53 protein-coding genes, 1 pseudogene and 3 riboswitches (2 of these 57 cut by a window edge) are annotated in these 56358 nt (G+C 63.1%); of the genes and pseudogenes, 35 read left to right on the top strand and 19 right to left on the bottom strand.

Going from position 1 to position 56358, the window contains the following annotated elements; translation table 11 throughout:
* Positions 1–432: the beginning of an agmatine/peptidylarginine deiminase gene (locus tag J3A64_RS13365; RefSeq protein ID WP_210064503.1), read on the bottom strand. 594 nt of this gene lie to the left of the window's left edge; only the first 432 of its 1026 coding nucleotides appear in the window; it begins with the start codon at positions 430–432; its stop codon lies beyond the left edge, outside the window.
* Positions 429–563, bottom strand: coding sequence for a hypothetical protein (locus J3A64_RS23740; RefSeq protein ID WP_272941666.1), 135 nt, complete (start codon positions 561–563; stop codon positions 429–431). The genes J3A64_RS13365 and J3A64_RS23740 overlap by 4 nt, the downstream gene beginning before the upstream one ends.
* Before the next feature lie 227 nt (positions 564–790).
* Here J3A64_RS23740 and J3A64_RS13360 point away from each other — a divergent pair.
* A pseudogene (locus tag J3A64_RS13360) lies at positions 791–2330 on the top strand (HNH endonuclease).
* Between the two features lie 13 nt (positions 2331–2343).
* On the opposite strand, the gene map reads toward J3A64_RS13360, so the two are convergent.
* On the bottom strand, positions 2344–3123 hold the full coding sequence (gene map / locus J3A64_RS13355) for a type I methionyl aminopeptidase (RefSeq protein WP_014920892.1): 780 nt from the start codon (positions 3121–3123) through the stop codon (positions 2344–2346).
* Positions 3124–3190: 67 nt separating this feature from the next.
* Here map and J3A64_RS13350 point away from each other — a divergent pair, with 67 nt between their 5' ends.
* Complete coding sequence (locus J3A64_RS13350) at positions 3191–3493, top strand: helix-turn-helix domain-containing protein (RefSeq protein ID WP_210064502.1); 303 nt, start codon at positions 3191–3193, stop codon at positions 3491–3493.
* Between the two features lie 2 nt (positions 3494–3495).
* Here the strand turns inward: J3A64_RS13350 and J3A64_RS13345 are convergent, their stop codons facing one another.
* Positions 3496–4077 carry a helix-turn-helix domain-containing protein gene (locus J3A64_RS13345; RefSeq protein WP_043469824.1) on the bottom strand — a complete coding sequence of 194 codons (582 nt, stop codon included), beginning with the start codon at positions 4075–4077 and terminating at the stop codon, positions 3496–3498.
* A gap of 87 nt (positions 4078–4164) precedes the next feature.
* Here J3A64_RS13345 and J3A64_RS13340 point away from each other — a divergent pair, with 87 nt between their 5' ends.
* The gene (locus J3A64_RS13340) at positions 4165–5187 is read left to right on the top strand and encodes an NAD(P)/FAD-dependent oxidoreductase (RefSeq protein WP_051024901.1); all 1023 of its coding nucleotides are present in this window, start codon (positions 4165–4167) and stop codon (positions 5185–5187) included.
* Here the strand turns inward: J3A64_RS13340 and J3A64_RS23735 are convergent.
* Positions 5179–5394 (bottom strand): hypothetical protein, encoded by a 216-nt coding sequence (locus J3A64_RS23735; protein ID WP_286176311.1) that lies wholly within the window; start codon positions 5392–5394, stop codon positions 5179–5181. The genes J3A64_RS13340 and J3A64_RS23735 overlap by 9 nt on opposite strands.
* A gap of 141 nt (positions 5395–5535) precedes the next feature.
* Between J3A64_RS23735 and J3A64_RS23730 the strand changes: the two genes are divergently transcribed.
* Positions 5536–5748, top strand: coding sequence for a hypothetical protein (locus J3A64_RS23730; protein WP_286176310.1), 213 nt, complete (start codon positions 5536–5538; stop codon positions 5746–5748).
* Positions 5749–5859: 111 nt separating this feature from the next.
* Here the strand turns inward: J3A64_RS23730 and J3A64_RS13330 are convergent, their stop codons facing one another.
* Positions 5860–7083 carry an amidohydrolase gene (locus J3A64_RS13330; RefSeq protein WP_210064500.1) on the bottom strand — a complete coding sequence of 408 codons (1224 nt, stop codon included), beginning with the start codon at positions 7081–7083 and terminating at the stop codon, positions 5860–5862.
* A gap of 90 nt (positions 7084–7173) precedes the next feature.
* Here J3A64_RS13330 and J3A64_RS13325 point away from each other — a divergent pair, with 90 nt between their 5' ends.
* Both J3A64_RS13325 and J3A64_RS13320 read left to right on the top strand, forming a co-directional pair.
* Entirely contained in the window at positions 7174–7833 is a 660-nt protein-coding gene (locus J3A64_RS13325) for a cyclodeaminase/cyclohydrolase family protein (RefSeq protein WP_011773719.1), read from the top strand.
* Between the two features lie 93 nt (positions 7834–7926).
* A complete protein-coding gene (locus J3A64_RS13320; RefSeq protein WP_210064499.1) occupies positions 7927–9222 on the top strand; it encodes a hypothetical protein in 1296 nt (431 codons plus the stop codon).
* A gap of 63 nt (positions 9223–9285) precedes the next feature.
* Here the strand turns inward: J3A64_RS13320 and J3A64_RS13315 are convergent, their stop codons facing one another.
* Positions 9286–10836 (bottom strand): MFS transporter, encoded by a 1551-nt coding sequence (locus tag J3A64_RS13315; RefSeq protein WP_011773722.1) that lies wholly within the window; start codon positions 10834–10836, stop codon positions 9286–9288.
* A 72-nt stretch (positions 10837–10908) separates the two neighbouring features.
* Here J3A64_RS13315 and J3A64_RS13310 point away from each other — a divergent pair, with 72 nt between their 5' ends.
* From J3A64_RS13310 to J3A64_RS13265, 10 genes are all read left to right on the top strand, one after another.
* Positions 10909–11448: a TetR/AcrR family transcriptional regulator gene (locus J3A64_RS13310; RefSeq protein ID WP_014920900.1), complete on the top strand. Its 540-nt coding sequence runs from the start codon at positions 10909–10911 to the stop codon at positions 11446–11448.
* 93 nt (positions 11449–11541) lie between these two features.
* Positions 11542–11639, top strand: a riboswitch (glycine riboswitch).
* Between the two features lie 179 nt (positions 11640–11818).
* Positions 11819–14665, top strand: a complete 2847-nt coding sequence (gene gcvP, locus J3A64_RS13305) for an aminomethyl-transferring glycine dehydrogenase (RefSeq protein ID WP_210064498.1) — start codon at positions 11819–11821, stop codon at positions 14663–14665.
* Between the two features lie 13 nt (positions 14666–14678).
* Positions 14679–15812, top strand: a complete 1134-nt coding sequence (gene gcvT, locus J3A64_RS13300; protein WP_210064497.1) for a glycine cleavage system aminomethyltransferase GcvT — start codon at positions 14679–14681, stop codon at positions 15810–15812.
* Positions 15813–15937: 125 nt separating this feature from the next.
* Complete coding sequence (gene gcvH / locus J3A64_RS13295) at positions 15938–16324, top strand: glycine cleavage system protein GcvH (RefSeq protein WP_210064496.1); 387 nt, start codon at positions 15938–15940, stop codon at positions 16322–16324.
* A 360-nt stretch (positions 16325–16684) separates the two neighbouring features.
* A complete protein-coding gene (locus tag J3A64_RS13290) occupies positions 16685–18097 on the top strand; it encodes an L-serine ammonia-lyase (RefSeq protein ID WP_210064495.1) in 1413 nt (470 codons plus the stop codon).
* Between the two features lie 43 nt (positions 18098–18140).
* On the top strand, positions 18141–18392 hold the full coding sequence (locus J3A64_RS13285; RefSeq protein ID WP_011773728.1) for a hypothetical protein: 252 nt from the start codon (positions 18141–18143) through the stop codon (positions 18390–18392).
* A gap of 15 nt (positions 18393–18407) precedes the next feature.
* Positions 18408–19229 carry a DNA/RNA non-specific endonuclease gene (locus J3A64_RS13280; RefSeq protein WP_210064494.1) on the top strand — a complete coding sequence of 274 codons (822 nt, stop codon included), beginning with the start codon at positions 18408–18410 and terminating at the stop codon, positions 19227–19229.
* Between the two features lie 107 nt (positions 19230–19336).
* Complete coding sequence (locus J3A64_RS13275) at positions 19337–20425, top strand: peptidoglycan bridge formation glycyltransferase FemA/FemB family protein (RefSeq protein WP_210064493.1); 1089 nt, start codon at positions 19337–19339, stop codon at positions 20423–20425.
* 111 nt (positions 20426–20536) lie between these two features.
* A complete protein-coding gene (locus J3A64_RS13270; RefSeq protein WP_210064492.1) occupies positions 20537–21853 on the top strand; it encodes a peptidoglycan bridge formation glycyltransferase FemA/FemB family protein in 1317 nt (438 codons plus the stop codon).
* A gap of 27 nt (positions 21854–21880) precedes the next feature.
* On the top strand, positions 21881–23368 hold the full coding sequence (locus J3A64_RS13265; protein ID WP_011773732.1) for a threonine/serine exporter ThrE family protein: 1488 nt from the start codon (positions 21881–21883) through the stop codon (positions 23366–23368).
* Between the two features lie 59 nt (positions 23369–23427).
* On the opposite strand, the gene J3A64_RS13260 is transcribed toward J3A64_RS13265, so the two are convergent.
* Both J3A64_RS13260 and J3A64_RS13255 read right to left on the bottom strand, forming a co-directional pair.
* Positions 23428–24267, bottom strand: coding sequence for a siderophore-interacting protein (locus tag J3A64_RS13260; RefSeq protein ID WP_011773733.1), 840 nt, complete (start codon positions 24265–24267; stop codon positions 23428–23430).
* A gap of 69 nt (positions 24268–24336) precedes the next feature.
* A complete protein-coding gene (locus J3A64_RS13255) occupies positions 24337–25107 on the bottom strand; it encodes a uracil-DNA glycosylase (RefSeq protein ID WP_014920906.1) in 771 nt (256 codons plus the stop codon).
* Between the two features lie 106 nt (positions 25108–25213).
* Between J3A64_RS13255 and J3A64_RS13250 the strand changes: the two genes are divergently transcribed.
* From J3A64_RS13250 to J3A64_RS13230, 5 genes are all read left to right on the top strand, one after another.
* Positions 25214–25549 (top strand): DUF3263 domain-containing protein, encoded by a 336-nt coding sequence (locus J3A64_RS13250; RefSeq protein WP_374100547.1) that lies wholly within the window; start codon positions 25214–25216, stop codon positions 25547–25549.
* Positions 25550–25598: 49 nt separating this feature from the next.
* Entirely contained in the window at positions 25599–26219 is a 621-nt protein-coding gene (locus J3A64_RS13245; RefSeq protein ID WP_011773736.1) for a LytR C-terminal domain-containing protein, read from the top strand.
* A 172-nt stretch (positions 26220–26391) separates the two neighbouring features.
* The gene (locus J3A64_RS13240) at positions 26392–26595 is read left to right on the top strand and encodes a cold-shock protein (protein WP_011773737.1); all 204 of its coding nucleotides are present in this window, start codon (positions 26392–26394) and stop codon (positions 26593–26595) included.
* Positions 26596–26918: 323 nt separating this feature from the next.
* Positions 26919–28544, top strand: coding sequence for a chaperonin GroEL (gene groL / locus J3A64_RS13235; protein WP_011773738.1), 1626 nt, complete (start codon positions 26919–26921; stop codon positions 28542–28544).
* A 224-nt stretch (positions 28545–28768) separates the two neighbouring features.
* Positions 28769–29884 (top strand): ribonuclease HI family protein, encoded by a 1116-nt coding sequence (locus J3A64_RS13230; protein ID WP_210064491.1) that lies wholly within the window; start codon positions 28769–28771, stop codon positions 29882–29884.
* 113 nt (positions 29885–29997) lie between these two features.
* On the opposite strand, the gene J3A64_RS13225 is transcribed toward J3A64_RS13230, so the two are convergent.
* The 4 genes from J3A64_RS13225 to J3A64_RS13210 form a co-directional block, all read right to left on the bottom strand.
* Positions 29998–30288, bottom strand: a complete 291-nt coding sequence (locus tag J3A64_RS13225; protein ID WP_011773740.1) for a WXG100 family type VII secretion target — start codon at positions 30286–30288, stop codon at positions 29998–30000.
* A 122-nt stretch (positions 30289–30410) separates the two neighbouring features.
* Positions 30411–31874 carry a HAMP domain-containing sensor histidine kinase gene (locus tag J3A64_RS13220; RefSeq protein ID WP_043469838.1) on the bottom strand — a complete coding sequence of 488 codons (1464 nt, stop codon included), beginning with the start codon at positions 31872–31874 and terminating at the stop codon, positions 30411–30413.
* Positions 31875–31877: 3 nt separating this feature from the next.
* Complete coding sequence (locus tag J3A64_RS13215; RefSeq protein WP_024819794.1) at positions 31878–32588, bottom strand: response regulator transcription factor; 711 nt, start codon at positions 32586–32588, stop codon at positions 31878–31880.
* An 88-nt stretch (positions 32589–32676) separates the two neighbouring features.
* Positions 32677–33312, bottom strand: a complete 636-nt coding sequence (locus J3A64_RS13210) for a LysE/ArgO family amino acid transporter (protein ID WP_011773742.1) — start codon at positions 33310–33312, stop codon at positions 32677–32679.
* A gap of 68 nt (positions 33313–33380) precedes the next feature.
* Here J3A64_RS13210 and J3A64_RS13205 point away from each other — a divergent pair, with 68 nt between their 5' ends.
* Together J3A64_RS13205 and J3A64_RS13200 are read left to right on the top strand one after the other, a co-directional pair.
* Positions 33381–34322 carry a LysR family transcriptional regulator ArgP gene (locus J3A64_RS13205; protein ID WP_210064490.1) on the top strand — a complete coding sequence of 314 codons (942 nt, stop codon included), beginning with the start codon at positions 33381–33383 and terminating at the stop codon, positions 34320–34322.
* 60 nt (positions 34323–34382) lie between these two features.
* Positions 34383–34604: a hypothetical protein gene (locus tag J3A64_RS13200; RefSeq protein ID WP_014920913.1), complete on the top strand. Its 222-nt coding sequence runs from the start codon at positions 34383–34385 to the stop codon at positions 34602–34604.
* Positions 34605–34625: 21 nt separating this feature from the next.
* Here J3A64_RS13200 and J3A64_RS13195 read toward each other — a convergent pair whose 3' ends face one another.
* The 5 genes from J3A64_RS13195 to J3A64_RS13175 form a co-directional block, all read right to left on the bottom strand.
* Positions 34626–36818, bottom strand: coding sequence for a multicopper oxidase family protein (locus J3A64_RS13195; protein ID WP_210064489.1), 2193 nt, complete (start codon positions 36816–36818; stop codon positions 34626–34628).
* 12 nt (positions 36819–36830) lie between these two features.
* Complete coding sequence (locus J3A64_RS13190; RefSeq protein ID WP_011773746.1) at positions 36831–37304, bottom strand: hypothetical protein; 474 nt, start codon at positions 37302–37304, stop codon at positions 36831–36833.
* A 211-nt stretch (positions 37305–37515) separates the two neighbouring features.
* Entirely contained in the window at positions 37516–39174 is a 1659-nt protein-coding gene (locus J3A64_RS13185) for a DNA repair helicase XPB (RefSeq protein ID WP_011773747.1), read from the bottom strand.
* A 43-nt stretch (positions 39175–39217) separates the two neighbouring features.
* Positions 39218–41683 carry a helicase-associated domain-containing protein gene (locus J3A64_RS13180; RefSeq protein ID WP_011773748.1) on the bottom strand — a complete coding sequence of 822 codons (2466 nt, stop codon included), beginning with the start codon at positions 41681–41683 and terminating at the stop codon, positions 39218–39220.
* A 53-nt stretch (positions 41684–41736) separates the two neighbouring features.
* On the bottom strand, positions 41737–41952 hold the full coding sequence (locus J3A64_RS13175; RefSeq protein ID WP_014920916.1) for a hypothetical protein: 216 nt from the start codon (positions 41950–41952) through the stop codon (positions 41737–41739).
* A 226-nt stretch (positions 41953–42178) separates the two neighbouring features.
* Here J3A64_RS13175 and J3A64_RS13170 point away from each other — a divergent pair, with 226 nt between their 5' ends.
* From J3A64_RS13170 to J3A64_RS13160, 3 genes are read left to right on the top strand one after another with little or no spacing between them, the layout of a single operon-like run.
* Entirely contained in the window at positions 42179–42562 is a 384-nt protein-coding gene (locus tag J3A64_RS13170; protein WP_011773749.1) for a cold-shock protein, read from the top strand.
* Between the two features lie 8 nt (positions 42563–42570).
* Complete coding sequence (locus J3A64_RS13165; protein ID WP_011773750.1) at positions 42571–43158, top strand: DUF3027 domain-containing protein; 588 nt, start codon at positions 42571–42573, stop codon at positions 43156–43158.
* Between the two features lie 43 nt (positions 43159–43201).
* Positions 43202–44509 (top strand): MFS transporter, encoded by a 1308-nt coding sequence (locus J3A64_RS13160; protein WP_011773751.1) that lies wholly within the window; start codon positions 43202–43204, stop codon positions 44507–44509.
* A gap of 66 nt (positions 44510–44575) precedes the next feature.
* Here the strand turns inward: J3A64_RS13160 and serC are convergent, their stop codons facing one another.
* The gene (gene serC, locus J3A64_RS13155; RefSeq protein WP_011773752.1) at positions 44576–45706 is read right to left on the bottom strand and encodes a phosphoserine transaminase; all 1131 of its coding nucleotides are present in this window, start codon (positions 45704–45706) and stop codon (positions 44576–44578) included.
* Positions 45707–45999: 293 nt separating this feature from the next.
* On the opposite strand from serC, the gene J3A64_RS13150 reads away from it, so the two are divergent.
* From J3A64_RS13150 to J3A64_RS13105, 9 genes are all read left to right on the top strand, one after another.
* The gene (locus tag J3A64_RS13150; protein ID WP_011773753.1) at positions 46000–46695 is read left to right on the top strand and encodes a metal-dependent transcriptional regulator; all 696 of its coding nucleotides are present in this window, start codon (positions 46000–46002) and stop codon (positions 46693–46695) included.
* A 182-nt stretch (positions 46696–46877) separates the two neighbouring features.
* Positions 46878–47118, top strand: a riboswitch (cyclic di-AMP (ydaO/yuaA leader).
* 4 nt (positions 47119–47122) lie between these two features.
* The gene (locus J3A64_RS13145; protein ID WP_011773754.1) at positions 47123–47959 is read left to right on the top strand and encodes a M23 family metallopeptidase; all 837 of its coding nucleotides are present in this window, start codon (positions 47123–47125) and stop codon (positions 47957–47959) included.
* A 139-nt stretch (positions 47960–48098) separates the two neighbouring features.
* A riboswitch (cyclic di-AMP (ydaO/yuaA leader) is annotated at positions 48099–48266 on the top strand.
* A gap of 338 nt (positions 48267–48604) precedes the next feature.
* Positions 48605–49393 carry an NlpC/P60 family protein gene (locus J3A64_RS13135; protein WP_210064488.1) on the top strand — a complete coding sequence of 263 codons (789 nt, stop codon included), beginning with the start codon at positions 48605–48607 and terminating at the stop codon, positions 49391–49393.
* A gap of 217 nt (positions 49394–49610) precedes the next feature.
* Entirely contained in the window at positions 49611–50111 is a 501-nt protein-coding gene (locus J3A64_RS13130; protein ID WP_014920921.1) for an HNH endonuclease, read from the top strand.
* A 42-nt stretch (positions 50112–50153) separates the two neighbouring features.
* A complete protein-coding gene (locus tag J3A64_RS13125) occupies positions 50154–51068 on the top strand; it encodes an NTP transferase domain-containing protein (RefSeq protein ID WP_014920922.1) in 915 nt (304 codons plus the stop codon).
* The gene (locus J3A64_RS13120; RefSeq protein ID WP_210064487.1) at positions 51065–52423 is read left to right on the top strand and encodes a molybdopterin molybdotransferase MoeA; all 1359 of its coding nucleotides are present in this window, start codon (positions 51065–51067) and stop codon (positions 52421–52423) included. Before J3A64_RS13125 ends, J3A64_RS13120 begins: the two co-directional genes overlap by 4 nt.
* A gap of 51 nt (positions 52424–52474) precedes the next feature.
* The gene (locus tag J3A64_RS13115) at positions 52475–54781 is read left to right on the top strand and encodes an FdhF/YdeP family oxidoreductase (RefSeq protein WP_286176307.1); all 2307 of its coding nucleotides are present in this window, start codon (positions 52475–52477) and stop codon (positions 54779–54781) included.
* A gap of 1 nt (position 54782) precedes the next feature.
* Positions 54783–55673, top strand: a complete 891-nt coding sequence (gene fdhD / locus J3A64_RS13110) for a formate dehydrogenase accessory sulfurtransferase FdhD (RefSeq protein ID WP_011773760.1) — start codon at positions 54783–54785, stop codon at positions 55671–55673.
* A 147-nt stretch (positions 55674–55820) separates the two neighbouring features.
* Positions 55821–56358 carry the start of a glycoside hydrolase family 38 C-terminal domain-containing protein gene (locus J3A64_RS13105; RefSeq protein ID WP_210064485.1) on the top strand. It continues 2492 nt past the right edge of the window, so 538 of the gene's 3030 nt are visible here — the first part of the coding sequence; its start codon is at positions 55821–55823; the stop codon falls past the right edge of the window.

The following is a 56358-nucleotide window of genomic DNA, read 5'->3' as shown; positions in this document are numbered from 1 at the left end:
GTTGACGATCCCCGAGGGGAGGTGCCGGGCGTTGGCGCGGCCGCTGACGTACTCGGCAATGAGCGAGTCCTTGTCCCATGCAGCCCAGTCCTGACCGCCCCAGCCGTTGAAGATCCAGTCCACGGCGCCCAGTTGCTTATTGGAATCCAGAACGAACGATGGTCCGATGTCCCGCATCCAGGCATCGTTGAGGTCAGCTGTAATGACCTCAACGCGCGGATCCAGATAGCGCGCGGCGGTCTCGACGTCGTCGGGCGCTACCACCATGGTGACCGGCTCAAAATCAAGGATGGCGTTAGCGACGGCGGCCCATGTGGAACGTGCTGCGTGCGCCTCCTGTTCGGTGTCACCCAAGGTGTAGCCGCCGGTGGGGAATGCCATCCACACGCGGTCCTGCGGGGCCGTCTCGGACGGCATGCGCCAGGCGCTCACGCGGTGACTGCCTGGAGTGACTGGGCGTCGAGGTCCGGGTGGTCGGGTTCCGGGCTCGGTGCGAGCCAACTGGTTTCAATCATGGGGCTTGTACTCCGTGAGACGACGATCACTAAATGAATTGCGTTCATTTAGTATGGCGGGAGTCACCTCCTGATGCAAGGGGTGAAACAGGTGCCCCGTATTTGTGACCGTTATGGGGGACCGCGATGGGTGGGTCGGGCAGGGCTAATGAGGGGCGACGTCTCGGCTCTTTGCGAAGCGACCTGGCGCTCGCAGACGCTCCTCTGGGGCCCGGTTTTCCACATAGAAAGGTTGGGGTCTGATAGTGCTCCGTGATGGCTGGAAGGGTTGAGTCATGGAGCAGATTCGGGGCAGCCAAGCGGGCGCGGGGGTCGTGCCTGCCCCCGTTCCGGGGCCTCGGTCATGGGGCTCAGCGCCCCGGGTTTCGGATCTCATCACGCTGCTGGGCACTGTTCAACTGGGCGCGGGGAGTGAAGAGCTGATCGATCAGATCCGCGGGTTGGAGAATCTGAAGTCCGCCATCACCGGCCTCCAGGCCCGGATCGCTGTGGCCTTTGACCTTGTGCAGAGACAGGAACAGGTAGAGGCTGGCGTTCCCGCGTCCGAACGCGGCCAGGCTGTTGGGGCCCAGATAGCGTTGGCCAGGCGTGAGTCCCCGAACCGCGGGTCCCTGTTCCTCGGCTTTGCGAAGGCTTTGGTGACGGAGATGCCGCGGACCTTGGCCGCGTTGGAGTCGGGCCAGCTCAATGAGTGGCGTGCCTCCCTGCTGGTGAAGGAGACTGCGTGTTTGTCTGTGGAAGACCGGTGCGCGGTGGATGAAGAACTTGCAGCCGATACCGGGACGTTCGAGGGGAAAGGCGACCGGGCGGTCATCGCCGCAGCGAAAGCCGCTGCGTATCGGCGGGATCCCCGTTCGGTTGCCAGGCGTGCCAGCCGTGCAGTCGCCGAGCGGACCGTGAGCCTGCGCCCTGCCTCGGATGCCATGACCTACCTGACCGCCCTGCTGCCCGTCGCCCAAGGTGTGGCCGCCTATGCTGCACTCACCAGGGCTGCTGATTCGGCCCGTGCCCGTGGAGACGCGGGGTCGGGCGGCGATGCCCGGAACCGGGGCCAGGTCATGGCCGACACCTTGGTCGAACGCATCACCGGCAAGCGTGGCGGGGTCAGTGGCGTCGATCTTCAACTGGTCATGACCGACCGAGCTCTTCTTCAGGGCGACAGCGAGCCGGCCCGGCTCGCGGGCTACGGAATCGTCCCTGCGGAATGGGCCAGGAGGATGCTGGCTGAGGGGCATGATCGGATCGAAGATCAGGAGCGGCGGGAGGAATCGTCGGATCGCTTCGACTTCAAGGTACTACTCCGCCGGCTCTACACCGCACCGGGCACCGGTGAGCTGCTGGCCATGGACTCCAAAGCCCGGTTCTTCCCGCCACGGCTCAGACGGTTCATTGAAACCCGGGACGACACCTGCCGCACCCCGTACTGCGACGCGCCCATCCGGCATATCGACCACATCATTCCCCTGGCATGCCGGCGGGGCCACCACTGTGGAGAACGGTGCCGGGCTCTGCGAAGCCTGCAACCACACCAAAGAAAAACCCGGCTGGAACAGCAAAACCGTGCAAACGGACGGGCAGGGTATGCACACAGTGGAAATCAGCACACCCACAGGGCACACGTACAGTTCCACCGCACCGGCGCCGCCGGGGTATGTCCGGGCCAAGCCGTCACCACCCACGCCGTCTGTAGCTACGTCGAGTGAGTCTGCTGCGGATGTGGCTAACTCGTCGGTTCAGCTGCCGGAGCCTTACCCTCCGGAAGATGCGGAGTTTCGGCCCGGGGGCCAGCATCAACGGCGCATGGCGGAGGTTTAACCTTGGTCCGCGTCTAGCCAGCCAGCGTGGGCAGGGTCAGAATTTCGGCGCCGTCATTGGTGATGGCAATGGTGTGCTCACTGTGGGCCGTCCGGCAACCTGTGACGCTACGGAGCGTCCAGCCGTCGGCGTCGGTGACAAGCTGGGCGGTATCGGCCATGACCCAGGGCTCCAGGGCGAGCAGCAATCCCGGGCGCAGCTTGTAACCGCGGCCGGGGCGTCCCATGTTCGGGACGTGCGGATCCTGATGCATGGTGGATCCGATACCGTGGCCTCCGAACTCGGTGTTGACGGGGTAGCCGGCATCGCTGAGGACCGAGCCGATGGCGTAGGAGAGGTCGCCGATGCGGGCGCCGGGCCGGGCGGCCTCTATGCCTGCGCGCAATGCTCGTTCGGTCGCATCGATCATCGCGACACTTTCCGCCGGCTTAGACTCGCCCACGATGAAGCTGATGGCCGAGTCTGCTGCGATTCCGTCTTTCAAGACGGCCAGGTCCAGGGTCAGCAGATCGCCGTCGGCCAAGGTGTAGTCCCTGGGCAATCCGTGCAGGACGGCGTCGTTGACGCCGGTGCAGATGTAGTGGCCGAATGGCCCGCGTCCGAAGGAAGGGGCGTAGTCGACGTAACAGGAGACACCGCCGGCTTCGAGGATCATGCTCTTTGCCCACCGGTCTATGTCCAGAAGGTTTGTGCCCACAGTTACGCGGCCCTTCAGGGTGTGCAGAATGTTGGCGACCAGGGCGCCAGCTTCCTTGGCACGGCCGAGTTCTGCGCGGCTCAGGATCTCAATCATGCGAGGCCTTTCTAGTGACAACCAATAACTATCCCGGCCATATTATCCCGGTATTACAATTGGAGCCATGGTCAGGTTGCCACTCACACCCGCAGAGGCCGAGCGCGGACAGCGCCTCGGTGCTCTGTTGCGTCGTGCCCGGGGTGACCGCTCCATGCTGGAGACCGCCCTCGACGCCCGGGTCTCACCCGAAACGCTTCGTAAGATCGAGTCCGGCCGGGTGGCGACGCCCGCTTTCCCAACTGTTGCTGCAATTGCCGATGTCCTTGGACTTTCCCTCGATGAGGTGTGGGCCGAGATCAACCGGCCTGACCCTGGTGTTGAGTCAGGCAGCTCGCGTCGGAACGCGCGTGAATGGTTGGCTTCGTAGCGTCAGCGCTTGGGCCGTGCCCGCACGTGGAGCCGTTCACCCTGCTGCCCGAAGAGGGTTAGAAGCTCCACCGGGTCTGACGTGGCACTCGCGAACCAGTGGGGCGTCCGGGTATCAAACTCCGCCACCTCGCCCGGTTTCAGGACAAAGTCGTTCTCGCCCAGGACCAGCCGCAGCTTGCCGTTGAGGACATACACCCAGTCGTAGCCCTCGTGTGATTGCGGTGTTGGAGTCTGCCTGCCTGAGCCGCCCTTGAGGACCATTTTGAAGGCCTGGATTCCGCCGGGGCGGCGCGTCAGGGGAACGGCAGTTCCCCATTCGTGGATGTGTGGCTTGAGGTGGATTCGCGGGTCGCCGGTTTCCGGGGCATCGATCAACTCTTCGAGGGGGACTTGGTGCAGCCGGGCAATTGGGAGGAGTAGTTCGAGCGTTGGTTTGCGCTGACCTGATTCCAGCCTTGAGAGCGTGCTGACGGAAATCCCTGTCGCTTCCGAGGCTTCTGCAAGGGTCACGTTGCGTTGGGTTCGCATGGCACGGAGCCTTGGCCCCACGGCGTCAAGCATTGTGCTGAAGTCGGTTGTCATGCATCCAGCTTGCCATATTGGCAAACTTCCTTGCTGATCTGCTGGACTCTGCCCAACCATGGAATGAGCGGCGCAACGCCGCCAGATATGCGTGGAGGTACAGTGAGTCAAGAATCAGTGAACAACCGGATGGGCGCGGAATACGACGTCGTTGTTGTCGGTGGTGGCGCAGCTGGGTTAAGTGCTGCGGTCACGCTGGGACGGGCCTTGAGATCCGTCCTGGTCATCGATGCCGGGGAGCCGCGGAATGCTCCTGCCGCAGGCGTGCATGGCTTCCTGTCGCGGGACGGGATCAATCCCAAGGAACTGCTGGCACTCGGACGCGCGGAGGCGAACCAGTATGGGGCAGCCATCGTGGAGGGCGTCGCCGTTACGGCGCGTTCGACGACGGGCCTCACGGAGGGTTCCGTGCTCGCCTTTGAGGTGGACCTGGCCGACGGCCAAACGGCGAGAGCGCGGCGCTTGCTGGTCACCACCGGACTGGTGGACCTGCTGCCGGACGTTCAAGGTCTTGGTGAACGGTGGGGCAAAGACGTCCTGCACTGCCCCTATTGCCACGGCTGGGAAGTGCGGAGAAAGCAGATCGGCATCATAGGCTCGGGACCAATGGCGTTGCATCAGGCGATGCTGTTCCGCCAATGGAGCTCCGACATCACGTTGTTCCTGAATGACGTGGTGGAACCGACGGACGAACAGTGGGAGCAGTTGGCTGCCCGTTCCATCACCGTCGTGGACGGGCGTGTCCAAGCATTGGAAGTCACTCATGACGTCCTGACCGGTGTTGTGCTGGCCTCCGGCACTGTGATTCCTGTGGAAGCCGTCGTCACTGGCTCCCGCATGGAGGCACGGAGCGGCGTGCTGGAATCCCTGGGCGTTCCCTCGGTGGAGCACCCTATGGGGGTTGGAAGCCACGTTGAAGTCAATCCCATGGGCGGTGCAACGTCAGTGCCGGGTGTCTACGCTGCCGGAAACGTCACCGATCTCATGGGACAGGTCATGGCCTCCGCAGCCGCAGGTGTCATGGCCGGGGCAGCTATCAATGCCGACCTCATCGCCGAGGAGACGAGGCTTGCCGTGGAAGCAGCGCGGTCTTCAACCGTGTCACGTTAGGGGCTCGCCGGACCGCAGCTCAGCGCCGTGAGGCGACGCATGGGCTGCCGTCCAGCTGGCCAGGAACCCGGCGAGTTCGATTTCTCCCGCCAACGCGTTTCGCAACGTCTTCCTGGTGGTCCTGTGGAAATGGACGTTATGGCGTGCCCAGCGGGTGGACTCGACCTCCATCTTCGCGTTGCGGACATACGCAGGGGTGCCGGTCATGCCGGCGAGTATTCGTTCGATGAGCTCGTTGGGCGCGCGCCAGTACAACTCAGCGCCGATACAGCTGAAGGCTGGCGAAAACAGTCGACTTGTCGCTTTGACGGGAGGACGATTAAGGGACAGCCACTAAGGAGGTTGGTCATGTGCTACGCGTACTATGACGACTTCGAGCGGCGCACGAAGAAGGACTCCGTGCGCAGGCCTGAAGCACGCACGTCTGAGGCACCCAAGGACCAGGAACCTGCACAGAGCCGTCCACGGACGGAAGGAACGCTATTTACCTTCCTGGCCCGCCGTCGCAGGGAATCCGAGGTTTCCGAACCGAGGATCCACCGCATCCACGAGAAAGTCTAGGGATCCCCTAACCCGATCGAAGAAGCTGGACTGATTTAAGAATTAAGCAAAGGTAAGGCGCTGCGCTCGCAGCGCCTTACCTTTTGCGGCCTTGCTGCAGAAGGCTGGGCCCTACGACTCAGCGGCCAAGAATTCCCGCGCAGCCGTCACCAGAGCTTCAGTTCCGCGTGCCAGCGTCGGCTGGATTATGGGCGCAAAGTAGGGCGAGTGATTCGACGGAATGTCCTCGGGAAGGCGACCCGTTGTTGCCCACTCCTTGAACAAGGAAGGCTCGGCCCCTCCCAGGAACCAGAAAACCAGGGGAGCGCCGGCGGCTTTCGCCAAGGCTCCAACGTCTTCGCTGCCGGACACGGGACCGGGGTCGATGATCTGCGTTTCGCCAAATTTTGCCGTGAAAGCTGCCGACACCCTCGCAGTGGCAGCTGCATCGTTGACGGTCAGCGGGAAGTGCTCTTCGAAATGAATCTCCGGTTCCTTGGGAGCACCTGATGCTGTGGCTTCGCCCTGGGCAATGCGCTCAATTGAACCGAGGATCTTATCCCTGGTGGCATCGCTGAATGACCGGACGCTGAGGCCCAACGTTGCCGTTTCCGGAATGATGTTGTTCTTGGTCCCGGAGTGAATCTGCCCAACTGTCACCACCGCGGAGTCACTGGCGGCGAGCTCACGCGACACAATTCCCTGGAGCCGGACAGTGGTTGCAGCCGCCATCAGCACCGGATCAACAGTGGTCTCGGGGCGTGATCCGTGCCCGCCCCGACCATGCAAGGTGATGTTGAGCGAATCGGCGGACGCCATGGTGACGCCGGGACGGACACCGAACCATCCGGCGGGGAAGGGGGCCACATGTTGGCCCAGGACGACGTCCGGTTTCGGCACAGTGTCGTACAAGCCATCGGCCACCATGGTTTCCGCCCCGCCGCCCCATTCCTCGGCCGGCTGGAACACGGCGATCAGTGTGCCTTGCCACTCATCACGTTGCGCGGCCAGAACCTCCACCGCGCCAACAAGGCAGGTCACGTGCACGTCATGGCCGCAAGCGTGCATGACCGGCATGTCCTTGCCTTCGTGATCAACACCCATCGCCGTGCTTGCGTACTCCAGGCCCGTTGCTTCCTTTACGGGCAAGCCGTCCATGTCTGCCCTGAGCATCACCGCCGGTCCGGGCCCATTGTCCAGAACGCCAACAACCCCGGTCTTTCCGATGTTGCGATGAACGGTGAAGCCAAGTTCTTCGAGGTAACCCGCGGCGATCCCGGCAGTTCGGGTCTCTTGGAAGGACAACTCAGGATGGGAGTGCAGGTCCTTGTAAAGCTCTTCGAGGTCAATGGTCATGAGTCTGCCCTTTTCATTCGACGCCTAGGTCTGGCCAGTGTATCCAGCCCGAAGCTGCAAAGGCGGGGAAGCCCCGGCACACTGGATGGCATGAACGATTCTGAATCAGTCACGACGCAGATATCCACAGTTGATGAGTGGACCAAAGCCTTGGCGGAGTCCACCGGATCGCCGGGCGGGGGTGCAGGGACCGGGGTCATGCTCTCCATCGCGGCCTCGTTGACGTCCATGGTGGCCGGATATACCGAGGCGGAGGAGGCCCAGCGCGAACAGCTGAACGGCATCCACTCCCGGGCGCACGAACTCCGACGAATTGCCCTTCAACTAGCCGACGACGACGCGTCCGCCTCCAACGCCTTCGGCGCTGCCTTCCGTCTCGACCCCGGTCCGGAACGCGACGAAGCAATACATCAAGCGTCCGTCCATGCTGCCAAGGCATCAGCGGTTCTGGGGGAGCGGGCCATCGACGCCATTGAAGATCTCGGCTGGCTCGCTTCCAACGGCAATCCTGCGCTTATTGCAGATGTCGTGGTCGGGTTCGGAGCCCTCCGCGCAGCCATAGCCGGAGCACGAACCAACGTGAGCTTCGACCTCGCATCCCTGACCTCCGCGGGCACCGCACTGGAGGAAATTAGGAAACAACATCCAGAACTATGGAATACAGTCACCCGACTCAGCGACGCCCTCGACAGAATTGATGGACTGACGGCCGGCGTAGACAAAAAAGCAGCGCCGACCGAAGCTGTCTAGCTTCAGTCGATGTGCGTCTTTGCATCACGATCCGTCTTTCCCCGCTACTTAACTACCGACTAAGAACACGAAGTGAGGAAAGGACAGGTTGACGTGATCTTCAGGAAAAGGGCAGCACCTTTGACGCCGATTCCGGAGCCGCCGTCGGGTCTCTCCACGTTCAGGGTGCAGGTTGGTGCGATCACGGTGGAAGGTCTGGCCCGGGAGGACTGCGGTTCTGCCGTGGAGGTCATTCTAGGAGCGGTTTCCATGGCTGATCCAAAGGATCTGGTCGATGGTCTCCGATATTCACACGGCTCCTGGTACTTCAATCTGCACCAGACCGCCCGAAAGAGTTTCCGTGTCAGCGCTGTGGACCTTTCCGGCCCGGGTCTTGAGTTTTCTACCTGGGATCTGAGCTACGCCGCTACGTTGTTGGCAGTTCAGTCGACGTGGAGCAAGTCCGTGAGTGAGACGGCCTGGTCGCCTGTGAAGTTGGGGCAGACGTTACGTGTGTCCCCGTCGGCATTGGACATGCCGCGAGTCACCCTAAGGCGGGAGGAACCCACAGAGCCAAATGATTCGGGCTGGGTAGTGGGACCAGGGGCAGCTGCAGATCAGGAAGTGTTGCCCGTGCACGACGTTATCAGGCGCAGGGGAAATTTGGCTCGAGCCTTGACGTTGCCGGTAGGTGCCCGAGTAGAGACAGCAGGGAAGAAGCTTGTCAGTATTTACGCCGCCTCTGACCGATTCTGCTGGGGAGTTCGCGATGGGTTGATCGGCATGGAAATCCCTACCCCGAAATCGTTGGCCCGTCGGTGGGCAGTAGTGTCGGCCGTTAAGACGGCCCTTGGGTACGGTGACTCCTGCAACGGCTCCCAGAACCATATGTATCATGACGACGGCGGAGGCAACTGGGTGGCCATGGACGTCCTCGATGACCAAAGGGCATTGCTCTACGGCCACGACCACGAGGCCAGCGAAAACGTGCTCAGCGGCACCGGCGGGGACTCGGACGTTGAAATGAACTTGCTGGCCAAAACCCCGGACTGGTGGAACGCTGGCCTTCCGCGAGAGGGCGTTCCGATCGGTTTCGTCTTTGGGTTTGAAGGAGGATCCTGGGCCCGCGCCGAATACGACCACGCGGACGGCTTCCTTTCAGTCGGCTTCCCGATGAAATCCGACGAGGCCCTTGCCGAGGAGATTGTTGACTGGATCAGTGACGCCAGCCGAAGGTCAGGCACGCGTCACATTCCCGCACCCGCGGACCTGATGGCAGCCATCAGTGAAGGGGCCAACATCACTGTGGAAGTACTCGGGGCCATTTGTGGTCCGGGTATCGGGGACCTCGAAGCCGGGGTGGCCGCAGCCCGGAACTTCTTGGAGCCGAAGAACAGCAGTGCGGACTGACAGCCGGCGTAGACAAAAAACAGCGCCGACCGAAGCTGTCAAGCTTCAGTCGGCGCTGTGCCTTTACTGCGCCTTCGGCACACGCCGGAGCACGACGGCGGCGAGCACTGCCGCACCAGCCATCAGTACCAGCCCAATCGCCGCAGTGATGTGAACACCGGACTCGAAAGCTGTCCGGGCGGCATGTGTCAATGCCTCTGACAACGGGGCCGGAAGTGCGGCCGCCGCATCAACAGCGCCGGCCAGCGTTTCCGTGGAATTCCCGGCAGCCTGCTCCGAGATGCCGTCCGGAATGATCAGGTTGTGCTGGTAGGACGCCGTGAGGATGGAGCCGAGTACAGCGGTTCCCAGGAGCGATCCCAGCTCGTAGCCGGTCTCGGAGATGGCCGAGGCCGCTCCGGACTTGTCTGCCGGCACTGAAGCCAGGATGAGGTCATTGGAGATGGTCTCCGCGGCACCCACACCAACAGCCAGGACGGTCAGGGCCGACAACAGGAACACGGGCCCGCTGCCGTGATCGCCCACTACGACGATCAGATAACCCACGGCGCTCAGCGTCAGCCCGGCAGCCACAACAGACCCTGGCCGCACGCGCTTGACCAGCGGTACCACCAGCAGGCCGGCGATGACCGTAGCCAGGAGGGCGGGGATCATCGCGATGCCTGCCTCCATGGGGGACTGACCTTCAACCAGCTGCAGGTGCTGGGCGAAGAAGTAGATGAATCCGGTCATGGAGAAGAGGGACAGCACATTGGCCACGATGGCTGTGCTGAACACCTTGTTCTTGAACAAGGCGACATCGAGCATGGGGCTCTCGATCCGCTGCTGGCGGCGAACGAACAGGATGCCCATCACCACGCCGAAGCCCATGAAGGCTGCTGCGGAGGCTCCGAAGCCATGCACCGCGAATTCCTTGATGCCGTAAACAAATGGAGCCATGGTGACAACGGACAGGACGATGCTCGGCACGTCCACGCGTCCCGGGTTGGAGTCCCTGGACTCCGGAATCAGGACCCGGCCGAAAGCCAGGAGCGGGAGGAGCAGGAAAGCTGCCACAAGGAAGACGGCACCCCACCAGAAGTGTTCAACCAGCCAACCGCCGAAGATCGGACCGAGGGCGGCACCGCCGGAGAAGCCGGCAGCCCAGACAGCGATCGCGAGCCGGCGACGGTTCGGGTCGGTAAAGATGTTCCGGATCAGCGAGAGCGTGGAGGGCATCAGCATGGCGCCGAAGACGCCAAGGCCGGCGCGTCCGGCAATCAGCCATTCCGCGGTCGGTGCGAATGCCGTAGCAGCCGACACCGCAGCGAAGCCTGTGCTGCCGATCAGCAGCAACCGGCGTCGTCCGATCCTGTCGCCCAGGTTACCCATGGAAACCAGCAGCGCAGCCAGTACCAGGGGATAGGCGTCCACAATCCAGAGAAGTTGGACGCCGCCAACCTCCAGGGATCGGGCAATCTCGGGCAGGGCAAAGGTGAGCGCGGTGTTGTCGACGGCCACCAGCAGCACCGGGAACATCAGGAGCGCCAGAGCCGTCCAATCGCGCCACGGTGCTGCCTGGCCCTTAACGGGACGAGCGGAACGGGGTGCTTGGGTTGAGGACGGCGAGTACATGTCACTTACTGTACCGTCCAGACGGTACAGTTTCAAATGGAACCCCCCAAGCCTTTAGGGAATGATGTACCTATGCCACGAAAACCAGTTGCCCGGGATGCCGTCCTGGATGCCTACGAAGCCCTCCTTATTGAGGTAGGGGAGCGGGCTGCCACTCTCGATGCGGTTGCCAAGCGCGCAGGGGTGTCCAAAGGTGGGCTGCTGTACCACTTTCCCAATAAGGAAGCGCTGACCACGGCCCTTTTGGAGCGCCTGGACCTGCTCGCCGATGAAGATACCGAATTGATGAAGGCAGCACCGGATGGTTCGGCTGCCTACTTCATCAGGTCCTCGCTCTGGGCAGATACGCCCATGGATCGGGCCTTCGTCGCCGCTACCAGGCTGGCTGAGGTGGCTCACGAGGAAACCCGCCGCAGGTTTGCTGCTATCCAGCAACGGTGGCTGGACGTGCTGGCGGAGGATGTTGGACCCGAGGTTGCCAAAGCTGTGAGTTACATGGGCGACGGCCTCTATTTCAATGCGATTTTTGAAGGCGGGCAGGAGGGCGGAAACGCCGGGCGGGAGGCCGACGTCGAAATCCTGCTGGGAGTCCTCGAACGGCTACGGAAGTAGCGATTCATCCATTTGCTGCAGCGCCCCGGACGTAGGACAATTAACCCTTGTGGCGTGCCCAACGCGGTGCCCACACACAACTGAACATGCCTTTGATCTGCGGCGGGAGAGTCCTGCAAGCAAGTGATGCAGGCGCCGTAGGAGCAAACCCTCCCCAGGAATCTCTCAGGCCCACGCACCGCCGCGGCGAGGCAACTCTGGAAAGCAGCAGGCACGGAACCCACCTCAGGGTGAAAGTGCTGTGCTCACCGACGGTGCAAGCGATGGTTGTTCACGCAACGCGCGGAAACTCTCAGGTCCAATACAGAGCGGGGAGGAACCCAGCCGCTGTGGCGTACCCAAACGCTGCCCCAAGTAATGGAGTTCCTTCGTGACGGTTAGTTCTGCCTCCACCACCTTCGTCGATCGGCATATCGGCGCCCGCCGCCAGGCCGACATTGAGACCATGCTCAAGTCCGTCGGCTACGACACCGTCGATTCGCTGGTCGACACCGCCGTCCCGAACGACATCCGCCAAGATGTTGCCCTCACCCTTCAGGGCGCACTGAGCGAAGTTGAAGTTCTGGCTGAGCTGCGCAAGCTCGCTTCCAAGAACAAGACCGCCGTTCAGATGATCGGCCAGGGCTACTACGACACCGTGACGCCCCCGGTGATCCGCCGCAACATCCTCGAGTCCCCGGCCTGGTACACCGCCTACACCCCCTACCAGCCGGAAATCTCGCAAGGCCGCCTCGAAGCGCTGCTCAATTTCCAGACCATGGTCCAGGACTTGGTGGGCCTGCCGATCGCCAACGCCTCCCTACTTGACGAAGCAACTGCGGTTGCCGAGGCCGTCCTCATGATGCGCCGCGCCAACAAGAACAAGGCCGTTCAGGACGGCAAGACCGTCCTCGACGCAGACTGCCTCCCGCAGACGATCGCCATCGTCAAGGGCCGCGCCGAAGCGCTCGGCTTCGAGGTTGAGGTCGCTGACCTTTCCCTTGGCCTCCCGGAAGGTGCCATCAACGGCGTCGTCCTCCAGCAGCCCGGCGTGTCCGGCCGCGTGTTCGACCACTCCGCCGTGATCGCTGACGCCAAGGAACGCGGCGCGCTGGTGACCGTCGCTGCCGACCTCCTCTCACTGACCCTCATCACCCCTCCAGGTGAGCAGGGCGCCGACATCGCCGTTGGTTCCGCACAGCGCCTGGGCGTTCCGCTCTTCTTCGGCGGCCCGCACGCCGCGTACATGGCCGTCCAAAAGGGCCTGGAGCGTTCCATGCCCGGCCGTCTGGTGGGCGTTTCCAAGGACGACGCCGGTGTCCCCGCCTACCGCTTGGCGCTGCAGACCCGCGAGCAGCACATCCGCCGCGAGAAGGCCACGTCCAACATCTGTACCGCGCAAGCGCTGCTCGCCATCGTGGCCTCAATGTATGCCGTCTACCACGGCCCCGAGGGCTTGAAGGCGATCGCCGAAACCGCTCACGGTCACGCCCGTACCCTTGCAGCGTCCCTGAATGCTGCCGGCGTCGAGGTCCTTCACGGTTCCTTCTTCGACACCATCACCGTCCGCGTCCCCGGTAAGGCTGCCGAGATCATCGCCGCAGCGGAGGCCAAGGGCATCAACCTGCGCGGCATCGACGCTGACACTCTGGGTATTTCCGTCGATGAGACCACTACATCTGAAATTGTCGGCGGTCTCCTTGATGTCTTCGGCGCTTCGGTCACTGAAGCCGCTGAAGGCTTTGCGCTTGAAGGTTCCGTTGAGCGTACGAGCGACTTCATGCAGCACCCCGTGTTCAACACGCACCGCTCCGAAACCCAGCTCCTGCGCTACATCCGCAAGCTCTCGGACCGCGACCTCGCGCTGGATCGCACCATGATCCCGCTGGGATCGTGCACCATGAAGCTGAACGCCACAGCCGAGATGGAAGCCATCTCCTGGCCGGAGTTCGCCTCCATCCACCCGTTCGCTCCGGATTCCCAGACTGAGGGCTGGCGTGAACTCATCACCGACCTCGAAGCACAGCTGACCGAGATCACCGGCTACGACCAAGTCTCCATCCAGCCGAACGCTGGTTCCCAGGGTGAGCTCGCAGGACTGCTGGCCATCCGCGGCTACCACCTGTCCCGTGGCGACGAGCAGCGCAACGTCTGCCTCATCCCCGCCTCAGCCCACGGCACCAACGCAGCGTCGGCAGTCCTGGCCGGCATGAAGGTGGTTGTGGTTGCCACGGCACCCGATGGCACCATCGATCACGTTGACCTCAAGAACAAGATCGAAGCTAACCGGGACGCCCTCTCGGCCATCATGATCACCTACCCGTCCACGCACGGTGTGTACGACGCCGACGTCCGGGAAGTCTGCGACGCCATCCACGAGGCCGGCGGCCAGGTGTACATCGACGGCGCCAACCTCAACGCACTGGTTGGCTTGGCCCAGCCGGGCAAGTTCGGCGGCGACGTGTCCCACCTGAACCTGCACAAGACCTTCTGCATCCCCCACGGCGGCGGCGGACCCGGCGTTGGCCCCGTAGCTGCAAAGGCACACCTCGCACCGTTCATGCCCGGCGATGCAGCCTCCTGGACCGAAGGCAACGACGTCCCGATTTCGGCTTCCCGTTTCGGTTCCGCCGGTGTCCTTCCAATCTCCTGGGCTTACGTGAAGCTCATGGGCGGCCAGGGACTCACCGAGGCAACCAAGTCCGCGCTGCTTGCCGCGAACTACATCGCATCCCGCCTCAACGACCACTTCCCGGTCCTGTACACCGGCGAAGGCGGACTCGTGGCCCACGAGTGCATCCTGGACCTGCGTGAACTGACCGCGAAGACCGGCGTCACCGCTGAGGACGTTGCCAAGCGCCTCATCGACTTCGGCTTCCACGCGCCTACCCTGGCCTTCCCGGTCGCGGGCACGCTCATGGTGGAGCCCACCGAGTCCGAAGACCTCGTGGAGATCGACCGCTTCATCGAAGCCATGATCACCATCCGCAAGGAAATCGACCAGGTTGCTGCCGGTGACTTCTCCGTGCAGGATTCCCCGCTTCGCCGCGCGCCGCACACAGCCGCCGCCGTCGTAAGTTCTGACTGGGACCGTGCGTACCCGCGCGAGCAGGCCGCCTTCCCGGTCCACCACCTCAAGCAGGACAAGTACTTCCCGCCCGTTGGCCGCATTGACGGCGCAGCCGGAGACCGCAACCTGGTCTGCTCCTGCCCGCCGATCGAAGACTTCGAGAACTAGGACGGTCCCACAAATGACTGAGAACTACACAGCTCTCTACGAAGAGCACAAGAAGCTCGGCGCGTCCTTCACCGACTTCGGCGGCTGGCAGATGCCGCTCAAGTACTCGTCCGAGTTGGCCGAGCACCACGCAGTCCGCAAGTCCGCCGGCCTGTTCGACCTCTCCCACATGGGTGAAGTCTGGGTCACCGGTCCCGAGGCAGCCGCGTTCCTCGACTACGCCTTGGTGGGCAAGATCTCCGCCATGGCCGACGGTAAAGCAAAGTACTCGCTGATCTGCCAGGAAGACGGCGGCATCATCGATGACCTCATCACCTACCGCCGCGGCTCCGAGAAGTTCCTGGTGGTCCCGAACGCGGGCAACGCGAAGGTTGTGGCCACGGCGTTACTGGAGCGGGCGGCCGGGTTCGACGTCGAGGTCCAGGACGCATCCGCTGAAACCTCGCTGATCGCGGTGCAGGGTCCCCTCGCCGAAGCGATCCTCCTCCGCTTGGTGCCCGTCGAGCAGCATGCGCTGGTCACCGAACTCAAGTACTACGCGGCGGTCGAAGTAGCGTTCACGTTCGACGGCGGCACGCAAGACTTGCTGCTCGCCCGCACCGGTTACACCGGGGAAGACGGCTTCGAGATCTTCGTAGCCAACGACTCCGCTGCAGCCCTCTGGCAGGCCATCGCCGACGCCGCTGAAGAAGGCGAACTGACCCCCGCCGGCCTGGCTTCACGCGACTCCCTGCGTCTCGAAGCCGGGATGCCCCTCTACGGCAACGAACTCTCCCGTGAAGGCAACCCCTTCGCGGCAGGACTCGGACCCGTAGTGGCACTGTCCAAGGAAGGCGACTTCGTCGGCAAGGACGCACTCGCTGCCCTCAAAGCTGACGGTGCCGGCTCCACCAGCGGACGCAAGCTCGTTGGTCTCAAAGGCCTGGGCCGCAGGGCCGGTCGCGGCCACTACCCGGTCCTCAAAGACGGCGCCGTGGTTGGCGAAGTCACCTCCGGTCAGCCCAGCCCCACGCTCGGCTACCCGGTAGCGTTGGCGTATGTCGACGTCGAACACTCAGAGCTTGGTACCGCACTGGACATCGACCTGCGCGGTAAGAATGAGCGGTTCGAAGTCGTCGCACTGCCGTTCTACAAGCGGGTTCGCTGAGTCAGTCGCCTTCGGCCGGCGGGTCCGACCTCCTCTGCATGCTCGGTCGCATGTGCGCCCGCCGAGGAATTCGGTGCCCCACCATCCCAGCCATAGTTTTTGACCAACCATAGTAAGGAATCAGAATGCCCAAAGTAGCGCCCGAACTTCAGTACTCCGACGAGCACGAGTGGGTTTCTCGCGGGGACGGGAACTCAGTGTCCGTTGGTATCTCCGAGGTCGCCACCGACGCACTGGGTGACATTGTGTACGTTGACCTTCCCGAGGTCGGTTCGACTGTTACTGCAGGCGAGACCTGTGGCGAGGTTGAATCCACCAAGTCGGTATCGGACCTGTACTCGCCGGTCACCGGTGAGGTCACCGAGATCAACGACGCCGTTGTATCCGACCCCGCCCTGATCAACAGCGATCCTTACGGTGCCGGTTGGTTGTTCAAGGTCGCAGCTGAGTCCGACGGCCCCCTGCTCTCAGCCGAGGAGTACGCCTCCAAGAACGGCGGAGACCTCTCCTAACTCGCCGGAGTGGCCCGTTGCGGGCGGCATCCTCCGCGTGCTCGGTCGCGAAAACGCCCGCTGGGCGGACGTGGCGCTCCCTTGGACGCACGCTTCCGGATACCGCACCCAAAAGGGCCTCTGGTCGGGTGAGTTGCTCCTAAGCCCCGAATCGGGGAATGCCGTCCGGTCCATCGGGCTACCCACGCACCCCGTGGCGTAGCGTGGGATTGTAGAACTGAATAAAATTGCGACGCCGGGTTGCCGCCTTTGGGGGCCATCCGGCGTCGTGCTTCGGTCGTCTGCCGCCACAAGTGGGGGCGACCCTCCGGCAGGACCATCTGCCGGACCGTTTTCAAGCTTTGTTAAGGGATCCCAGCCATGGCTGTCGGTGTTTTTGATCTGTTCTCTGTGGGTATTGGCCCGTCGAGTTCTCATACTGTGGGGCCGATGCGGGCTGGGGCGGTGTTCGCTGGCGAACTCAAGGACGCCGGTGTCCTGGGTTCCGTGGCGTCGCTGCGCGTTGATCTGTATGGTTCGTTGGCTGCCACGGGTCGTGGGCACGGCACCATGACGGCCACGCTGCTGGGCTTGGAGGGCTTTCACCCCGAGCTGATCCTGCCTGACGAGGTGGAGGAGCGGCTGGCGACGATCGCGGAGACGGGTGTGCTGAATCTGGGTGGTGCGTCCGGGGGCGGTGTGGAGCTGCCGTATGCGGTGGAGGACATGGTGTTGCATCCGTTGACGGTGTTGCCGCGGCATACGAATGGGATGAAGTTCCAGGTGTCTGATGCCCAGGGGAATGTTCTCAGGGAGGCGACGTTCTTTTCGGTGGGTGGCGGGTTCATTGTCCGTGAGGGTGAGGAGGACGCTGCCCGGGCCGAGTTGGAGGAGACGAAGGCGGAGTTGCCGTTGCCGTTCAGGACGGCGGCGGAGTTGATGGGCCGGTGTTCGTCCAAGGGGTTGGGGATCAGCGACATCATGTTCATCAATGAGCGTGCGTCCCGGAGTGAGGAGGAGATCCGGGAGGGTCTTTTGCATATCTGGTCCGTGATGGAGGCGTGTGTTGAAACGTCGTTGAAGCGTGAGGGTGTGCTGCCCGGGGGGTTGAAGGTCCGGCGTCGGTCTCCTGGCTGGTTGGAGCGGCTGCTGAAGGAGGACAAGGACCGGAATGATCCGAAGTATTGGCAGGAGTGGGTGAACCTGATCGCGTTGGCGGTGAACGAGGAGAACGCTTCGGGTGGCCGGGTGGTGACGGCGCCGACCAATGGTGCGGCGGGGATCATTCCTGCGGTGTTGTATTACGCGTTGAATTACGCGCCGGGCATGGACAAGGCCAGCCAGGCCGATAAGGACGATGTGGTGGTGAAGTTCCTGCTCGCCGCGGGTGCGGTGGGTGTGTTGTATAAGGAGCAGGCGTCCATTTCGGGGGCTGAGGTGGGGTGCCAGGGTGAGGTGGGCTCGGCGTCGTCGATGGCTGCTGCGGGGTTGGCTGAGGTGATGGGTGGTTCGCCGGGTCAGGTGGAGAACGCTGCGGAGATCGCGATGGAACATAATCTGGGGTTGACGTGTGATCCGATCGGGGGTTTGGTGCAGATCCCGTGTATTGAGCGGAACGCGATCGCGGCGGCGAAGGCGATCAACGCCGCGAAGATGGCGTTGTGGGGGGACGGGACGCACCGGGTGTCTTTGGATGAGGTGATCGTGACCATGCGTGAAACGGGCAAGGACATGTCCTCCAAGTACAAGGAAACAGCGATGGGCGGCCTCGCCGTCAACGTCGTCGAATGCTGATTCTGTAGGCTGTGACTTCACAACCGTCTCTGGGGGGGACCGTATGAATGATCAACTAAATCCCATTGTTCCCACGGCGTGGGAGGCCGCGGTAGCGGGGGCCGGGGCAGTGTCACTGCTTCTGTTTGTGGCTGCCCTGATCCTGGTACTTCGCACTGGGTCCTTCTCGCCGGGAGTTCGGTTCGCGTTGGCGCTATTGGCGTTTGCAGTCCCTGTCGCCGGCCCAGTGGCGGGCATCGTGGTGGCACTTCTTGAGCAGCGAAGGGCTCGGCGCCGCATTACTGTCAGCCCCTGATGCAATGCTGTATCCATGACCGGGGGATACAGCAGGGACTTTTTGCGGACACGGCTTGAACTGCCCAGTCCGTCGGCTACTACGACACTTTTGGACTACACCCACTTTTCTGTTCGCTTCCGGGCTGCCCGGAAGCTCGCAGCGATTGTGGGTGTGAACATCAACGGCAAGGAACTGGTACCCCTGGCCCGCGAGGGTTCGTGGCATTTCGATGACAGGATCCCCCGGGAGCAGCAGGCCGGCCAGGATCTGTACAAGGGCAACGCCTTTGATCGCGGGCACTTGGTCCGCCGCTTGGATCCGGTGTGGGGTGATGCAACGACGGCGAAGAAAGCCAACCAGGACACCTTTAGCTATACCAACGCGGCACCACAGATTGATGACTTCAATCAGGGCAAGGAGCTGTGGGTGGGGCTGGAAGATCACGTTCTGGGTCACGCAGACGCCCACGAAGCAAAACTGAGCGTCTTCACGGGACCTGTGTTCAGGGATGACGATCCTGTGTATAGGGGAGTTCAGATCCCTCGAAAGTTCTGGAAGATCGCGGCATGGACCAACGATGCCAAGCTGGCCGCTGTCGGCTTTGCCCTGGATCAGTCGCCGATGCTGGGGAAAGTGGAGCTAAAGAAGGCCATCAGCCAACGGCTCCTTGAAGGTGAGCCACCGCCGCTTGGACCATTCCGGACGTTCCAAGTACCCATCGGTCAGATCGCGGACCTCACCGGGCTCAGCCTCGGCAGACTCATCAATGCTGACCGCCTTGTCAGGGGTCAACGGGAATCCGGCATTGAACCGCGGGCGATCAGGCTGGAGAAGGCAGAACAGATCAGGCTCTGAGCCCTTGTAACCAGCAGAATCGGGGGATATCCACATACCCCGATAGACTTGGGGCTGCATGTCCGCATGCGCACTACGCTTTTGAACACTGCACCAAAACCCTGAGATTGGACACGGCCACCTTGCGAGAATTTACCGCCCGCTTTGCCACCGCCGAGGAAATCGATAACTGGGACAAGCACGTCACAGCGAATCCGAACGGCGGCAACATGCTGCAGTCGGACGCCTACGCGGCAGTCAAGGACGGCAACGGCTGGCTGGTCCGCCGTCTTGTGGTGGAGACCGCTGATTACTCCAGCTACAACCTGCTCTTGGAGAAGAAGTTCCTTGTGATGGGGCGGCTCTGGTACCTGATCAAGGGACCGGACGTCGTAGATGTCAGCGACGTCCAGCCCGCCCTGAAAGCAGTAGCCGCCTTGGCCCGTGAGAAGAAGATGAACGTCTTCACCATCAAGATCGAGCCGGATGTGGTGGAGTCCGCCGAGGCGACTACCCAGCTCAAGGCTGCGGGTCTGGTGAAAGCTCCAAATATCCAATCCAACGACTCCACAGCGCTGCTGGACATATCAGCACCCGCAAATGAAGTCCTCCGCAGCATTTCCTCGCGTGCCCGCAACGCGGTCCGCAGGGCGGAGCGCGAGGGGTGCGAGGTCCTGCCGGCCGAGCCGGGCGAGGATACCTACCGCAAGCTCTACGCCCTGATGCAGAACACCGTAAACGCTAAAGGTGCCATGCCGCTGCGGAGCTACGAGTACTACTCCAGGTTCTGGGAAGAATTCTGCAGCCGCGGCCAGGGGCATTTCTTCTTCGTGTACGAGGACGGCGCACCCAGTGTTGGTGCTTTCGTCATCAATTACGGCTCCAAAGCGACGTACAAGGACGGCGGTTCCACCCAGAACCGCAAGCAGTACGGCGACTCCCATCTGGCACAGTGGGCGGCGATCCAGCGCATGCAGGAACTCGGGTGTGTGGAGTACGACTTCTGTGGCACGCCCCCTGCTGCGAGGATCAAGGACAAGACCCACCCTCTCTACGGCATGGGATTGTTCAAGACCAGCTTCACCAAGACGGTCACAGACTTCGTGGGTTGCTATGACCTTGTCCTGGGGCCTGTCCGCCACAAGCTGTGGCTCAAGGGTGCAGAACGCATCTTCCGTCGACTCGAAACCATGCGTACCGGCGGCCAGTTCTACTGACGGCCACTCGCAGCCAGCACGCCAACTTCAGGCCCGCCCCGGCCACCAACGGGTGCAAATCTACTTTTAGGTGAGGTAATTTCTTTGACTCCGATTGAGGCTGGAACCGACATGGAATTCGTGATTCTCAGTGACGCTGATTTCGAGACATTCGCCAAGGGACACCCTCAAGGCAGCTTTATCCAGTCCATGGACCTCACGCGCTTCCAGCGTGCCCGTGGCCAAGAGGTTGAACTCTTCGGTGTGACGCGCGGCGGAAGCCTGATCGCGGCCGGAAAGCTCGTGTACACGTCCAACCGTGTGGGGTACAAAACCGCCGACTGCGCCAAGGGACCCCTGATGGACTACAGCGACCCCACCGTGGTGAGCTTCGTCGTCGAGCAGTTGAAAAAGCATGCGGCCTCGAAGAAGGCCGCCGAGCTGCGCATCTCTCCCAACATCCGGTACATCGCGCGGGACGAAGAAGGCGCTGAGCACCCCGAAGTTGAGGACAACCGTCCGTTGCTGAAGGAGCTCGAAGGCTTGGGCTTCAAGCACCAGGGCTTCGACATGAACTTCGCCAACATCAACTGGATGTTCATCAAGCAGCTCAACGGGATCGCTGACTCCGAAGAACTGATCATGGGGATGAACTACCGCACCCGCAAGGCCATCCGGAAAGCCGAAAAGAACGGCGTCTACCTGGAACAGGCCACGCTGGAGACACTGGACGAGTTCTACAACGCGCTGAGCACCGCTGGCGATGAGAAGGGCTTCACGTACCGCGAACGCGAGTACTACGAGCAACTCCTCCGGAACACCTCTGATGAGTTCACCAAGCTCATGATGGCCAAGATCAACATTCCCGAATACCGGGCCTCCATTACGGAGCGCTTGGATGCCGAATCCAAGACCCTGGCAGAGCTCAAGCGCGAGGTCGAGGAGACCGGCAGCAAGAAGAAGGCCAACCGCGTCAAAGTGGTCCAGGACCTCGTGGACAGCTACGAGCGCAGCCTCAAGGACATTGAACGCTTCCCCGATTCCGTGGGCGTGGCTACGGTGGCGGCCATCCACTTTGCGTGCTCCGGCGACGAACTGGTGTGCGTCATCGGCGGTACGGTGCAGGACTACATCTACTTCAACGGCGCCACCTCCCTCTACTGGGGAATGATGCTGCACGCCCTGAACAATGGGTACTCCCGCTACAACTTCTACGGCACGTTCGGAATCCAGGGCCAAGATGAGACCGGCCACGGCGGGTACGAATTCAAGAAGGGCTTCGGTGGCGAGGTAGTCCAGTTGGTGGGCGACTTCGTAGCGCCGGTGAACCCGCTCATCTTCCATGGCTACCGCGCGGTCAGGAAGCTCGCAGGGGCCGCCCAGACAGTTCTGGGACGATTGCCACTTGAGAAATTGCCGGTAGTAGGAAAATTCCGGAGGAATCGCTAATCACACAAGCCAAGGGAGGATCACCGCGTGACTGAACGCCCCGACGGGTCCGCCAACAGGCCCCATACCGACGGGCTGCCCAAAACCCAGCCGTTGCGGCCGTCCCAGGTCCGGCAGAACGTCAACGCCAAGCGCATGCTGATGCGTTTGGTTCAAGGCGACAGCCCGCCTACCGCACCCATGAACATCGTGGACCGCTTGGCCGGAAGTCCTTACGCCAACCCCACCATCCAAGTGGTGGGTGTTGATGCGTCGGCGCGGAAGACCATCGACTTCGCCCTTCATCTTGCTGAGGTCATGTTCCGTTACGGTGCAGGTGCCCTTGAGGTGGAGACCAGCATGATTGCGGTCACGGCAGCTCTTGGCTTGAAGAACGTTGAAGTGGACATCACCAATCAGTCGGTGGCCATCAACTACGCGCCGAAGGATCAGACGCCCATCACGCTGCTCCGCGTGGTGCGCTCCTGGACCAATAACTACGCCGGCCTGGCGCAGGTGCACCAGCTGGTCACGGACATCGTGGCCGGGGGAGTGGGCCGCGACGAAGCCGTGCGCAGGTTGAACGAGATCATCCGCAGCGCCAAGCCCTTCCCCAGGTGGATGGTCACCATGGCCTTCGGTATCTTCGCCGCAGTGTTCGTGGGCGTCCTGGGTGGTGGCATCGGTGCGTCCGCGGTGGCTTTTGCTTCGAACATCCTCATCAGCTTGCTCTCGCGTCAGCTTGCCAGATGGCGGACTGCTGACTTCTTCAACACCATGGCGTGCTCGTTCCTGGTCACCTTCATCGCGCTGATGCTGCGTTGGGCGGGTGTGGAAATCGCTCCATCCATTGTGGTGGCAGGTGGAATCCTGCTGCTGCTCCCAACAGGCCGGCTCGTATCCTCGGTGCAGGACGCAATCAACGGCTTCCCGGTGACCGCAGCCGGCCGATTCCTCTCCACGCTGCTCACTTTCGGTGCCATCGTGGCGGGTATCGGCGTGGCCGTCGTGGTCGGAACGCTCATGGGAAGCGCCGTTCTGGACGTTACCCAAACATTCCCCGACGCATATCCCTTGTGGATTCAAGCAGTCCTTATTGCTATTGCGGTGGTGGCCATCGGCGTCACCGAGCAGACGCAAATGCGGCTGTTACTCCCGACGGCGGCAGTTGGCATAGTGGGCTTCTTCGTCTTGTGGGGGGTGGGCCAAGCCGGCCTCGGGGACCGCTTGTCGCCCGCCGTCGCGGCCGTGGTTATCGGCTTGTTGGGCCGGGTGGTGGCGCTCAAACTGGGTGCTCCCCAGCTTGTAGTGGCCGTTCCCGCCGCTCTGATTCTGTTGCCCGGTCTGACGATCTTCCGTTCCATGTATGCCCTCACCGTTGAAGGCGGCGACATCCTGCTCGGTGCAGGTGGCATGCTCAACGCCGGTGCCATTGTCCTGGGAGTGGCCGCGGGCATCGTGCTTGGCGACAACCTGGCCAGGCCGCTGACGAAGGGCCTGTCCAGCAACGAACGGCGCAGGGTACGCAGGCGCTAATGACAAAAGCGAACGGCGCCGCCATGAGGCGGCGCCGTTCGGCTTTGAGGACTGAGAGGCTAGATCTGTCCCACTGGGAGCTTCTTCTCTGCCTGGAAGACTTCCTCCACACGACCTTGCGCCCAGTAGCCGGACAGTGAGACCTGCGAACGCTCCAAACCGCGCTGCACGAAAAAGATCTCGCGGAGTCCCTTCATGTAGCCTCGCTCGCCGTGGGCGAAGACGTCCACGCGTCCGGGCAACCATTCGGTGGTGCGGAGAGCTTCGAGAAGCAGTTCGCTGGACCCGGCTTGAACGCCCTTGCGCAGGAGCCAATGCAGCTCCACACCGGCGGGCGCGGAAATCGGAAGAATGTCGGCCTCGTTATCCACCTCGAGGAAGACGGTTCCCCGGGCTTCAGGAGCGAGGGCCTCAACGCAGGCCGCAATGGCCGGTATCGCGGCGTCGTCGCCGGCGAACAGGTACCAATCGGCCGCGGGGGCGGGGTTATACGCGCCGCCCGGGCCCGTGAAGATCAGCGAGTCACCTGGTTTGGCAGCGGCTGCCCAAGGGCCCGCCAGTCCTTCGTCGCCGTGCACCACAAAGTCGATGGCCAGTTCCTGCGCTTCCAAGTCCACCCAGCGGATGGTGTACGTGCGGGTGTGGGGCCACTGCTCGCGGGGCATGGTGTCGCGGATGGCCCACAGGTCCAGTGGGAGTTCGTACTCGACGCCCGGTTGCGGAAAGACGATCTTGACGTAGCGGTCCACGTAGTCGTTGTTCTCGTAGTCGCTGAATCCGGGTCCGCCAGCCACAATCCGCACCATATGCGGTGAGAGGCGTTCATTTCGCAGGACGGTCAGGTTGACCTGCGGACGGGTTATGCGTGAGGCGGACGAAGTGACGGGGAGAGCAGTCATGAAGGTAAGCCTAAGCTAATTGCCTGCACACCAGCTGGGTATGAGTCGAAGGTTACAGTTCGTCGCAAGCTACAGAACAGGTAACTCCCAATTGATGGGGTCCGCGCCCAATCCCACCAGGAGATCGTTGGTCCGGCTAAAAGGCTTTGAGCCGAAGAAGCCCCTCGAGGCCGAAAGCGGACTCGGGTGGACGGACACGATGGACGGTGCCCCGCCGAGCAATGGCACGACGCCCTCGGCATCCTTGCCCCACAGGATCGCGACCAGCGGACTTTGCCGCCCCGCGCCGTCCGTACGGTTTACGACGGCGGTGACGGCCGCCGTCGTGATGGCCTCCCAGCCCTTGCCGCGGTGGGAGCCTGCGTTCCCCGCTTCGACGCTGAGGACACGGTTCAGCAGCAGGACGCCTTGCTCCGACCAAGCACTGAGGTCGCCGTGGACACGTGGCGGCAGGCCGAGGTCGTCATGGAGTTCACGGTAGATGTTGGCGAGGCTTCGGGGGATGGGCCGGGTTGGGCGGGAAACGGCGAAGGAAAGCCCGACGGCGTGACCCGGGGTTGGGTACGGATCCTGGCCGAGAATCAAGACTTTGACGTCGGCCAGAGGCTGATTGAAGGCGCGCAACAGGTTCTTGGCAGCAGGTAGAACCTGGGTGCCGCTGGATGCTTGGCCGGCTACATAACCCAAGGCTTCCCGGAGTTGGCCCTCAACAGGGCGCAGTGCATCTGCCCAGTCGGGAGCCATCAGCTCCTCGAGGGGCAGCTCAAGGAGGGCGGTGAAGCCCGGGTCAGCTGCGTCGGCAGGTTCAAGATCAAAGAGTGCATCCTCACCAGTCACCACGCCATTGTCTCCCGCGCGGCGCCGCGCCTGCGAATGACACCGTTGTTATTCGCCCGTAACATGGGGGTAGGACATTTTCCCCCATCAAGCGTCGAAGGAGTGTGCCGTGGCAGAACCAGTACCGGAACCGATGGCGTCGCAGAGCACCGGCTTTGCCCTTGAGGACCTCGCGGCCGAGACCCGTAGTGACTCTCCGTTGAGTGAACGGGACCAGCAGATGCTGGCGCTGGAGCGGCAATGGTGGAAGTACGCCGGGGCCAAGGAACAGGCTATCCGGGAGCTGTTCGATCTCTCCGCCACACACTATTACCAGATCCTGAACGCGCTCATTGATACCGAGGACGCGTTGGCCCACGATCCCATGCTCGTCAAGAGATTGCGTAGACTACGTACGTCCCGCCAGCGCGCGAGGACTGCACGTCGCTTGGGGTCCGACGCGTAAATCGCCAGGCTGATCTGTCAGCAGCAACCAGCAAGGACACAGCTTCACCATGACCAAATATGCCAAGGACGAATTCGACCGGGTTCCGCAGAACACGTCCCGTCAAGGCGTTCACCGCGACGCCCAAGAGACCGCACGCCCCACTCTGTGGCCGGTCCTGACCGTTGGGGCAGTGGCCTTGGTGCTTGGGCTGGTGGCCTTCCTGATCCTCCCCAACCTTGGGCTGGTAGCACCCAGCGCTTCGTCGAACACCACGACGCCGGCACCCCAGCAGACATCTACGGCGCCGTCCGCTGAACCCACCGAATCCAGCAGCGCACCTACCGCTTCCAGCGAACCCAGCAGCGAACCGACGCCGTCGGAATCTCCTTCTGCTACCCCGTCGTCCGCTCCGGTGGATAAGAGCACTCCGGTGGCTGTGTACAACGGCGCGGGGACTGCGGGCTTGGCAGGGCGTGTGGCAGGCCTCGTCCAGGGCGACGGTTGGGCGCTGAGCACGGTAGGAAACTGGGGCGGACTGCCGCAGCAGACGTCCGTAATCTTCTACAACGCGCCCGAGCAGAAGGCCAACGCGGAGGCCTTGGGTACGCTACTGGGCATCCAGACCATCGTGGAAACGCCCGAGGTTCAACAGCCGCTGGTGGTTGTGGCCGGGCCCGGTTACCAATAAGCTCCAGGCTCCTTCCGCAGCTGAAATTCCCCAACTCGGTTAAGCCTCAATAACAAAAGCGGTGCCCTGGCCATCCACAGCAGCGCGGTGCCAGTGACAATGGTTACAGTGGATTAATTCCGGTACGGAGATCCCGGCTACCGGTCTTGGCTACTGCGAAAGTGTGGGCATCATGGCTTTGGGAACCGTCAAATGGTTCAACGCCGAAAAAGGATACGGCTTCATCACTGTGGATGAATCCGGCGACGACGTCTTTGTGCACTGGTCCGCCATCCAGATGGATGGCTTCCGTGCCCTCGAAGAAGGTCAGCGGGTTGAGTTCGAACTGGGGGAGGGGCAGAAAGGCCCACAAGCCGAAGGTGTTCGCGTCGCGTAGTTCCGCTCCTGGATCCGTGCCCGTCACGTCAGCCCTCGGCTGAAATCCCTTTGTATGTAGAGCAAAGTGGCATCTCTGCTTGCACTCTCCCCGGTCGAGTGCTAATTATTGATTTAGCACTCCTATGGTTCGACTGCTAAACCCGGCCCGGCTAACCCCGGCGGCGGACAGGCATTGGACCGGCGGAGGATCAAGAAACACCTTGGTGGGGTGAGGTCTGGAGCGCGGGGCATACAGAGGCCGCAAGCAAAGGACCGTCCGTCGCGGGCACCCCATCTGACAGGTACCTTCTTAACGACTGTCCCGAAAGGACTACCGCCGTTATGGCCAAGATCATTGCATTTGATGAAGAGGCTCGCCGCGGCCTCGAGCGGGGCCTGAACATCCTCGCAGACGCCGTCAAGGTCACCCTCGGCCCGCGTGGACGCAACGTCGTCCTCGAAAAGAAGTGGGGCGCCCCCACGATCACCAACGATGGTGTTTCCATCGCCAAGGAGATCGAACTGGACGATCCTTACGAGAAGATCGGTGCAGAACTGGTCAAGGAAGTTGCCAAGAAGACGGATGACGTCGCTGGCGACGGTACCACCACTGCAACCGTACTGGCCCAGGCACTGGTGAAGGAAGGCCTGCGCAACGTTGCCGCCGGCGCCGACCCGCTGTCCCTCAAGCGCGGTATCGAGAAGGCTGTTGAGGCAGTCATCAGCGAACTGCTGGCCTCCGCCAAGGAAATCGAAACCAAGGAAGAGATCGCAGCTACGGCTTCCATCTCCGCCGGCGACCCGGAAATCGGCAGCCTCATCGCCGAAGCCCTGGACAAGGTGGGCAAGGAAGGCGTCATCACGGTCGAGGAATCCAACACCTTCGGCCTGGAGCTCGAACTCACCGAAGGCATGCGCTTCGACAAGGGCTACATCTCCGCTTACTTCGTCACCGACGCAGAGCGCCAGGAGACGGTCCTCGAAGACCCGTACATCCTGATCGTCAACTCCAAGATCTCCAACGTGAAGGAACTCGTCACGGTTCTGGAGAAGGTCATGCAGTCCAACAAGCCGCTGCTGATCATCGCCGAAGACATCGAGGGCGAAGCCCTGGCCACCCTGATCGTCAACAAGATCCGTGGCACCTTCAAGTCCGTTGCCGTCAAGGCTCCGGGCTTCGGTGACCGCCGCAAGGCACAGCTTGCCGACATCGCCATCCTCACCGGTGGTCAGGTCATCTCCGAAGAAGTTGGCCTCAAGCTCGAAAACGCTGGCCTGGAACTCCTCGGCACCGCCCGCAAGGTTGTTGTCACCAAGGACGAGACCACCATCGTTGAAGGTGCCGGCGACGCCGAGCAGATCGCAGGCCGCGTGGCCCAGATCCGCGCCGAGATCGAGAACTCCGACTCCGACTACGACCGCGAGAAGCTGCAGGAACGCCTGGCCAAGCTGGCCGGCGGCGTTGCAGTCATCAAGGCCGGTGCCGCAACCGAAGTTGAGCTCAAGGAACGCAAGCACCGCATTGAGGACGCAGTCCGCAACGCAAAGGCTGCTGTTGAAGAAGGCATCGTTGCCGGTGGTGGCGTTGCCCTCATCCAGGCTGGCGCCAAGGCATTCGCCAACCTCACCCTCCAGGGTGACGAGGCAACCGGTGCCAACATCGTCAAGGTTGCCATCGACGCACCGCTGAAGCAGATCGCCTTCAACGCCGGCCTCGAGCCGGGCGTTGTGGTGGACAAGGTTCGCGGCCTGCCTTCCGGCCACGGCCTGAACGCTGCCACGGGTGTCTACGAAGACCTTCTGGCTGCCGGCGTCAACGACCCCGTAAAGGTCACCCGCTCGGCTCTCCAGAACGCTGCTTCCATCGCTGGTCTCTTCCTGACCACCGAGGCCGTAGTTGCCGACAAGCCGGAGAAGAACGCTCCGGCTCCCGGCGGCGACGACATGGGCGGCATGGGCGGCTTCTAAGCCTCCCTGCTGTAGCGATACAGCGCCCAGCCTCACGCTGAACAGCATGACGACGGCGGTCCTCACCATGTGGTGGGGACCGCCGTTCTGCGTCGGCACCCCTGGCTGCGTCACCCAAGTAGGTAGCAGCAGATGCCCTATTGAGTGTTCAAAACGGCATCTACTACGACTCACTTGGGTACTATCACGGTTTCAGTGTCGGTGTGGTCTGGCAGGATTAACCCATGACGATTATTGCTGCCGCCGATGGTTCCGCCCTCGGTAATCCTGGGCCGGCCGGTTGGGCCTGGTACGTTGATGACTCCTGTTGGCGAGCAGGAGGTTGGCCGCACGGTACCAACAACCAGGGTGAACTGATGGCCGTCCTGGACCTGTTCCGGTCCACGGCCCACGTGCCGCAGGAAGAGCTGCTGATCCTTTGCGACAGCCAATACGTCATCAACTGCATCACCAAGTGGATGCCGGGTTGGAAACGGAAGGGCTGGCGGAAGGCAGACGGCAAGCCGGTGCTGAACGTGGACCTTCTCAAAGACATTGACCAAGCGATCGTTGGCCGCAAATACACCTTCGAATGGGTCAAGGGCCACGCGGGCCACGACCTCAACGAGGCCGCAGACGAGCGTGCTCGCGCAGTTGCCACGGCCTACCAGCAGGGCGTAGCGCACAGGGCCGGCCCTGGGTTCCCCGGTGCGCAGGGGGAGGGTACGGCACAGGCACAGGCACAGGCGCAGGCCCAGACGAAGGCTCAGGTGCAAGGCAAGGCACAGACGGATGTTGAGTCTCAGCCGCGTGCGGAAGAGCGCGTACAGGCCCGTTCGTCCATGCCCGTCCCGGCAACCGCTGCCGCCGGAGTCTCCCCGGCAGCCGTCGGTTCTGCACCCCCGAAGGCTGACCGCAGCTCCCGGCCGCACTTTGAGCCGACACTCTTTGGCGAGTCCGGCATGTTTGGCCAAGCTGATCTTTTCAGTGAACTGGATGTTGACGCTTCCACGCAGCAACTGTCGGCTGAGGACACGGTCCTGGCTTTGGAGCGGGAACTGCTCAAGCCTGACGTGAGGGCTGATATTGGCAGGATCGGCGTGCTGCTCCACCCGGACTTCGCGGAGATTGGCAGCTCGGGCAGGTTCTGGACGCGGGACGCCATGATGATGGCATTGGAAGAGGACCCCGGCGAACCCACCGAACTGGAACTACTCAGCGCGGACCGGCTCAGCGACAACACCATTTTGCTGAATTACCGCAGCTTCGCGCACACCGGCTCGGCGCTCCGCAGTTCTGTCTGGTTGCTGGACCGCGGTCAATGGCGGCTGCGGTTCCATCAAGGGACTGTTGAGAATTAAGCCGGAGAATTAGCGCCGGATGCGAGTTGTTCCTGACCTGCGAGGCGGCTGCACAGGGGGAAGACAGCCGTCCCGCAGGAGTTCATGGAGCGGGAGAACCGCGCACGGTTCAGCTAGTACGTGAAGCGCTGGGTGTTACCTTGCTCCACTTCCACATAGCTTGCGGCAGCTGAGGACAAGGCCATGTTGATGGAAGCCAAGGAGGCTTCAACCTTGCTCTGCGTCAGCGACCATTCAAGGACAAGCGCCTGAAAATTCGTGGCAGCTGTTCCCCGCCAGGTCGCCTCAAGTTCCTCCAAGCCTCGCCTCATGGTCTGAACATCAGAACTGATCCGATCAACAGTTCCTTTGACGTTGGCCGACTTGAGCTGGAGCAGTTCGGTATCGACGGAGATGACGCTCATGGGTGATGCCTTTCGACGAAGATGTTCCGCGTGTTGCGGTGGGAAGCGTGGGCCACAACATCGAGCCTAAGCAGCCACCCGCAACCGCAGAACAACGGTTCGTCGCTATGTGGACAACGGGGCTATGTGGATAACAGCGCCGCAGATTCCTCATGGTACGGAAGGCTGACCACCAAAGTGGCGCCGCCGCCGTCGGTCTCTCCCACGTCGACCGTGCCGCCGTGGGAGGCGACAATCGCTGCAACAATCGCAAGGCCGAGGCCGCTGCCGCCCGTCTCCCTGGTGCGTGAGGTATCCGCACGGTAGAAACGTTCAAAGATCTTGTTGGTTTCCGTCTCCGGAATGCCCGGCCCGTGATCGCGGATCTCGATGACGGAAACTGAACCCGTCGGGGTCTTTCGAACACCGACAGCGAGTTCTATGGGGCTTCCCTCGGGTGTGTACCGCAGCGCATTTCCCACCAAGTTCCCGATGACTTGCCGAAGTTTGGCTTCGTCACCCTGGACCGGCGCAGCAGTGGGGGAGCTGCCGTCCAGTCCGGTGAGCGTGATGGTCCGGTCTCCGGAGGAGGCCTTGGTATCCACCACAGCATCGTGTGCAAGGAGCTGCAGGTCCACGGGCTTGAGCTGAAGGGGGCGCTGCTCATCGAGGCGGGCCAGCATCAAGAGGTCTTCCACCATGGAACCCATGCGCTTGGCTTCGCTTTCGATCCTGCCCATCGCCATGGCCACGTCCTCCTTGGTGGCCAAGGCTCCGTGACGATACAGCTCCGAGAAGCCGCGAATGGTGACCAACGGCGTGCGCAGCTCATGGGAGGCATCGGCCGCGAAGCGGCGCATGCGCCCTTCGGACGCGGCACGGGCAGCGAAAGAGGCCTCGATGTGGGCAAGCATGGCATTCAAAGAGCCGCCCAGCCGTCCGACCTCGGTGTGAGGGTTATCCACTTCAACGCGGCGGGACAGGTCACCGGCAGCAATGGCCGCAGCCGTCTTTTCCACCTTGGCGAGCGGACGGAAGGACCGTGCCACAGTCCAGGTGGCGATGAAGAAAGCCAGCACCAGGGTCAACAGGCCCACGCCCACTACCACCAGGACTGCGTGCTCCATCACTTTGTCCACTGGTGTGAGCGGCAGCCCAATGATCACTACGCCGTTCTGGCCGTTGGCAGTGACGCCAATGGCCACCACGCGCCAGTTGCTACCGGCGGTGCCCCTGACCTGGAAGGGGGAGTTACCGCGGAGCTTGGCTTCAGCTGCGGTGATGTTCGCGATCGCGGGACGGTCACTCTGGCTACCGCCGAAGGGATAGGGCTCCAGCCCGGGTACGTACAGCGTCAGCGAGTAGTCCGTGGGAACTGTGGAGTCAGTGGGAGCCGTAGGGTTGGGCTGCGCCAGCTTGTCAAAGGACTGCTGGTCCTGCGCCAAGGCGACGGCGGCCTTGAGTTTGTCGTCCACCTGGCCTTGCAGGTAACTCTTGACGAGCGTCAGCGTTCCCGCACCCGTGGCAGCCAAGGCGAGCAGGAGCAAGCCCATAATGATGGCGACGAGTTGCGACCGCAGGGACGCCGATTTCCAGCGAAGCAGCAAGGGTCAGCGCTTCTCTGCCGTTCGCAGCACGTAGCCCACGCCGCGCTTGGTCTGGATGAGGGCCGCGGCATCGGGATCGATGTCCACCTTGCGTCGCAGATAGGAAATGTACGACTCCACGATCGAGGCGTCACCGTTGAAGTCGTACTCCCAGACGTGGTCCAGGATCTGGGCCTTGGACAGCACGCGGTTGGGATTCAACATGAGGTAGCGCAGGAGCTTGAACTCGGTGGGGGACAGCTCGATCACCGTGCCTCCACGGCGGACCTCATGGGCGTCGTCGTCGAGTTCAAGGTCGTCAACGCGGATCACGGCATCGTCGTCCTCAAGTGGCTGCGTACGGCGAAGGACGGCGCGGATGCGGGCCACCACTTCGTCCAGGCTGAAGGGTTTGGTGACGTAGTCGTCGCCACCGACTGTGAGGCCGGTGACTTTGTCCTCGGTATCGTCCTTCGCCGTGAGGAACAGGACGGGGAAGTGCTTGCCGGCAGCACGGAGGCGGCGCGTCACCGTGAAGCCATCCATGTCAGGCAGCATGACATCGAGGACTGCCAGGTCCGGTGAGTGGAGGTCGGCCGCTGCGAGGGCTTCGCGACCATTGGCGGCCGCGACGACCTCGAAGCCTGCAAACCGCAGCGACGTGGACAGCAGCTCGCGGATGTTGGGCTCGTCGTCGACAACAAGAAGCTTGGCTTCAGGACCGTTCTTTTTCATGACATCCATGATGCTCCCAGAAACTGGGAGTTTTCTGGATGCCGCATGGGAGCGGGCTGCGTGGCCGCGGCGGTGTGCTTGTGCCACTTCAGGCCCCCAGCACCAACCCCGCTCCCAACGCCACCATGGTCACGGCGATCCCGCCGTCCAGGAATCTCCAGGACATGGGCCGGGCAAAGAAGTTTCGGAGGAATCGTGCGCCAAATCCCAGTGATGAGAACCAGACGATGCTGCCCAGCATGGCGCCGGCCCCGAACCACCACTGCAATTGAGCTCCTTGGGCACTGGCTATGGAGCCGAGAAGGGCAATATCCAGGTATACGTGCGGGTTGAGCCACGTCAGGGCGAGGACGGTGGTGACGGCCGCGGCGAGACCGCGCTTCGCGCCGCCGTCTTTGGCTGCTCCTTCACTCGTTGTCAGCGACTGCGGACGCAACGCCCGGCGGGCTGCCATGAGGCCGTATGTCACCAGGAATGCAGCCCCCACGTAGCGAAGAATCACGACGGCGGCCGGAGCTGCCGTAATAAGGGCGCCGGTGCCAAGGACTCCGGCCGCGATAAGGACGGCGTCGGACAACGCGCATACAGCCACAATAGGGACGATGTGCTCGCCCCGGATTCCCTGGCGGAGCACAAAGGCGTTCTGTGCTCCGATGGCGACGATGAGGGCGAGCCCGGTGGCCAGGCCGAGGCCTGCTGAGTGGAAGAAATCAATAGAGTTCACCCTTCGAAATTACGTTTCCAGAGGTATTTAGAACAGCTAAATATTCTCAAGCCACGTAAGATCTCCTTATGTCCCATTTCCCCTCCGAACAGCTGCTGACCTTTGCCACGGTCCTCTCCGAGGGCACACTGGATGCTGCCGCCCGCCTGCTGCACATCACGCCGTCGGCGGTCTCCCAACGGCTGAAGGCGCTCGAACAGTCGGCCGGCAGGGTCCTGCTGCAACGCAGCAACCCTGCCCAGGCCACCGAAGCCGGCGAGGTTGTGCTGCGTCTGGCCAGGCAGGTGGCGCAACTCGAAGCCGATGCCGGGCGGGAACTGGGGTTGGGTGCCGACGCAGCGCAACTTGCCGTACCGATCGTGGTCAACGCGGATTCCCTGGCGGTGTGGTTCCTTAAGGCGCTGGCCCAGGTGCCCGGAGACCTCAACGTCACCTTCGACCTCCACCGCGACGACGAACAACACTCCACTTCCTTGCTTCGCTCAGGCACGGTCATGGCCGCCGTCACCGCCACGCCCGAACCCGTGCAGGGGTGCCGCGTAGAAAGCCTCGGGGTCATGCGGTACCGCGCCGTCGCGGCCCCGCACTTTGTGGAGCGCTGGTTCCCGGGGCTGGATAAGGGCTTTGATGGGGCAACACTCAACGCGGCCACCACCGTGGACTTCGACCGCAAGGACACCTACCAGTGGGCCTTCGTGCAGTCGGCGTTCACGGCTGAGGGTCGCCCGGTTCCGGGCCGGAAAGGACCGCGCCATTACGTCCCAGCTTCCCAGGACTTCGGCGACGCGATCCGGTTAGGCCTCGGCTGGGGGCTGATTCCGGAAGTTCAATGCGGGCCGGATATAGCGGACGGCCGGCTGATCGAACTCGCCCCGGACCGGCCTTTCGATGTGCAGCTCTACTGGCAGCGGTGGAGGACGGCATCCCGGGTGTTGGACGTGCTCAGTGAAACCGTCCGCGACGTTTCGGCCCGGTATCTGCGGAGGCCCGGGACCGTCGGGACCCCTTGAAATCCGAACACGCCCACGGATGCTTCAAAAAATGTCAGTGCCCCGATCCACACTTAAAACATGGCAAACACAGCAGCTCCAGTAAGCATCCACCAGCACCGTAACAGCGACGTCGAATTCCATGTGACGTATCTGGATACCGATTCAGGCCGCGTTCGCCGCGAGGACTTTGATGACCTGGCCGCAGCCGAACGGTTCGCCAGTGCCCAACTCCGCGATGACGACGGCTGGGCCGTAGTGGACCACGTCACCATCGAAGTCACCAGCCGGATGGTCGCCTGAGGCGCAAGCCTCAGCTGTCCATCACTCCGGCCGGTTGTGGGAATGGCCGCCGTGCACGAACGGCGACGACACGCCTTGGTACTTCAGCAGCATCATCATCCCCTCTGCCGCGTGGTCCAGGTTGTGGCAGTGGTCCATCCAGATGCCAGGGTTGTCGGCGTGGAGCAGCAGTTCCCAAACTTCGCCCGGCAACACATCCACGGTGTCCAGGATGAGCGGTGATCCGCTTGGGGTCACGCCGTTCCTGCTCAGTACTTGCACATGATGACCGTGGGGGTGCATCGGATGAGGTTCGGAGGTGCGGTTTACTACCGTCACTTTCACGGTGTCGCCCTTAGCTACCTCAATGGACGGAACCAGCGGATAAGCAGCCCCGTTCACAGTAAAGGCGTACCGGGGAATGCCGTCTACAAAGCGGAACTGCCGGTCCAACACCATCACCTCCTCACGGGTGATGGGCCGCTTTGCCGCCTTCCCGCCACCATCCTTTTCCCCACCATCCAATTCCTCGAGCCTGGGTTTGCCATACTTCAACAGGTCGAGCACGGGTGTGGTGGTGAAGACGCCTGCCGGCGCTTTGTCCGGGACCACGTCTTCAGGCGTGGCAGCCTCATCTGCGGCAGGTGAACCGGGCGGGGCAATGACCACTACGGCACTGGCCGCGGTGTCCGAGCGCACGGTCACTGGTGTGGCTGGCATGGTGAAGGCGATGTCCACCCGGCCGCCGGCTCCGAGTCGCAGCAATTTGCCGGTTACGTCCTGGGGCTGGTTCACTTCGGTCCCATCAACCGCCACGGCTTTGAAGGCGGTGCCTTGGATCAGGTACCGCTGCTGCACGGAATCGGTGTTGATAAGCCGCACCCGCACGTTTGAGCCAGGGGCGGCCGTGTGGGCACTGCCACGGTCTGAGGAGCCCAGCAACCCCAGACCGCTCAGGTCGTGCCCTGCCACCACAATGTCCGTGTCAGCACGGGGCGAAGCGGGGTGGTGCACGACGAACGTGCCGTAGAGGCCCTTGCGAACCCCCTCGGCCGAATCTTGATGGGTGTGATACCAGTAGGTGCCCGTTTGGGCGGCCGCGAAACGATACGTCATGGACTCCCCGGGCATCACGGCGTCCTGAGTAGCGCCCGCCACTCCATCCATCGCATTGGGGACGTCGTAACCGTGCCAGTGGAGCGTCACGCCGGCAGTTACGTCCCGGTTGTTCAGCACCACTTCCATGACTTCGCCTAGTTGGGCCTCCAATGCCGGGCCCGGAAGGCTGCCGTATGTCCAGGCTTCCGTGGTCTGCCCGGATGGCAGCGTCACCTGTTCCACCCTGGCCGTCAGCTCGTAGTGCCGGACCACGGCGGCGGCGGGGGCGTCGCCCACCAGGCTGGTCACTGGCGTCGGATCCGTCACCGGTGCGCCAGTGCCGCCATGATGCCCGACGGCGGCAGCGATGGTCGCGCCGTCGGCGGACCGGCTCCCAAGCCAGGCGAAGACACCCGAGCCCAAAGCGGTACAGATCATGAGCCCGGCAACCGCAGCAGCCGCCGTCGGCCGCCTGCCGAGGGGAGAGGCGCCGCCGCGGCGTCCTGCCCGAACTGACACGCCTGCCCGAACAGCCGCGTCGTCCCGAGCGGCCGCACCTTCCCTGGCGACGCGTTGCGGCGTAAACAGGGCGAGCTTGGCGATCAGCACACTGGCGGCCACCATGAACAGCAGCACCACGAGGCTCCAGAGGGCCGGGAACGGCCCAAGGATGAACGTTAGTGCCAGTGATGCCACAGCTGACGAGGCAGCCGCCACCATGGCCAGAACGGCCCACTCGCGGGACCGTCCCGGACGCCCGGGGTCTCCTGTGACGGGTTTGGAGCCGGTGTTCCGCCTCCTCAGCAAGAACGGAACACCGGCCGTCGCGGCCCAAGCCGCGGGGATGGCGGTCAGAGGCACGTTGATGGTTACGCGTTCGCTGGCAAACCACCAACTGCCCGCCACCAAAGCAGGAAGCAATGCGTACCGGCCCACTGTCAGTGCGACGGCTGCACCCACCAACAGCAATGCCAGGTCAATCCCGCGGGATTTGTCCGGTTTACTGTCGGTGTTTGGAGAAGCGGTGCTTGAAGCGTCCGTCCTCACGGACGCTGTCAACCAGGCGGCGGCAATCCATGCGCCGGCCGCCAAGGCGGACAGCACCAGGTCTACCGCCAGCAGCTGCGAGGTGTTCACAGCTGCCGTTGGTCAGGCTGTTCTTGGCGAGGTGGAAGCATCCGAGGATGCCGCCTTGGGAGGCAGCGGTTGGGGATTAAGGGCCGCCGCCCGGGCGCGTTTGAACAGCCAGTAGGACATGAAGATCATCAGCACACCAACGATGGGGTGGATGGAGACCACCCACGAGCCTGCCGGGGTGATGAATTCCGGCGAGGACCCGGTCAGCATGCCGCCGATGATGAAGATGAACAGCTGGAGCCACGTCAGCAGGAAAATGCCTGCCGCCAGCCAGATCGTCCGGGATCCCATCCGGGCAATGGCCGCGACGATTGCAGCCAGCAATGCCGCATAGCGCAACACATATTGGCCATTAACTGCGTGGTAGACGCCCGCTTCACGTTGGGCTTCGATGGTGTTTTGGAAGTGGAAGTATCCGGCGAAGAACAGCTGTGCGAGTGCGGACAGCAGGACGATCGCGGAGAGGACCAGGAGGGCTTTGCGCATTGGGGAATCCTCTGGTGGAAATTCTCAGATTCTTCTAGGCCTTCAAACCGTCGGCTCCCTGGCTGCGGGATTCCCCCACCGCCGACGGCTGGCCGCCGGGCTGCCTGGACCAGGGGCAACCTTTAAGGGCGGAGAGCTTCACTAGGAATCGTAAAGTCGCTGGAGATGATTAGCAAGGGCCCTGAGGTTCTTTGTCCCAAGACCAGCCAGGCTACTGTGCCTGACCAGCGTCCTTGCCCACATCTTTGGCATCCATGATCCGGTAGGCGTAGCCCTGCTCGGCCAGGAACCGTTGGCGTTTCGCAGCGAAATCCTGGTCCAGGGTGTCCCTCGCCACCAGCGAGTAGAAACGGGCTGCGCGGCCGTCCTGCTTGGGACGCAGGAGGCGTCCCAAGCGCTGGGCCTCCTCCTGCCGCGAGCCAAAGGAACCTGAAACCTGGATGGCGACCGATGCTTCAGGCAGGTCGATGGAGAAGTTGGCCACCTTGGACACCACCAAGGTGTGGATCTCACCCTTGCGGAACGCGTCGAAGAGCTTCTGCCGTGCCTTGACGCTGGTTTCGCCCTTGATCAGGGGAGCGTCCAACCTTTCGGCAATCTCGTCCAACTGGTCGATGTACTGGCCGATCACCAGCAACTGCTCGCCCTTGTGGACGGCTACGAGCTCTTCCACCAGTTTGGTTTTGGTTTCCGAGGTGGCGCACAGCCGGTACTTGTCAGCATCCTCAGCCATGGCGTAAGCCACCCGCTCGTCGCGGGGGAGGTCCACGCGCACTTCAACACAGTCGGCGGGGGCGATGTAGCCCTGTGCCTCAATGTCCTTCCACGGTGCGTCGTATCGTTTGGGTCCGATCAGGCTGAACACCTCGCCTTCACGCCCGTCCTCGCGCACCAACGTTGCCGTGAGGCCGAGCCGCCGCCGGGCTTGGAGATCCGCTGTCATCCGGAAGATCGGGGCGGGCAGCAGGTGGACCTCGTCATAGATGATGAGGCCCCAGTCATGCCCGTCCACGAGTTCCAGGTGCGGGTAGAGCCCGCCGCGCTTTGTGGTCAGGACCTGATAGGTGGCGATGGTGACGGGCCGGACTTCCTTGACCGCGCCCGAGTACTCGCCGATTTCGTCCTCCGTCAACGATGTCCGCTTGAGCAATTCGTCCTTCCACTGCCGCGCAGAGACGGTGTTGGTGACCAGGATCAGTGTGGTGGTGGAGGACGTGGCCATGGCTGCCGCGCCTACCAGCGTCTTTCCCGCACCGCAGGGAAGCACGACGACGCCGCTGCCGCCGGCCCAGAAGTTCTCCGTGGCCAGCTTTTGGTAAGGGCGCAACTGCCAGCCGCTTTCGTCCAGCATGATCAGGTGTGGTTGCCCGTCCACATAGCCGGCAAGGTCCTCAGCGGGCCACCCAAGTTTGAGGAGCAACTGCTTCAACTGTCCACGCTGGGAGGAATGCACCACCACCGTTTCGCCGTCGATCCGCGGCCCCAGCAGGGGAGCGATCTTCTTGGCACGGATGACTTCTTCCAGCACCGGATAGTCATCGGTCCGCATCACCAGCCCGTGCTGCGGATCCTTCTCAAGCCGCAGCCGGCCATAGCGGGACATGGTCTCTTCCACATCGATCAGCAAGGCGTGCGGCACGGGAAAGCGCGAGTACTTCAGCAGCGTATCCAGCACCTGTTCCGCATCCAGCCCTGCCGCCCGGGCGTTCCAGAGACCCAACGGCGTCAGCCGGTAGCTGTGCATATGTTCCGGGGCGCGCTCCAACTCGGCGAACGCGGCGATGGCGTGGCGTGCCTCGGTAGCGAGCTCGTGGTCGACCTCCAGCAGGATGGTCTTGTCACTTTGTACGATCAGCGGACCGTCGGTCACTGTTGAATCCTCACTTGCGCAGTTCTCAGGGACGGCGCTGTTTTCATGTACGCAGTTCTCCTGCGGGTTCCACATCGATGATCCGGTGGATGGACAACACCCGTTCGGTGTCCTTGGCGGGATCGAACACCCTGACACGCCCACCGGAGACGGATACAGGAACAACGGTTTCGGTGTTGGCATTCCCCAAGCTGTCCACCACGTTCATGGTGACCGCCTGTTTGAGCCGGATGGCCGTCTGCAGTGTCTCCAGGCCCAGCTGGGTGGACGCCTCGCCCGCCGCTTCAGCCGGGACGGCGCGGTGTTGCCGCAGGACCGAAAGCTGTGCTTCGACGTCGTCGTCCGGCGGAGCCATTCGGGGCGCCGAGTAGACAGGCCGTGCGCTGCCCGGCACCGCCGTGGTCCGTTTGAAACGCACGACGGCGGGCTCGGCCTCCTGCACGGCAGGCGAGAGTCCCAGCTCGCGAAGGACACGCGCAGTCTCGCGCGGACTGGCGGAGGACGTCAGAACGGTGGGGGCGATGCGCACCAGGCTCAAGACGGACGTCCGGGCCTCGCGCAGGAGATCGGTGATGGCAGTTTCGTCGTCGCTCTGGATGAAGCTGGCACTCGTGCCGATACGGAGCCGGCCATGCCGGGACGCGGTGTCCTGGACAAGGTACTCCAAAGGTTGGGGCACGTCCGTGGCGGAATGCTCACGAAGGAACGCCAACAGCGATTCCGCATCCTGTCCGGCGTCGAGCGCCCTCCGGATGGTGGCGGCTGAGAAACGGTAGATCGACGCCGGGCCCTGCCCCTCGGCGTCGGCCATCAACAGCAAGGTCTCGCTGAGTTCCGGCGCAAGGTAACCGGGCGCCACGGCCGTGAGATCTGCTTGGAGGAGGATGTGGTTCACCGCAGCGGGCAAATGTTCGCCGAGGATGGTCATGGCTTGTTCCGGCTGGCCGTCAGCGATGGCCGAACCCAACTGCGTCAACGCACCGGATCCCATCAGGCCAAGGATCGTGGCTTCCTCAAGGATGCCGCGCACCAGGGAACTGAACCGGCGGGACATCCGTGGCTGCGCCCACTCGGCCCGCTGCAGCACGGCCCTGGCATCCAGGACGGGCGCCTTCCCGTCCGGCGCTGCGGCCTCCACAGTGAGCTCATTCAGGATCTCCAGGACCCGCCGGCGCACCACCGGGGCGTCGGGCCGTTGTGCCTCCGCGGATAAGGCGTTGATGGTGGTGCCTGCCGCGCCTTGATGGGCGGCCGACGACGACGGGCCAGCGAGAGGCTGCCCCACCAATGAAGGTGCCCGCTCGCTTGCCAGCCATGCGTTGACCAGCCACAGCCACTGTTCCTGCCGGGGCAGGTTGAGCCATTCGAGCGACGGTGGCTGTACCCACGTGGAGCTGTCCACGTCCAAGCGGAGCAGCCCTGCCATGGCGCACAACTCCAGGAGGATGGCCGTCTCATGGGCACCTAAACGGATGGACTCTGCCAAACGCCGCAGTTCGCGCACGCCCACACCGCCGCTCCGAAGGGTAGCCAGAGGCTGCTCCCGGACTGCGAACAAAAGCTCAGCCGCCAGCCGCAAAATCTCGGCGATGGCCCCCATGGCAGCATTGCGTCGCAGGGCAGCACTCGTATGGCCGAGTTCCGGAACCGGTGGGGCGAGCGTGAAATCATCCACGATTGCACCACCACGCAAGGCAAGGCCCACGCTGTGGGGCAGCTCCACGTGGCCGGCGTCCAAAGGGACCAGCAAACCCCGCGCCAACAGCCAGTCGATGGGCCCCACATCATGGCTTTCGTGGGTGACCGAAGCCCGGCGCTGCGCCTGGGGTACTGCGCCCATGGCCCAGCTGCCGAACTTGTCCAACAAGGCCACCGTCCGGTCGGGTGCCGTGGCCAGGATGGCGCGCAGGTTCTCCGGAGTGGAGGTCCAGCGCTGCAAGGCCAGGGCCGCGTCCATTGGAGTGCTGGCGGGGTGGATACCGGCACCGCTTTGATGAAGCTCGGCCACCAACTGCACTACCCGCTGGGCAAAGGCCGGTTGTAGCCGTACCAGTTCTGTATAGCTCCGCCCAAGACCCGCAGGGTAGATTCCGATGACGTCTTTGAGGCTGCCCACCGGAAGGTAGAAGCGCTGACGGGACGAGGTTGCCGGCGAGCCGGTGGGCGGATCTGCCCGATGTACCAGGGCCAGATCCTGCAATTTGGCGAGGATGGGGTCCAGCGCCGAAAGGGTGGAACCCGCAATGACCTTCTTCAGCCCGGCCGAGGAAATACTGTGGCCGGTATCGGCATTGGTGCACAGGTGCAGTGTTTCCAGGACCTGCATCTCGGGCTTGTTCAACCGTTCCAAGGCACGTTGGACACTGACCCGTGCGCTCGCCCTCGCAGCCAAAGCCGGGAAGTCAGGCGCCATGGGGGAGATGAGGTCCGGTCGCGCGGCAAACAAGGCCCGCAGCGAATCGTCGCTGCGCGCTTCGAGTTCCTTGCTGAGCGCGCGTATCAGGGACATCAATCCAACGTTACCGCCCCCGGGCCCCTCGTGCCTGTCAGTGGGGCCGTGGGTTACTGCCGGCGGCGTTGGCGAACAGAGTCAAGCACCAGAACTACGGCGAGCATGAAGGCTACGGGAAGTCCGTAAAGGGCCGCCCACGTTACCCACACCGGTGGCACGCCCCCGTTGAATGCGACAGCCATGACCGTGCCCACGGCAGCCAGGGAGATGACGGCAATGACGGCGGCGATGATCATGATGGGGCGGCGGTAACCCGGGGAAGTCATGCCAATAACGCTAGCAGCAGCACGCGAAGCCGATTCATGGAAGCAACTGTTGTCATCTTCGCGTACCGCGTGGTCGCGGCAAAGCGGGAATAGGGGGTCCGGCAGGATAACCTTGAAGGAACAGACCAACACGGACCGGGCTGTCGCCCTCGATCCCGCAGATAACTGTGGATGCGGTGAATGGCCCGACGTGTCTCCCAAAGCAAGAACGAAGAAGGTTGATTACGTGCCTACCGGCAAGGTCAAGTGGTATGACAAGGAAAAAGGCTTCGGATTCCTCGCGGCTGAAGACGGCCAGGAAGTATTCCTGCCCAAGACGTCCCTGCCCGCGGGCGTAACGGAGCTCAAAGCCGGGACCCGCGTGGAATTCGGTGTGGCCGACGGCCGCCGTGGAGCACAAGCACTTGGACTGCGTGTCTTGGAGAAGACGCCGTCCATTGCCAAGGCCAAGCGCATGAACGCCAGGGACCTCGCGCCGATGGTCCAGGACCTGGTCACCGTGCTGGACAATCTCTCCGGCTCCCTGTCTTCAGGCAAATACCCCGACGGCAACAAGGCCAAGGCCATCAGCATGGCACTGCGCAAGGTTGCCGACGAGCTGGAAGCCTAGGACCGGCCATGACATCGGAATCCGCACAGGACACCAAGGCCGTCCCTGACGCTGCCCAGGCTCCTGCAAACGGGGACGCCCCCGCGCGGAAGCCCGTCGCGGCCAAGCCCCGCGCCGGTTTGCCCGTGTGGCGCACGGGCAAGCCGGACGCGTTCCTGGCTGCCGCCGTCGATACTGCACGTGAGGCTGTTGAAGGCATCGCCAACCCGGGCGAAGTCGGCTCGCACCTGGGCGCCAAGTCGGAGGGGGACCGTGTGGTCACCCATCTGTTCGAGTCCAGGCTCGCCGGCTACGGCGGCTGGCAGTGGTACGCCGTGGTGACCCGTAACTCGCGCTCCAAGATCGTGACTGTCAGCGAGCTTGGTTTGTTGCCCTCCGAGGATTCCATCCTGGCTCCTGAATGGGTGCCGTGGGCCAAACGCGTCCGTCCCGAGGATGAGACGCCGCTGGTCGAAGAGACCGTTGAGGATGTCACGGAAGCGTCCGTGCAGGCGGCCGAAGACGAGGCCACTGAACCGGCTGATGAGGCTGCTGAATCCGACGAACCCGAAATCGCCGACGAAAGCGCCGACGACGACGAAGCCGGGGCTGAATAGGCGTTGCGGAAACCCGGAGTGACCACATCGAAGGCGGACGCTGATGTCCACCTTTAGGTCACTCGGAATCCTCAACTACCGCATCTGGTTCTTCGGTGCGCTGATCTCCAACATCGGCACGTGGATGCAGCGCACGGCGCAGGACTGGTTGGTCTTTGACCACCTGACCGCGCACGACGCCGGTGCCATGGGCATTACTCTGGCGCTCCAACTCGGTCCCCAGCTTTTCCTTGCTCCGTGGGCGGGGCTGCTGGCTGACCGTTATAGCCGGCGGAAACTTCTCCTCATCACTTTGGTGGCCATGGCCCTGCTCAGCACGGGGCTGGGTGTGCTGGTGCTGCTGGGGGTCGCCGAACTCTGGCACGTCTACCTCTTTGCTTTGATGTTGGGAATCGTGACCGCCTTGGACGCTCCCGTCCGTCAGACGTTCGTCTCCGAGCTGGTTACCGACGATTACCTGCCCAACGCGGTGGCCCTCAACAGTGCCTCCTTCAACGTGGCCCGGATGATCGGACCCGCTGTCTCGGGCGTGCTGACGGTGGTGGTGGGTCCCGGCTGGGTGTTCCTCATCAACACCGTGTCCTTCGTGGCCATGTTGTGGGCGCTCAAACTCATTCCTGCGTCATCGCTCCGCGTCCAGCCCCGTGCGGCGGCGGGGAAGGGGCGCATCCGGGAGGGGTTGCGCTACGTCCGGAACAGGCCGGATATCCAAGTGGTCCTGGTGGCCATCTTCATTGTGGGCACTTTCGGGCTCAACTTCCCCTTGTTCATCGCCGCGATGGTGGGAACCCAATTCGGCATGGACGCGGGTGCGTTCGGAGCGTTGAACTCCGTCATGGCCATCGGATCCGTGACCGGTGCACTGCTGGCTGCCCGACGCGGACGGCCGCGCCTCAGGCTGATCTTCGGCGCCGCTGGCGGCTTCGGCATATCAAGCGCGCTTGCCGCCCTGGCCCCCAATGCTGTGCTCTTCGGGCTCGCCCTGGTTCCCTGCGGCCTGTTCGCCCTGACTTTGATCACCAGCGCCAACGGTTACGTGCAATCCACCACGGAGGCTGTGATGCGCGGGCGGGTCATGTCCCTCTATATGGCCATCTTCATGGGCGGCACCCCTATCGGGGCGCCGTTGGTGGGTTTGGTGGCCAACGTCGGCGGCCCCCGATGGGCAGTTGGCGTCGCCGCGGTTGCCGGCGTCAGCACCGCCGTCGTGGGTTTGCTGTGGATCATCCGCGCCAAGCAGCTGCGGCTCCGCTTTGACCGCCGGGCCCGCGGACTGAAGCACTTCCGGGTGGAGTCGCTGCTTGCCCGGCCGGATACGGACGACGACGGCGCAAGCCGGCAGGGCGGATAGCCCACCTTAAAAAGCGGCGGCGCCGTCCGGGAGCTACCCGCACGACGCCGACCAAAGCCCGTGGTGCTACTTCTTCAACTCGCCCACAACGTAATCGATGCTCGCGAGCAGTGCCGAAACGTCGTCCGGCTCGATGGCGACGAAGGTGGCGATGCGCAGCTGGTTGCGGCCGAGCTTACGGTACGGCTCGGTGTCCACCACGCCGTTGGCGCGCAGGACCTTGGCGATGGCTGCGGCGTCAATGGAGTCGTCAAAGTCGATCGTAGCGATGACGTTGGAGCGGTCCTCGGCGTTGGCAACGAACGGCGTTGCGTACTCGGATGCCTCGGCCCAGGAGTAGATACGGTTGGCGGAGTCTGCCGTGCGCTTGCTGGCGAAGTCCAGGCCGCCGTTGCTGTTGAGCCACTGCACCTGGGCGTCCAAGGTCACCAGGGTGGACAGCGACGGGGTGTTGTACGTCTGGTTCAGCTTGGAGTTGTCAATGGCGGTCTGCAGGTCCAGGAAGTCCGGGATCCAGCGGCCGCTTGCCTTGACCCGTGCCGCGCGCTCCAGGGCGGCGGGGGAGAAGAGGCCCAGCCAGAGGCCACCGTCGGAAGCGAAGTTCTTTTGGGGCGCGAAGTAGTAGACGTCCGACTCGGCGACGTCCACGTCCAGCCCGCCGGCTGCCGAGGTGGCGTCCACCAGGACGAGGGCGCCTTCGTCAGCCCCCTCGACGCGCTTGACGGGGGCGGCCACGCCGGTTGACGTTTCATTCTGGGGCCAGGCGTAGACGTCAACGCCGGCTTCGGCCTGTGCCACCGGGCGGGTGCCGGGTTCGGACTTGATGATGGAGGAAGCATCAAGGAACGGTGCCTTGTTGGTGGCGGCGGCGAACTTTGAGCCGAACTCGCCGAAGGAGAGGTGCTGTGCCTTCTGCTCTACCAGGCCAAACGCGGCCACGTCCCAGAACGCTGTGGAGCCGCCCACGCCGAGGACCACTTCATAGCCTTCCGGAGCGCGGAAGAACTGGCTGAGTCCTTCACGGACCGAACCAACCAGGTTCTTGACCGGAGCCTGGCGGTGGGAAGTGCCCAGGATGGTGGTCGATGCGGCAGACAACGCTTCGATCTGTTCCGGGCGAACCTTGGACGGTCCAGCGCCGAAGCGTCCGTCCTTGGGCAGCAGGTCGGCGGGAATGGTGATGCTGTTGTCGCTCACGTGGCGCTCCAATGGGTGTCGGCTAGAGATGGGAGGTGGCATGGGGCATCAACTGCCCCTTCGACACCCCAATTCTGCCTGACACGGCCCGCGCGCAGGAACCTGCGGCCGTCATAGTCCGCTACGTGGAATGCGGGCTCACCGAATGCGACCGGAATTATCCAGAGTAATTCCAAATAAGCTAGGCTGGTGGTTGGCGTTCAGGGGGCGGCGGTGCACACCGTCCGCCCTTGCTAGGGACGCGGTACGGTGGAGATTACGCAAGGAACTGCGTTCGAGGAGAGCTGAGCTGGATGACGGATCTGATCGATACCACTGAGATGTATCTTCGGACCATTTTGGAGCTTGAAGAAGAAAACATTGTGGCTCTCCGGGCGCGCATTGCCGAACGACTGCGCCACTCCGGACCCACTGTTTCCCAGACCATTGGACGCATGGAGCGCGATGGCCTGGTGATTGTGTCCAACGACCGCCACCTGGAACTGACTGAAGTGGGACGGAAGCGCGCCACCGAGGTCATGCGCAAGCACCGCCTCGCGGAGCGCCTCCTGGCCGATGTGATCGGTCTGGACTGGGCCTACGTGCATGATGAGGCCTGTCGCTGGGAGCACGTCATGAGCGAGCGGGTGGAGCGTCGGCTCTACGAGCTCCTGGAGCACCCCACGGAGTCTCCCTATGGCAACCCCATCCCCGGACTCGAAGCGCTTGGTGGCCTTGCCAGCCAGCCGTTCCCACGGCTCGATGTCAACCTTCTGCAGGCCATGGACGGCTATGCCGCGGATTCCCGTGTGGTGGTCAGCCGCCTCGCGGAGCCCATCCAGGTGGAGCCAGAGCTCCTGACCCAGTTGGACGAAGGCGGAATCCGTCCGGGCGCAAGTGTCTCGCTGGAGCGCGTCGGCGAGTACATCTCAGTACGGGTCCCCGGTATTGAGGGCGCGTTGGAGCTGCCTCCGGAAGTTGCCGCGCACGTCTTCGTCTCACTCAGCTGAGCGAAGCCCCAAAGCACCGTGTCAAACCTCACTTTGCCCGCTTCGGCGCGCGTGTGACCTGCGGTTTTCCGAAAAAGATGATAAAGGCCTCCTTCTCTCAGCGGCCTCCTGTTGATAACGAATTTATTACCGCAGGCCTTCATCCCCTATAGTTATCTACTAGCGCTGATACCAAAGCGTTACCTGATCCGGAGCCGAGCTCTGCCAGCGGATCAGGTGTGTCACCACCACTGGCAGAGGCGGGGGAACCACAAGCGGCTGTCTAAAGAAGCAGCCTTGGGGTGAAGTCCGCAGCAGAAGTGCCCACGTATGCAAGTCCCTCTTGGGATACCTGTGTGCCGTGAGCGCCTCGTGCGGACCGGGTCTTTGTACTCTCTGACCCGAATCCGACAGCTAACTTCGCAGGCTTTTGAGAGAGGAACAGAGTTTGACATCGCAGAACGTCAGGGGTCGCCGCCGCGCGTCCGGCCCCGCTGCTGAGCTGCGGCCAGCCACCGTCGTAACGGAGATCCGGCCCCGCGACACCGAGCGTCAGGTGCGCCGCCGTAAGAGCCCGCTGCGCCAGGTTGCCGACTTCGCTGCTGCCAGCGGCGTCGGGCAGAAGGCCGGAGTTGCGCTTGCCGCCACCGGGCTTGCCCTGACTGTCGGCCTGCCGGCTACAAGCCCCGTCATGGCCACGTCGGAATCAGGACAGACCGAATCGGCCCTCGCCGTCGCCGCCCCCGCCGGCAGCCAGCCCGAGGTTTCCGCTGCCGCGTCGGCCAAGATCGACTTCAGCCGCGCCGCAGTCGCTACTGCCGCGGACCCCGATGGAAAGCTGAAGCAGCTGCTCAGCGCCCAGTCTGCTGGAAGCATCCAGCGCGCCTCATCCGTTGGCACCATGGCCAGCCCCCTTGACACGCTCACCACGGCATCCCCCTTCGGTTACCGCATCAGCCCGCTCACGGGTGGTGCCGGTGACTTCCACCGCGGTCAGGACTTCGTAGCCCAGTGCGGCACGGCTGTGCACGCCGCAGCTACCGGCAAGGTCACTTTCGCCGGATGGCACGAGTACGGCGGAGGCAACCGCGTGGTGGTCGACCACGGCAATGGCCTCGAAACCACGTACAACCACCTGTCGTCCTTCACCGTCCAGGTAGGACAGACCGTGAACCGCGGCGACACCGTGGCCCTGAGTGGCACCACGGGCGCTTCCACCGGTTGCCACCTCCACTTCGAGGTCCAGGTCAACGGTGAAGTCGTAGACCCCATGGGCTGGCTCTAATCCCAGTCGATGGTCGCCTCTCGCATTAGCGAGACGTGCCGTGACCTGAATGTGACATTCGGGTCCAACTGTTGTAGCGTACAGAGCGCATCGGCTTTTTAGGGGGCCGATGCACTTGAGTGGATTGCCTAGCTCTGCCACCGCTCAAGGTCCGTTCGCAAAATCGTCTGGCAGGGGCGGGGGAACCACTTCCGGTCTTCGAAAGAAGGCCTAGGGGTTAAGTCGCAAAGCTTCCGTGGAAGCAGCGTGGCCGGATGACTCCCATCCGAATCCGACAGCTCACCTCGCAGGCACTGGGAGAGGCTACCTACGTGTCATCATGCACTACCCCTGCGCGGCTTAGCGCCCCAACGGTTCGCGCGAACCCGTCGAACACCCTTTGCAAGGCTGCATCATTCACGGCAGGTACCTCGCGCCATCTGGCGCCCGTACCGGCAGCAGCCCCGGCCTCCGCTCTCAGCAGGCCCGAATCAGCATCCCCTGCGTCAACGCTGCTGCACTCCGTAGCGTCCACCGGGACCTCATCCTCACGCTTCACCCTCCGCTAGAAATAATCCGGTTCGGGGTCGTCCAGCATGCCCCCATGTTGGCCAACCCACTACCCGTGTGCACCCCAACTGCACTCGGATACGAAAAGAGAAAATCATGACCAGTGCAAACAAGGTTGCGCGGCACCGTGCTGAGGCCCCCAAGACCAGCTCGCTTTCCGTCATCGCCAAGGCCGTCACCACCAACGCCGGTGGCGTTGGCCGCCAGGCAGCAGTTATCGCTGCAGCTTCAGGCCTGGTCCTGACCAGTGGGATCGCCGCCAACGCTGCCGAGACCAACGTGGATCGTGAATCGACGTCAACGTCCACTCTGGACGTGCAGTCCGTAGTCCAGGCCACCATCGCCGCGGACTCCACGGTGGCCATCTCCTACGAGCGCCCCGTTGTCACCACGGAGGAAGCCCCGGCCCCCGTTGTGATCGAAGAAGCTCAGGCCAAGGTTGAAGCCAAGGTTGAGCCCAAACAAGCAACCCCGGCGGCCGCTCCGGCAGCCACCGCGACCGTTGCCGTCAGCAGCCCGACCCCCGCTCCGGCAGCTCCGGCGGCTTCCAGCGGTCTCGGGGCAGCCATCGCTGCGGCTGCTTACGCCCAGATCGGCGTGACCCAGGACTGCACCATGCTGGTGACCAACTCCCTGGCGGCCGTGGGCATCAACTTCCACGACTGGCCCGCCGGCTATCTTTCCCTGGGCCGCACCGTCAGTGCAGCAGAAGCCCAGCCCGGTGACCTCGCCTACTACGCCAACGGTGGTTTGGCTGGACAGGCCCACATCGCTGTCTACGTCGGCAACGGCCAGGCAGTCCACGGTGGATGGAACGGATCCACCACGGCACTGTTCAGCGCCAACGTGGGCTCGGGCCCGGTTTTCATCCGCGTCAACGGCTAATTCTCAGAGCTTAGGAACACCCCGCAGGCTTCGGCCGGCGGGGTGTTCTGCTTTAACCGCGCATGAACTCTTGCCGACACCGCACACGAAATCACAGAAAAATTCGTTGATACGGCATATAAGTGCTTACCCTTATGGTGTCGATCCACAGCCCGTACAAGCAGAGGGCAGCCGGCCCTCGTGCCCCTGGCGGGTGCGGCCGTGAAGAGGTACGTGCATGCGCACACTCGTTCTGAATGCTGGATATGAACCGCTGGCGGTAATAACATTCCGCCGGGCGCTGGTCCTTGTGCTGACTGGGAAAGCTAGCGTAGTGGCCGAAGGCGACGAGCCTGTCGTCGGGCCACAGGAGATTCTCGGAAGACCTTCCGTGATCCTTCTCAACCGCTACATCCGTCCCCGGTACAACAGGATCACCGCCGTGAGTCGCCGCGGGGTACTTCGCCGCGACGGCCATCGCTGCGCCTACTGCGGGAAAACAGCCCACACCATAGACCACGTCCACCCCAAATCCAGGGGCGGCGCGGATTCCTGGGAAAACCTGGTTGCGGCGTGCTTGAAATGCAACAACGCCAAGAGCGACCACACGCTGGCTGAGATGGGCTGGAAGCTCCGTTTCAAACCCGGTGTGCCCCAGGGAACCATGTGGCAGATCAAAGAACTCGAGAAACCTGCGCCGGACTGGGACCCGTTCCTGTTGCCGGAATCCGCTGCCTGATCGATTTCTGCTGAGCCCCGGATGCCCGGGTAATCTGGGCGGATGGAGTTCAATGCCGTGATTTTGGCGGGTGGCCGCGCCACCCGCCTCGGTGGGGTGCCCAAGCCATCGTTGAAGTACGACGGCGACACCCTCCTTTCGCATGCCCTGCAGGCCGCCCGGGGTGCTTCGGCGGTGGTTGTGGTGGGGCCGGATGCTCCCGGCGACGAGTCAAGGGACGGCCGACGCTTGCCGGATGATGTCCTGCGGGCGCGGGAGGAGCCGGCGTTCGCCGGGCCTGCCGCGGCCATTGCGGCCGGCATGGCTGCGCTGAGGAAGAGTGGATCGGACACGCCGTGGACGCTGGTGCTGGCCTGCGATATGCCGCATGCTTCCCGCGGTGTTGACCTTCTGTGGGCCGCCCTAGCGTCCGTTCCCGGCGTGGAAGGAGCCATGGCTGTTTCTCCTGACGGGCGCAAGCAACCACTCCTGGGGGCTTACAGTACAGCCGCCTTGGAACGGGAAGTGGCCGTAGCGTCCGAAGGTTCCGGGTTAACGAACTCTTCAGTGTTCCGGCTGCTTGCTAGGCTGAACGTGCTGGACGTTGACGTTCCCGCGGGGTCCACGGATGACGTGGATACTTGGGAGGACGCCGCGGCCTTGGGCATTGACTACGAGTTGGAGGCGGACGTGAAGAGCCAGGAAGAGACGCTCGAGGAGTGGTGCCGCACACTGCTGCAGGCTTTCGAGCTTGAGGGCGTGGAAGTGGACGTCAACGAGGTCCTCGCTGTCGCCGGAGTAGCAGCGCATTCGGTGGTACGCCCCGCCGCACCCCTGACCACGTTCATTGCCGGATATGCGGCAGGCATGGCCCGCGGCATCGGCCAGGCCAGCGATGATGCGTCCATGAATGCCGCCCTGGAGCTGGCCCGCAAAGTGGCCAAGGAGTACTCGGAGTCCGGGACCGGCCCGGAATGACAGGGGCCCCCAACGAGGGCCATCACGCGGCACACACATGGCATGAGGCCCGGCAGCGCGCGTTCGATGTTGCTGCCCCGATCCCGCCGGGGCCGGTGCCGCTCGGCTCTGCCCTCGGCCGCACCTTGGCCTCGGACGCCCTGGCCGTGCAGGATATGCCGCACTATGCTTCATCAGCCATGGATGGATGGGCTGTCAACGGCAGCGGTCCGTGGATCCTCAGTGAGCCCGGGCAGAGGCTGGCCCCGCACCAGGCCAGTCCCACTGTTACGGGCGGGCTGATACCGCCCGGCGCCAAGGCAGTCCTGCGGAGCGAGAGCGGTGTGCTCACAACTGACGACGACGGCCTGCCGGTTCTCGCCCTGGGCGGCACCGCCAAACCTGGGGAGCCTCGCAATGGCCAACACATCCGCAAGGCTGCGGAAGAGGCCGCTGAGGGTGACGTCCTGCTCAAAGCCGGCACTGTTCTAAATCCGGCACACATTGCCCTCGCAGCGCTTGCGGGCCTGGACCAGCTGGACGTTCTGGGCAAGCCGCTGGTCCGGTTCCTTCTGACGGGTTCGGAAGTCGTGGCCCAGGGGGTTCCCTTGCCCGGTCAGGTCCGGGACACCTTCGGCCCGCAACTGGGTGCGGTGGTGGAACTCTTGGGCGGCATCGCAGGGGAACAGCTCAGGGTGGGCGACAGCTACCAGGAGTGGATCGACGCGCTCCAGGACACCGAGCCACCTCTTGATGAGCTGACACCGGAGCAACCCTATGGTGAAGCGGAGCCGCCAGCCGACGTCGTCATTACTACGGGCGGGACGGGACGCTCGGGAACGGACCACCTCCGCAAGGCTGTTGCCGAGCTAGGTGGCAGCTTGCTGATCGACGGCATCGCCATGCGCCCGGGACATCCCGCAGTGTTGGCGGAACTGCCCGACGGCCGGTTTGTGTTGGGACTGCCTGGAAATCCGTTGGCCGCGATGATGGCCTTGTTTACTGTTGGCGCACCCCTGTTGGCTGCCTTGGGACACGGTCGATTGGAAGACGTAGGCGAGGTTCCCTGCGGAACCACCATTGACGCAAACCCCGGGCAGACGCGCCTGATGCCGTTCAAACTGGTGTACGGGTTGGCGTCGCCTGCGCAGCACACGGGTCCTGGAATGATGCGTGGCCTTGCAGGTGCGGACGGGGTGATGGTGGTGCCGCCCCATGGCGTCCAGCTGGGCGAGATGGTGCCCGCTTTCGCGTTGCCTTGGGGTAAAGCGCTGCCGGTGCCGAAGGCGCCGGAGGACAAGACCCGAAAAGCCGCGCCCCGGCAACAGCGGAAGGCACCTTCCGGCCCTGTGGACTGGAGCGCACTGGACGCCTGAGGCGTGCCTCGGGCGGCCTTGCGCCTGATGACAAAGTGCAATGATGGACTCATGAACAGGCATGCTCCCGAACAGGACATCAACGAAGATGACCTGCAAATCCACCCGCCCAAACAAGCCGCGGCAGGCCTCAAAGCCGTCACTGTTGCCCTTGAACGCGGATACGCCCAGGCCGGTGTATCCCGTACGGTCCGCTCCATGCTCAGGGTCAACCAGCATGATGGCTTTGACTGCCCCGGGTGCGCTTGGCCGGAATCGATCACCGGCAGGCGCAGTCCCGCGGAGTTTTGCGAGAACGGTGCCAAGGCGATCGCAGAGGAAAGCACCACCCGGACCGTCGGTGCCGAATTCTGGGCGAAGCACTCCCTGTCGGACCTCGAGGACAAGACGGAGTACTGGCTGGGAAGCCAGGGAAGACTGTCCGAACCCGTGGTCATCAGGCCGTTCGACACCCACTACTCGCCGATCAGTTGGACTGAAGCTTTTGCCTTGATTGGCGAACACATCAACGCCACAACGCCTGACAAGTGCGTGTTCTACACCTCCGGCCGTACGGCCAACGAGACCGCCTTCATGTACCAGTTGTTTGCGCGAAGCCTCGGGACCAACAACCTTCCCGATTGCTCCAACATGTGCCATGAGTCCTCCGGAAGCGCCCTCAACCCGACCATCGGAATCGGCAAAGGCACGGTCAGTTTGGAGGACATCCACCACGCCGAACTGGTCCTGGTAGTGGGTCAGAACCCCGGAACAAACCACCCCCGGATGCTGTCCGCCCTGCGCGACTGCAAGAACAACGGTGGAAAGATCATCGCCGTCAATCCGCTTCCCGAAGCCGGCCTCTTGAACTTCAAGGACCCGCAATCCCTCAACGGCGTCATTGGTGGCGGCACTACCATCGCTGACGAATTCCTGCAGATCAAAGTGGGCGGCGACCTCGCGCTGTTCCAAGCACTGGGCCACCTGCTCCTGGAAGAAGAGGAAACCAACCCCGGGACCGTCGTCGACCATTCCTTCATAGAGCAGCAGACCGAAGGGTTCGCAGCCTACAAGGAGGCGCGTTCCGTACTGGACTGGGACGAAACCGAACGGGCCACGGGGCTGAGCCGGGAAGAAATCACCAAGGCAGCCGGGATGATGGCTGCGTCCAAGGCAACAATCATCTGCTGGGCGCTTGGGCTGACCCAACAACCGCATTCGGTGGATACCCTGCGCGAAATCATCAACCTGCTGCTGCTCCAAGGCAACTTCGGCAAGCGCGGGGCAGGTGCCTGTCCGGTGCGCGGCCACTCAAACGTGCAGGGCGACCGCACCATGGGCATCTGGGAGAAACCCAAGGAATCCTTCCTGGCCGCACTGGATAAAGAGTTTGGCTTCCACATGCCGCGGGATCACGGCTATGACTCCGTGGAAACCCAGCATGCCCTGGAAAAGGGAGACGTGGATGTTTTCGTGTCCATGGGTGGAAACTTCGCAGCGGCGGGATCGGACACTGCTGCCCTGGAACAAGGCTTGAAGAGGGCAGGGCTGACTGTCCACATCTCCACCAAACCCAACCGGGCCCACATCGTGCACGGCAAGACGTCCCTGATCCTGCCCACGCTGGGAAGGACGGACGCTGACCACAAACACCCCAAGGGCAAGCAGTTCCTCTCAGTGGAGGACTCCATGTCCGTCATCCACAAAACGCAAGGACGATTGGAGCCGGTTTCGGAGCACCTCCTGAGCGAACCGGTGATTGTGGCACGGATGGCCCAAGCGACGTTGGGAGAGAACCACAGCGTGGACTGGCGGGCCATGGCTGAGGACTACGATGTCATCCGCAACCACATCTCCCGAGTCATTCCCGGCTTTGAGGACTTCAACGCAAGGGTTCGCACCAAGAACGGCTTCGTCCTGCCCAACCCACCCCGGGATACCCGTACCTTCGCCACGGACATCGGCAAGGGACGCTTCTCCGTGCGGCCCCTGGAGTATCTCGAAGCGCCGGCGGGCCACCTGATTCTCCAGACGGTGCGCAGCCACGACCAATACAACACCACGTTCTACGGCTTGGATGACCGGTATCGCGGCGTCTCGGATGGTCGTCGAGTGATCCTGGTCCACCCGGGTGACCTGGAGGAACTGGGCTTCGAGGACCGGGACCTGGTGGATGTCATCTCCACCTTTTCGGGAACGGAACGGCGTGCCAACAAGTTCCGGCTCATCGGGTACCCCACGGCCAAGGGATGCGCCGCAGCGTACTTCCCGGAGGCCAACGCGCTGGTGCACCGCGAACTGGTGGCACGGGAATCCAACACCCCTGGCTACAAGGCAATGACAGTGCGGTTCGTCAAACATGAGGAGAACGGATCCTGATATGGGACGTGTAACCCAGCGCCGCAAGGTGCACAAGTTTGTCCTGGACGGCTCACCCCAGGCATTGGAGCATCCTGTCCGGTTCAAGGAAGACGTCCTGGCCGTGGAGGAGCCCCTGGAGATCCGCTTGGGTGAGATGTCCTTCTCCGTGACCATGCGGACCCCTGGAGACGACTTCGACCTTGTGGCGGGATTCCTGGTTTCGGAAGGCATCATCTGGGAGCCGGGACAGCTGATCTCGGAGCGCTTCTGCTCCGGGGAGGACGAGAACGGGGTGCAGACCTTCAACGTGGTGGATGCCCAGCTCAGGCCGGACGTGGAACGGCCCGACACCGGCCGTAACGTGTACACCTCCAGCTCGTGCGGAATCTGCGGCACGGATTCCATCGATGCCGTGCGCAAGTCCTCGCACCACAGCCCCAAGGAAGACGACGTCGCCGTCCCGGTGCGGGCGCTCGCCGCTCTGCCGGACCGCCTCCGCGAGGCGCAGGCGGTCTTTGACAAGACCGGCGGCGTCCACGCTGCCGGACTCTTCAGGATCCACGACGACGGCACTACAGAGCTGCTGTGCCTCCGGGAGGACGTGGGCAGGCACAACGCCGTGGACAAAGTGGTGGGCTGGGCCTTGCGCTCCGGCATGCTGCCGTTGAAGGGCACAGTCCTCCAAGTATCCGGAAGGGCTTCGTTCGAGCTCGTCCAGAAAGCCGCCATGGCCGGAATTCCCGTGCTTGCAGCCGTGAGCGCGCCGTCCAGCCTCGCGGCGGAACTGGCCGAGGAAACGGGAATCACGCTGGCCGGTTTCAGCCGCGGTCTCAGCCTCAATGTGTATGCAGGGCGGGACAGAATCGTTGCCGAAACAACTGAAGCGACGCCGATCATCCGTGGGGGATAGCCGACAATCACTTGGCTATTGAGCTGGAACAACGTAGATTTTATCCATCGATTGGAAGCAAGGTGAACCCGGATTCGCCGTTCGCGCCCAGCGCTTCCGGGTCGATAACAAACCATGTCACCCAGCGAACGCCCAAAGGGGAATTAATTGCACGACGACCGCCGGATCACCGAACAGCGTCTCGATCGATTTGTTCGGGAACGCATTCTTCCGGCCATTTACGGCAGGGCGATTCCGCTTCAACTCAGTAGCTGGGAGGCGCCCGGCGAACCCGTGCCCGCCACGGAAGCGCTACGCCAGGTCTTCACCCCGCAGGAGCCCGGCGCGGCGTGGGGCAAGGCCTGGAGTACCAAGTGGCTGCGCCTGCAGGGTGAGGTGCCGCAGGACTGGGGCATGACTGACTCCACCACAGTGGAGATCATTGTTGATCTTGGCTTCAACAGCGACGTCCCGGGCTTCCAGTGCGAAGGCACCGCGTGGCACTCGGACGGAAGCATCATCAAGGCGATTTCGCCCAGGAACTACCACGTCCCGCTCAAACTTCTTGGCGGCGGCCACTCCGTGGACTTCTATGTGGAGGCCGCAGCCAACCCGGACGTTGCCCAGGGTTGGTCCTTCGCGCCCACACCGCTGGGGGACAAAGCAACCTCCGGCGATGAGCCCCGGTATCGCCTGGGACGCATCG

This window comes from Pseudarthrobacter sp. PvP004, from assembly GCF_017876035.1.
Lineage (GTDB): Bacteria > Actinomycetota > Actinomycetes > Actinomycetales > Micrococcaceae > Arthrobacter > Arthrobacter aurescens_A.
This window is presented reverse-complemented; position numbering and strand designations above follow the sequence as displayed.

What these genes read in the sequence shown, in the direction of transcription:
- J3A64_RS23740 (WP_272941666.1), bottom strand. Translation starts at nt 563, where the DNA reads ATGAACGCAATTCATTTAGTGATCGTCGTCTCACGGAGTACAAGCCCC.
- map (WP_014920892.1), bottom strand. Translation starts at nt 3,123, where the DNA reads ATGATTGAGATCCTGAGCCGCGCAGAACTCGGCCGTGCCAAGGAAGCT.
- J3A64_RS13350 (WP_210064502.1), top strand. Translation starts at nt 3,191, where the DNA reads ATGGTCAGGTTGCCACTCACACCCGCAGAGGCCGAGCGCGGACAGCGC.
- J3A64_RS13345 (WP_043469824.1), bottom strand. Translation starts at nt 4,077, where the DNA reads ATGACAACCGACTTCAGCACAATGCTTGACGCCGTGGGGCCAAGGCTC.
- J3A64_RS13340 (WP_051024901.1), top strand. Translation starts at nt 4,165, where the DNA reads ATGCGTGGAGGTACAGTGAGTCAAGAATCAGTGAACAACCGGATGGGC.
- J3A64_RS23735 (WP_286176311.1), bottom strand. Translation starts at nt 5,394, where the DNA reads ATGACCGGCACCCCTGCGTATGTCCGCAACGCGAAGATGGAGGTCGAG.
- J3A64_RS23730 (WP_286176310.1), top strand. Translation starts at nt 5,536, where the DNA reads ATGTGCTACGCGTACTATGACGACTTCGAGCGGCGCACGAAGAAGGAC.
- J3A64_RS13330 (WP_210064500.1), bottom strand. Translation starts at nt 7,083, where the DNA reads ATGACCATTGACCTCGAAGAGCTTTACAAGGACCTGCACTCCCATCCT.
- J3A64_RS13325 (WP_011773719.1), top strand. Translation starts at nt 7,174, where the DNA reads ATGAACGATTCTGAATCAGTCACGACGCAGATATCCACAGTTGATGAG.
- J3A64_RS13315 (WP_011773722.1), bottom strand. Translation starts at nt 10,836, where the DNA reads ATGTACTCGCCGTCCTCAACCCAAGCACCCCGTTCCGCTCGTCCCGTT.
- J3A64_RS13310 (WP_014920900.1), top strand. Translation starts at nt 10,909, where the DNA reads ATGCCACGAAAACCAGTTGCCCGGGATGCCGTCCTGGATGCCTACGAA.
- gcvT (WP_210064497.1), top strand. Translation starts at nt 14,679, where the DNA reads ATGACTGAGAACTACACAGCTCTCTACGAAGAGCACAAGAAGCTCGGC.
- gcvH (WP_210064496.1), top strand. Translation starts at nt 15,938, where the DNA reads ATGCCCAAAGTAGCGCCCGAACTTCAGTACTCCGACGAGCACGAGTGG.
- J3A64_RS13290 (WP_210064495.1), top strand. Translation starts at nt 16,685, where the DNA reads ATGGCTGTCGGTGTTTTTGATCTGTTCTCTGTGGGTATTGGCCCGTCG.
- J3A64_RS13285 (WP_011773728.1), top strand. Translation starts at nt 18,141, where the DNA reads ATGAATGATCAACTAAATCCCATTGTTCCCACGGCGTGGGAGGCCGCG.
- J3A64_RS13280 (WP_210064494.1), top strand. Translation starts at nt 18,408, where the DNA reads ATGACCGGGGGATACAGCAGGGACTTTTTGCGGACACGGCTTGAACTG.
- J3A64_RS13270 (WP_210064492.1), top strand. Translation starts at nt 20,537, where the DNA reads ATGGAATTCGTGATTCTCAGTGACGCTGATTTCGAGACATTCGCCAAG.
- J3A64_RS13260 (WP_011773733.1), bottom strand. Translation starts at nt 24,267, where the DNA reads ATGACTGCTCTCCCCGTCACTTCGTCCGCCTCACGCATAACCCGTCCG.
- J3A64_RS13245 (WP_011773736.1), top strand. Translation starts at nt 25,599, where the DNA reads ATGACCAAATATGCCAAGGACGAATTCGACCGGGTTCCGCAGAACACG.
- J3A64_RS13240 (WP_011773737.1), top strand. Translation starts at nt 26,392, where the DNA reads ATGGCTTTGGGAACCGTCAAATGGTTCAACGCCGAAAAAGGATACGGC.
- groL (WP_011773738.1), top strand. Translation starts at nt 26,919, where the DNA reads ATGGCCAAGATCATTGCATTTGATGAAGAGGCTCGCCGCGGCCTCGAG.
- J3A64_RS13230 (WP_210064491.1), top strand. Translation starts at nt 28,769, where the DNA reads ATGACGATTATTGCTGCCGCCGATGGTTCCGCCCTCGGTAATCCTGGG.
- J3A64_RS13225 (WP_011773740.1), bottom strand. Translation starts at nt 30,288, where the DNA reads ATGAGCGTCATCTCCGTCGATACCGAACTGCTCCAGCTCAAGTCGGCC.
- J3A64_RS13215 (WP_024819794.1), bottom strand. Translation starts at nt 32,588, where the DNA reads ATGAAAAAGAACGGTCCTGAAGCCAAGCTTCTTGTTGTCGACGACGAG.
- J3A64_RS13205 (WP_210064490.1), top strand. Translation starts at nt 33,381, where the DNA reads ATGTCCCATTTCCCCTCCGAACAGCTGCTGACCTTTGCCACGGTCCTC.
- J3A64_RS13200 (WP_014920913.1), top strand. Translation starts at nt 34,383, where the DNA reads ATGGCAAACACAGCAGCTCCAGTAAGCATCCACCAGCACCGTAACAGC.
- J3A64_RS13190 (WP_011773746.1), bottom strand. Translation starts at nt 37,304, where the DNA reads ATGCGCAAAGCCCTCCTGGTCCTCTCCGCGATCGTCCTGCTGTCCGCA.
- J3A64_RS13180 (WP_011773748.1), bottom strand. Translation starts at nt 41,683, where the DNA reads ATGTCCCTGATACGCGCGCTCAGCAAGGAACTCGAAGCGCGCAGCGAC.
- J3A64_RS13175 (WP_014920916.1), bottom strand. Translation starts at nt 41,952, where the DNA reads ATGACTTCCCCGGGTTACCGCCGCCCCATCATGATCATCGCCGCCGTC.
- J3A64_RS13165 (WP_011773750.1), top strand. Translation starts at nt 42,571, where the DNA reads ATGACATCGGAATCCGCACAGGACACCAAGGCCGTCCCTGACGCTGCC.
- J3A64_RS13160 (WP_011773751.1), top strand. Translation starts at nt 43,202, where the DNA reads ATGTCCACCTTTAGGTCACTCGGAATCCTCAACTACCGCATCTGGTTC.
- J3A64_RS13150 (WP_011773753.1), top strand. Translation starts at nt 46,000, where the DNA reads ATGACGGATCTGATCGATACCACTGAGATGTATCTTCGGACCATTTTG.
- J3A64_RS13135 (WP_210064488.1), top strand. Translation starts at nt 48,605, where the DNA reads ATGACCAGTGCAAACAAGGTTGCGCGGCACCGTGCTGAGGCCCCCAAG.
- J3A64_RS13130 (WP_014920921.1), top strand. Translation starts at nt 49,611, where the DNA reads ATGCGCACACTCGTTCTGAATGCTGGATATGAACCGCTGGCGGTAATA.
- J3A64_RS13125 (WP_014920922.1), top strand. Translation starts at nt 50,154, where the DNA reads ATGGAGTTCAATGCCGTGATTTTGGCGGGTGGCCGCGCCACCCGCCTC.
- J3A64_RS13120 (WP_210064487.1), top strand. Translation starts at nt 51,065, where the DNA reads ATGACAGGGGCCCCCAACGAGGGCCATCACGCGGCACACACATGGCAT.
- J3A64_RS13115 (WP_286176307.1), top strand. Translation starts at nt 52,475, where the DNA reads ATGAACAGGCATGCTCCCGAACAGGACATCAACGAAGATGACCTGCAA.
- fdhD (WP_011773760.1), top strand. Translation starts at nt 54,783, where the DNA reads ATGGGACGTGTAACCCAGCGCCGCAAGGTGCACAAGTTTGTCCTGGAC.